Origin of the sequence: Collimonas sp. OK607 (genome assembly GCF_900111995.1) — a bacterium.
Taxonomy (GTDB): Bacteria; Pseudomonadota; Gammaproteobacteria; order Burkholderiales; family Burkholderiaceae_D; genus Collimonas.
In genome coordinates this window covers 1-57,109 of record NZ_FOKF01000026.1, presented here as the reverse complement: position 1 = coordinate 57,109, position 57,109 = coordinate 1, and the positions used below count along the sequence as shown (strand labels likewise).

Sequence of the window (57,109 nt, the reverse complement as noted above, 5' to 3'; positions counted from 1 at the left end):
ATACGACCACGACGCCGGTTGGTTGGTCCAGTGCGGGTTGGGATTGGTAATGGATACGTCGGACTTGTTCGTACTCGGTCCCGCCGCCGCAGCAACTTGTGCGAACCATGCGTTCGGTTCCGTATTTTTCAGAGTAGGAAGGGTCGGCAATTTTAAAGTTGCGACACGCGCTGGCTCGGATTTTGTTGGCCAGAGCTGGGTGATGCGTTCAGAAGTGACGCTCTGCGCCCGTTCCAAAATCTTCGACAAAATACGCTCTTCCTGGCCCACATTGAGGTGGGGCAAGACGTTTGCTCCAACTAAGCTGACGGCGACGGCCAAGGTGCCTTGCTGCTCCATGGCTCGCATGACTGCTTCGAGAATAATGGCACGGTACAATGTGAGCGGTTCGTCTTGGAATGCACCCCGGAAAGTGGGCCAGTGTTTCTGCAGTAGCTCGCCGATAGCGACCAGCGTCGGGTGCTGGCCGGCGGCGGGGTCCCAAGCCGCGAGCAGCGATGCCATGGCAACTTTGGGCTCTGCCGCGTATTGCTGAGCCAACTCGTGACAGGCGTCGCCCAATTTCTCGAGGCGGGAGTCCTCTCCACCGATGTTCAACAGTCGCAGATTCAGGAATTCCTGCAGCACATTTGTTTGCATTTTTGCTCCAACTTAAAAGTGCCAGTTCACTTTTCCATATCATACCGGCAACTTGCTACTCCTCACAAGCTGCAGCACTGCTTCCTGCCTCTCGGCCTTGCCAATATTGGTTGCCAAAATATTAAAAGGTGTCCTAGTAGGACACTTTTTCCCTTGCAGAAAGTAATGACCAGTATGGTTGGAACTGCCAGCTTGCCCGGGCAGCGTAGGAGATTTGCGAACTCTACCCGCTGGCGTCCTGGTAGCCCGGGGGCACGCTAACGCGGGTCCTCAAAGAGGGGCATTAGCCCCGCACGGTCTTTGGCGGGGAGTTTGTGCCAAGCTAGTACCCACCTAGCTAGGTCAGCGCTTTCGCAGTAAAAATATGTGGTTGGCACATCCAGCACGTGCGCAATCATAGCCGCTGTCTCAAACGGTGGCTCATGCACGCTCGTCTCGTAGCGGCTACTGCTGACGTTTGGGCGAGGTATTCCGATTTAACTGGCGATGACGAAATAAAGCTCTGCAACTGCACTAAGCGCGGATGACCGCGAGACAATCTGCGCGACGAGCGTTGGACCAAACCAGGAACCGGCGGCTAGCTTGCGCGAAGGCAATGTAGGTGGGGCAGGTAGTGGCTGAATGCACTGCATGCCAGCACAAACTCGGCGCTGAAGTGGGCATGGATTGGCGGCGACTCTGGATTTGTCCGAACCACTCTAAGCTGGCTCGCGCGGCCCCATTCTGATGGTGCAAGATGTCGGTCAATTATCGAGAAACGTGAGGGATAGGTATCGTTGTGAAGGGCTTCTTTTTGGGGCGCGATACGGTCACATAGTGCCGTGTCAGGTGGGGCAAGCTGGTGTGACAAATTGGGCGCATCGTGATATCTTAAGTCATTGAAAGATAAGGGAAATTATCCTTGTGAGCGGGAATCTCACCGCTTCCGCCAGATATTTTCATTAACCCCTTGATGTTTAAGGGGTTTTTGTTTTTATGGATATCCTGGTATGCCATTCGGTATGCCATCTATGTTTGGCTCGGATTGACTAAAGTTTTGCAGAGTAATGGAATTGATTGGCAAAAATTCTGCTATTCGCACTAGAGCCGAAAGCTAAAACATCCCATTCCCACTCGTCGTCTTCTCAGGAATCTCCTGCGTCACATCCCAATGCTCGACAATCTTGCCATGTTCCAGACGGAAGATATCGATGATGGCGACGCCGCGATCAGTGGGGCTGGTGGTCTTATGCACATGCAAGATGACAAAGTTGCCGTCGGAGAACGCTTGCTTGATTTCACCACGCGAGGTGGGGGACATTTGCCTTGAGGAAGTTGATGAAGTTATGAAAACCCTCAATGCCATCCGCCGCGCGGGGATTGTGCTGTTTATAGTATGGCCCTAAATATTGGCTCGCGGCGGCAAAGTCCTTCTGGTTCAGTCCAGCTTCGTAAAAGGCAAGGACGGTTTGCTTATTTTCTTTTATTTGAGCGGCGGAAGGCTGATCGGCATTGGACATGATGGTTGCTCCGGAAGGTGTCGCTGAGTCTATTGGCGTCGCGGCATTCGCACCAGACATCAAGAGACACGTTAATAATGCAAAGCACAATGCTTGTTTCATTGCCGATATCCCTTGGGTTAATGTCTCACGATAGTAACTTTTTTTAAAGGTGTTTCACTTACAAAAAATGGGCCTTCCCAGCCGCCCGTGATCTGTGGAAACTTGCCTGGCTCAGTATTTATGGAAGCACCAACCTGGCTAGATCCGTCAAGGCATCTTCATCGGCCAAGAAACCAAATACGGACGAGGTGAAGTTCATTTATTTTATTTGGATTCATATCAGTTCTTCGTCGTATGGCGATGTAGCGTTGACTGGTTTTAATTTCCGTTGCCGGATACTTTTAATAGATCATCAAGCCATTCCAGAAAATCGGCTTTCATGGCCAGGCAGATGCCATGGCCAATGGGATAAAGATGCGTGAGATGGGCCACACCCAATTCGCCCAGTAATTGGTCCGAGCGCTGCGCCCACATCACTGGCAGTTTGGTGTCAAACTCGCCATGGCCGATAAAAGCGCGAAGGTTTTCTAGCCGCCCTTTATCGGCAATATGCGGGGCGAGTTCTGGCAGGATGCGCCCAGACAAAATACCAAAGCCCGCGACGCGTTCGGGTGCGCTCAGGGCCACACTGGCACTGAGGATGCCGCCCTGGCTGAAGCCCGCAATGACTGTGTTGCGCACCGGGATACCATACCGCGCCTGCACCTGTTGCACAAAGTGGATCAAGGCCTCCCGGCTGTTCTCGGCTTCTTCAGCCACGATACTGGGTCCTCCCGAGGTGAATGCAACCCTGAACCAGGCAAACTGTTGCGCCCCCAGCTGCAATGGACCGCGCGGGAAAATCACCAGGGTTTGCGGGTCTATGTCCGCGGCAAAGTCGATCAAGTTCGTCTCATTGCCACCGACGCCATGCAAAAGGACCACACACCGGGTGGGCTTGAGCGGCACCGGTTGCCTAATTAGATAAGACAGGCCCAGGTCGGCATCCGTGTGCAAGTCCGGGGTGGACGGGATTGTGCTCATATTGTAATTTCTTTCTATGTTCAGACTATGGCGCCGCTGAAACAGCGGCGGGCTGTGGCATGCCCCAGACAAACGAATCCATGGATAATACGCCGTGGGTGATACCGCCATCAATGGCTTGTACGGTGTCGGAATCGTTCTGCGCCCCCAGCGCTACCAACAGAGGAAGGAAATGCTCTTCCGTCGGGTGCGCCCTCTCGGCATGCGGTGCTTCGGCGCGATACCAGATGATCCGACTTGTCGCCTTGGCAAGCACTGCAGTGTGTACCCAGGCGGAGAATTCCCTGACATATGCCGCTGGTGCGCTGCCCAAATGGCGGAACTCAAAAAGGTTGTGCGTCATGCTGCCGGACGCGACGATAAGCACACCCAGCTCACGCAGTGGCGCCAGGGCCTGCCCCAGCTTCACAGCCTGCAGGCTGTTCAAGTTGTGGGGCATGGATACCTGAAACACCGGAACATTCGCTTTGGGCAGCAGGTGCATCATTGGAATCCAGGCACCGTGATCGCGTCCGCGATGCGCATCGAATTCAGTAGCAAAGCCCGCTGCGGCCAGCAATCTGACGGCCTCTTTGGCGAGTTCCGGCTGACCGGTCGCGGGATACTGCAATGTGTACAAATTGGCGGGGAAGCCGCCAAAGTCGTGCACCGTCCCGGGCTGTTCGCTGCTCATCACCGTCACGCCTTGTGTTTGCCAGTGCGGCGACACCACCAACACTGCTTTGAGTGCAGGGAGGTACTCGCCCAGTTCGTGCAGGCGGGGCCCAAGCACTCCAGGCTCAATGGCAAAGGTGGGAGCGCCATGTGAGATAAAAAATACCGGCGCTAGAGTGGTGGATGTCATGTTGTTTCTATTTTAATTAACGCTGGCTACGCGCATCGACACTCCATTCACCGGCACCATTGGCAGCCAGCGCCAGCAAGCCGCCGACCACTGCGATGTTCTTGAAGAATAGCAATTGTGTGACGTATGCCTGGTCAGCAGGCGCTCCCCAATAGGCGTGGAAGAAGAAGCTCGCCACCAGCGTGAACGCTGCCAGGACCAAGGCCGCGAAGCGTGTTCCGAATCCTGCCAGAAGCGCCAGGCTACCCAAAATTTCAACGGTCAGCGCCAACGCTGCTCCGAGGGTGGGAAGTGGCAGGCCCACAGAGGAAATGTAGCCGACGGTTCCGGCGAAGCCGGTCAGCTTACCGATACCTGCGGGAAGGAAGAGCGCGACGAACAGCAGGCGAGAAGCAAGGGTGAGGCTATTTTGAACGGACTTGGACATGATGATCTCCCAAAAAAATGAAATGAACTAAAGGATTGATACGGCGGGATCTCTGCAGGGCTTGGCCCTTGCAGAAATCCTGTCTTTTTAAGCGCGTTTGATCCAGATGGGCGCAATGGAAGTGCCCAGACCTGCACCGTAGCCAAGATAAATATTGAAGCCAGCCACCGGTTCCAGGTAGCGAGCATTTTTCAGGCCACCGGCATCCATCGTGGCAAAACCCATGCTCTCGGCCAGTGCCTTGGCGGTCTGCTTGGCGCGCTCGCTGTCACTGGCAATAAACACGGAGACGGTCTGGCCATTGCCAAAATCAGCGCCGTCCGATAGCACCTGTGCAAACACTGTGTTGAATGCCTTGACAACTTCTGCGCCCGGAATGGCCTTGGCGATTTCTTCGGATGCAGAAGTACTGTGGCCCAAGGTCAATCCCATGTAGTCGGCAGTCAATGGGTTGGTGATATCGATGACGACCTTGCCTGACAAGTCGCCCAAGCTCTTCAACGCACCAACGGCATCGTCGTAGCTGGTTGCCAGCACGACTACGTCGGCGGCAACCGCCGCGTTGGCAGCAACAGCGGCGATAGCGCCTGGGTTGGCAGCAGCCACAGCCTGTGCTTTTTCCAGATTGCGGGCTGTCACGGTAACTTGGTGGCCAGCGCGGGTGAGTTGTTTGACGAAGGCTGAGCCCATGTTGCCGGCGCCGATGACTGTTACTTTCATGATGCTTCCTTTTGTTAGTTGAATTTGTCGGTTTGCAGATACTGCACCAACTCAACGGAATGTTTTGCGGTGCATGGGATAGACTTTATTGATTCTTCGAGAGAAGATAAACACTGAAAATTTAGATTTATTGTTTCACCAGGAGAGATAGTGGACCGATTCCTTGAAATGCAGACTTTTAATGCGGTGGTCGATGCCGGCAGCTTTGTCAAGGCGGCAGACGCTTTGGATATGTCCAAAGCCGCAGTATCGCGATACGTGGTCGACATGGAAGCCCGCTTGGGAGTAAGGCTACTGCACCGCACAACGCGGCGGCTATCTTTGACTGATGAAGGGCAAGTCTTTTATGCCCGCAGCAAGGAGCTTCTGGCTGAATTGCAAGAAGCCGAAGATGAAATCACCTCGCGCAGAGACGCCGCAAGTGGCTTATTGCGAATCAACGCGCCATTTACCTTTGGCATTCTTCATCTGGCGCCGCTATGGGGAGCATTCAAAGCCCAGCATCCAAAAGTAACACTGGACGTGACATTGGCAGATCGCTTGGTCGATTTGGTGGAAGGCTATGACGTCGCCATCCGCATTGCTACGCTGGAAAGCTCAACTTTGGTAAGTAAGCGACTGGCAACCACCCGAATGGTGCTCTGCGCATCGCCGGCCTATCTAGAGCAACACGGAGTGCCCACGCATCCAGCCGATTTGGTGCAGCACTCGGTCATTTCCTACAGCTATTGGTCAACCAAAGACGAATGGCGGTTTAACGGGCCAGAGGGCCCGGTGAGCGTCAAGACCAACCCGGGTATCCATACCAATAATGGTGATACCTGTCGGGCCGTGGCATTGTCACATCAGGGCGTGATCTTGCAGCCCACTTTCCTGGTCGGAAAGGATTTGTCAGACGGCACCTTGGTTGAGTTGATGCCGGAGTATCAGTCAATCGAGTTGGGTATCTATGCGGTCTATCCCACGCGTAAACATGTCTCGCCCAAAGTGCGTGCACTCATTGAGTTTTTGACGGCCCGTTTTGCCGAACATGGAGCATCATGGCACTGCCATGACGGTACTTAGAGATGTCATCCAAAAAACTGGCGCTGACATATGGGAACGAAGAATTCCCGCGTGTCGGCCATCTCGCCTGATGCGGTCGGGACTGTTGGAGTCGGAACGACGAAAAACAGCCTAATGGCCCGCCTGCGGCATTCATTGTAAGCGCATCGGAATCCGCGTAACGCTCATATGGCCTCCAGAGCAAATAGTTACACATACATTTTTCTGGCGCCTGCCCAATCGGACGGTCCTATGACGTCAAAGACGATGTAGGTGTAATTCGGGTCGGTACCATAGTCCCGTTCAGTTAAGAAAGCTGAGCGGCATTTTCACTTGTGGATTAGGGGTGTAAGCTAGCAAACAAGATGATGACTTTTCGGCCATGTTTGCAGACCTTATCAACTATCTGCTTGAAATACAGGAAGCGCCTGGTTAGGGGGGGCGAAGAGCCATCTGGCTCTCCTTTTTGTACTTCGGTTGACGCCTTTGCGAGATCCGTGTCACGGCGATGACGGCGTATACCCTAAAATAGTTGAGATTTTTGCCGCTGCCTCCAGTAATGCGCTGACGGTGTCGGTCGCGGGTTGCACCGGCAGATAATGAATCGATCCTGTCACTGCCAGCGTACCGAACAAGGTCCCATCGGCCATGAAAATCGGTGCGGCGATGGCATTTACCCCTAAAAAAAGTTCTTCCGGTGCATCGGCCCAGCCTTGTTTGCGCACCTGTTCTATCTCCGCTTGCAGTCTGTCCGGGTCAGTGATGGTATGACTGGTATCTGGCAGCAGAGTGCGGTCCAGCGTTTGCTTGAGAATCGACTCTGGCCCGAAAGCGAGGACGACCTTGCCTTGCGCAGCAGAATTGAGGCTGAAATTGGCACCGGGCCGCAATAAAATTTCCAACGGGTTTTTGCCAAGAACAACGTTGAGGACAATGACCTCATCTTCCGTGTACGTCGAGATAACGACGGCCTGACCCACCTTGTCACGCAAATCCTCCCGAATTTTTGTAGACAGCGATACCACCTGAAACCGCTTAACCAGGTTTTGCCCCAGCAAATACAGACGCCAGCCTACGCTATAGCGATTGGTAGAGGGGTTTTGGGTGACATAGCCATAGTTTTTTAATGCCGTCAGATGACGATGCACCCGCGCCTTTGGCATACCTAAACTCTGCGCCAGGTTGGTTATGCCATATTCTTCATTGGTCGAGGCGAGCGTTTCAAGGATACGCAACGAAATGATTGCAGTCGGCAGACCGACATCGATTTCAGTTTCGGGGGCTTCTATTTCTTGTTCCAAGATGAGACCTGTTCGTGGCGAGAAGTTGTTCTGCAGTTTTTTACCGGCATCCAATGCGCACTAAAAGTTGCAGGGGAAACCAATTTGGGTCATTCGGTTTAAGCAAGAAAAGTACGGCATGCGGTAGTTTTTTCGCCCCAGATTGTAGCATCCTCGTCTCTTGCATCAAACAACGGTAGAGGTGCCTTTCGCCTGCGCAGGCCCGCCCACGTGAAGACCAGCTTGTGAACACCCCCGGTTTGCCTCATGGTAAGTCAATATAGCGCTCGCTAAATACGTGGTAGCGCTGCCGCTTAGGCTTTGCAGCATCTTCTGCCAGTACGTAGCGGATTGAACTGCGGCCCTTACATGCACGCGGCAGGATCAGGCAGCGAATGAATTCGGTTTCGCACTCCTCGGTAGTCGGCGCATATACGGGATAGCGACCGCGTTCAAGCCAAGCTTCACCCGGCTTGAAGACATTGGTTTGCCCTTCAGTTTCGATAGTGATCTCGCCGTTCAGACAGCAGCGGATACCCGGCCCTTGATGCACATGGGTGAAGGCAATACCACCCATCGGAAAGCCAACGCGATCAATGCGCATCAACCATTCGAAGCCGTTATCGAGTTCGACTTCTGCTGATAACTTGCAACTTGATTCTGTCCCAGGCGCTGCGTGCAGTTCGCCACTGCTTGAAGCATGCCGCGCCAGTAGTTCCCAGCGCCACAGCCGCGCGCCTTCCGGACCGGTGAGTAGTGTAATTGCGTCTTGCCCAACCCAGGCCGAACCTTGCGCATGATGCTGACCGCAATCCGGTAGTTCGACCGTAACGTTGCCGTCAACCACATAGATCGAGCGCGCGCCCATTGGCAAATAGACGGGCGCATTGTCTGCCGGCAATATGTCTTGATACAGACGAAGAAGATAACTACTCATACCTGACCCCTATTATTTATTTTGCAAGATTGAGAATGCGACCGCTTTAGTCGCTTCGCCGGCAAGTCCAACTGTATTGATGAGACTGTCTGAGCCCTGCGTTTTGGCGACGATGCTCATTTTAATGTTGTATCGATGAAAAAGACAAGTGTATCTATTATAGATACAAATTGTTTGCAAACTGAAAAAAAATTGAATAGACTGCGACAGTGGCAAATGTAATCGATACGGGTGTCTTCTATATCGATACTAAAATAACCGAACAACATCGATATTCGATCCCAATATCAAAGATGTGAAATTCAGAAAGAGACTAATGGTGAATCAATCTATTCAAATAATGCAGCAAGCAAAGTCCACCCCATGGCATCGAGGGGCTTCCAAGGAACAATGGAAGTCCTTCTGGTCGTGTTATATAGGCTGGATGCTCGACATCATGGATTTGATGTTGTTTGCGATGATCATTGCGTATGTTGGGAGGGATCTTGGCTTCAATAAAGGAATGGCGGGCATGGTGGCTTCCGCTACGCTGATAGCGAGTGCCTTCGGTGGTCTGGTTTTTGGCTTTCTGGCCGACCGCATAGGCCGCGCCAAATCGATGGTGCTGAGCATTATCTGTTACTCGGTCGGTACAGCACTGTGTGGTTTTTCCGAGTCGCTCACGCAGTTGATCGCGTTTCGCGTCTTGGTCGGTTTGGGCGTCGGGGGTGAATGGTCGGCTGGCGCAGCCTTAATTACCGAAACGTGGCCAGCACAGCATCGCGGCAAAGTCATGGCCTGGGTCCAGAGTGCCTTTGCGTCCGGTTATGCATTGGCTGCGATCGTTGCCGCAATCGTGCTGCCGTTGCTCGGATGGCGCTGGGTGTTTGCAGTCGGCCTGATTCCCGCCCTGTTTGGCCTATGGATACGTCGTCATGTATCGGAACCAGAAATCTGGAAAAATCAAAAGAAACGCCTTTCTTTTAGCGAAACCGTAGGCGCATTGTTTGGCATCCATCGCAGAAATACGATCATCGGGCTAGCCTTCACCGCCGCCGCCATGTGTGGCTACTGGGGTTTGTTCACTTGGATTCCAACCTATCTGGGCACGCCTGTGAGCGAAGGCGGGGCCGGTTTCAGCCTAATAAAATCAACCACTTGGGTAGTCGTCATGCAAGTGGGCGCTGCCATCGGCTTTGTTGCCTTTGGCTATGTGGCAGATCTTGCGGGCCGCAAAAAAGCCTTCATCCTGTTCTTTATTTGCGCAGCCATCCTGGTGCCGCTCTATACCATGGTGAAATCACCGTTGATGCTGCTGGGGTTAGGGCCGGTCGTTGCCTTTTTCGGCACGGGTTTCTATAGCGGTTTTGCGCCCACCTTCGCCGAATTGTTCCCGACATCGATCCGCGCTACGGCGCAGGGCTTCATATACAACACGGGCCGCGCCGCGAGTGCGCTGGCGCCCATGATGGTCGGCTTCTTGTCGGGAAATTACGGCGTTGGCAGCGCACTTGGAATGACCTCCGCATTTTTCTTGCTAGCCGCGATTCTGGTGTTCTTTTTCTTGCCTGAAACCAAAGGCCAGGAACTAGAGTAATGACCGTCGCCTGCCTGTCCGTCATCGCCTATATGTCTAATTGTTAATCGTGAAAGGAATCGCCATGCCGATCGTTCAAATTACACTGGTAGAAGGAAGGCCCAATGAAGCCGTGGAGCGTTGCATCAAGGAGGTCGCACGCACGGTGTCCAGCACGCTGGGCGCACCCCTGGCATCCGTGCGCGTCATGCTCTGCGAAGTGCCGCCTTCCCGTTTCGCGGTCGGCGACGCGCTCAAGAGTGATTCGGCAGCGCCCAACCCCCAATTGTCTAAGGAATAAGCTGTCTATGATTTTTATTGCAACCATTTCGAGAAACGACTCATGAACAATCCAAACATGTCTGTCACCCTCGGCGACGAGTTATATGAAGCCTTGATCAAGCGTCTGCCGGTGGCACCACTCACCGAGCGCTTCCCGGAACTGAGCCTCGAGGATGCCTACCAGATCCAGTTGCATATGATCGGCCGCCGCCTGGCAATGGGCGAGCGCGTGGTGGGCAAGAAAATCGGCCTGACCTCGGTCGCCGTGCAAACCATGCTCGGCGTCGACCAGCCCGACTTTGGTCATCTGACCTCGGCGATGGCCTACGACAGTGGTGCCACTGTCCCGGCATCGGCCATGATCGCGCCGCGCGCAGAGGGAGAAATCGCCTTCATCCTTAAGCGAGATCTAGCCGGACCTGGCATCACCAACCTGGATGTGCTGGCTGCTACTGCCTATGTGGTGCCGTGTTTTGAAATCGTTGACTCACGCATTCGTGATTGGAAGATTCGGATTCAGGACACGGTTGCCGACAATGCCTCATCGGCTGCTTTTGTACTTGGCAACACCCCGGTCGATCCCAATCAAGTCGACTTTGTCCATTGCGGCATGGTAGTGGAAAAAAATGGTGTGATCGTCGGCACCGGTGCCGGTGCTGCAGCGCTCGGCTCGCCACTTACCGCAGTGGCGTGGCTGGCCAATACGCTGGGCCGCCTCGGTTTGGGATTGAAAGCTGGCGAAGTAATCCTGTCCGGGGCCCTGAGCGCGCTGGTGCCGGTGCAGGCTGGCGACCAGATGCGAGTAACCATTGGCGGCATCGGTTCTGTCGCGGTGCGTTTCAATTAACTCTGACCAACGATTTGAAGGATGCAATTATGGAAAAAATAAAATGCGCACTGATCGGCCCCGGCAATATTGGCACCGATCTATTGTATAAACTGAGCCGCAGTCCCTATCTGAAGCCGGTCTGGATGGTCGGCATTGACCCTAATTCAGAAGGGCTGGCGCGTGCGCGCGACATGGGACTGAAAGTCACCGCCGATGGTGTCGATGGCTTGCTGCCGCATGTGAAGGCTGACGATATCCGCATCGCATTCGATGCGACCTCTGCCTATGTGCACGCAGAAAATTCGCGTAAGCTCAATGAACTCGGGGTACTAATGATTGACCTGACGCCAGCGGCAATCGGGCCTTTTTGCGTGCCCCCGGTAAATCTGCCGGAACAGGTAGGCAAGCGTGAAATGAACGTCAACATGGTCACTTGCGGCGGCCAGGCGACCATCCCGATGGTGTATGCGGTATCGCGGGTGCAGCCGGTGGTTTACGGTGAAATCGTCGCCACCGTGTCGTCGCGCTCGGTCGGCCCGGGCACCCGCAAAAACATTGATGAATTCACCCAGACCACTGCCAAAGCGGTGGAGCAGGTCGGCGGCGCCAAAGAAGGAAAGGCGATCATCATTATCAATCCAGCCGAGCCGCCGCTGATCATGCGCGACACCATCCACTGCCTGACCGAAGACGAACCCGATCAGCAAGCGATCACAGAATCGGTACACCGCATGCTGGCTGAAGTGCAAAAATACGTGCCCGGCTACAAGCTGAAAAACGGTCCTGTTTTCGATGGCAAGCGCATATCGATTTTCATGGAAGTCGAAGGACTCGGTGATTTCCTGCCAAAGTATGCTGGCAACCTCGACATCATGACCGCCGCCGCCGCTCGCACCGCCGAAATGTTTGCACAGGAAATGCTGACCGGTAAATTGTCGCTGGCAACTGTGCCCGCATAAAAGGAGAACCAATCATGAATTCGCAGGGAAAACGTATTACCCTCCACGACATGTCGTTGCGCGACGGCATGCATCCGAAACGCCATCAGATTTCGCTGGATCAAATGGTCGCGGTCGCCAAGGGACTGGATGCAGCAGGCGTGCCGCTGATCGAGATAACTCACGGCGACGGCCTCGGCGGCGCATCGGTCAACTACGGCTTTGCCGCGCATACCGATGAACAATACCTGCGCACCGTGATTCCGCAATTAAAGCAAGCCAAGGTCTCGGCGCTGCTGTTGCCCGGCATCGGCACCGTCAGGCATCTGCAACTGGCATACGACTGCGGCGTGAGTACCATCCGCGTCGCCACCCATTGCAGCGAAGCGGACGTTTCCGAACAGCATATTGTTTACGGCCGCAAACTCGGCATGGACACGGTCGGCTTCCTGATGATGGCGCACATGCTCGATGTCACAAGCCTGGTCAAACAGGCGCTGCTGATGGAGTCGTATGGCGCCAACTGCATCTACATCACTGACTCGGCAGGGTACATGCTGCCCGACGACGTGCGGGTGCGCATTGATGCGGTGCGCCAGGCACTCAAGCCGGAAACAGAACTGGGCTTTCATGGTCACCACAACCTCGGCATGGCGATCGCCAACTCGCTGACAGCAATCGAAGCCGGTGCCAACCGCATCGACGGCTCCGCTGCCGGCCTTGGCGCCGGTGCTGGCAACACGCCCCTTGAAGTGTTCAATGCGGTATGCGACCGCATGGGGATCGTCACGGGGGTTGACGTCTTCAAGCTGTCTGACGTAGCCGAAGATTTGGTGTATCCGATGATGGAGCATATCGTGCGGGTCGACCGCGATTCGCTAGCACTTGGCTATGCGGGTGTGTATTCATCCTTCCTGCTATTCGCCAAACGCGCCGAAGCAAAGTATGGCATCGCCGCGCGCGACATCCTGGTCGAACTCGGTAAGCGCAAGACCGTCGGCGGTCAGGAAGACATGATTGAAGATCTGGCGCTCGAACTAGCGCGGAACAAACAAGACGCTGCAAGCGCGCGTGTAAAGGAAACGGTATGAAACTGACTGCCAGCCAAATCGCCGAACTGGCGGAGTACCTTGAATCAGCGCATCTGGAACGGCGCGAAGTCGTGAAAATTACCGACCGCTATCCGGACATGGACATCGAAGACGCCTATGCGATCCAAAACAAGATCAAGGACCGCAAGCTGGCACGCGGCGAAAAAATCGTTGGCCTGAAATGCGGTCTGACCTCGTACGCGAAGATGCGGCAAATGGGTGTGGAGACGCCGATCTACGGCTTTATGACCGATTCCTACGTGGTGCAGGACGCCAGCGAGATCAAGATGTCAGATTTGATTCATCCCAAGATCGAGCCGGAAATCGCCTTCTTCCTAAAGGCACCGTTACGCGGCCCCGGCTGTCATATCGGCAATGTGCTGGCCGCCACCGATTTCGTGATGCCGGCGATTGAAGTGATCGATTCGCGCTACCGCGACTTCAAGTTCGACCTGATCAGCGTCATCGCCGATAACACCTCGGCCACTCGCTTCATCGTCGGCGGCAAGGCCACCTCGGTCAAGGATCTTGACTTAGCTACTTTGGGCGTGGTGATGGAAAAGAATGGCCGGGTCGAGATGGTCGGCGCCGGTGCGGCGGTAGTCGGCCATCCGGCAACCGCCGTGGCGATGCTGGCCAACCATTTGGCTGCCAGCGGTGAGGAAATACCGGCTGGCTCGATCATCCTCTCGGGCGGCATCACCGAAGCGATTCCGGTACAGGCAGGCGACAGTATTTTGTTGCAGGTGCAAAGCCTGGGCGGTGTCAGCGCACGCTTCGTGTAAGCAGTGTTTATAAGGGCGCTGATCGGCACTGCTGGATTCGAACACCATCTGCTCTGCCAGTTCAGGGGCGATGAAACGTCCTCCCGCAACTACTTTGCGGATCGCGTTCATCAGCGTTTCCGGTTTTTTATCCTTGGTTAGGTAACCGGAGGCGCCTGCGTTCAGGGCCCGCCGAGCAATCGGCAATTCATTGTGCATGCTGAGCACCAGAATTGGTGGGTAGGATTCATGGGCGCGGATGCGCTGGATAAGGTTGACGCAGCTGACGCCCGGCATGGACATGTCGAGCAAGACCAGATCTATGCCACCCGTGTGCAAGGCTTCGAGTACTTGTCCGCCGTTGCCGGCTTCTCCCGCGACCTCCACCTCTTTGCCTAGGGCAAACAATTGCTTTAACCCTTCACGCATAATCGCGTGATCATCGGCAACCAGTACTCGTATCATGAATTTCTCAATTCATTGTGAATGGGAATACCTACCCTGATTATTGTTCCTTGATCCGGCATGCTGGAAATTTCAACTTCACCGCTTAGCGCCAGCCCCCGTTCGTGGACGCCGATCAAGCCGAAAGATTGTTTTTTTGCGCAATGACGGGTCGAATCCCCTGCCATTATCACGCACCTCCAGCAGGTAACGGCTTTCTTTTCGCTCCAATGCGATCCGGATTTCAGTTGCGTCCGCATGACGGCTGATATTGGTCAGCGATTCCTGTGTAATCCGGAAAATTTCGGTAGCGCGTTTGTCATCCAGATGAATATCTTCTTCAACCACTTACAACATGCATCGGATGCCAGAGTGTTCGCGGTTGAATTCTTCCACCAGCCATTCCAGTGCCGGCACAGTGTGCACATAATTGCAAAACCGACGCGTAAATATCGGGGAAACCGATCAACTTTGCATTGCCGATCATCCCAACCACCTGACTCGGCAGGTGCGTTATCCCTGCATCCCGATTTCCCCTATCAACATAAGACGGCTGTCTAATCTCTTCCAATCATTAGATTGTGCCTTTGCTTGCTAAATCGCCCCTATTGCGCTTGAACAGCGTGGCTACCAGAATCACGACCAGCACCGCAGACCACAGCAGCGACCATTGCGGTATCGACAGACCCATGATCGGATCGTAAGGGGTAGTGTAGAGTGCGTAAGCGTCATCCCTGGAACTCAATCACTCAGCACCCATCGCGATGCCCTTCACCAATCAAGCGCATTTACCTGTGATGCTGGCGGCGGGGGCTAACGTGAAAGTTGACGTGCTACGCTGTGGCTGGGGCGGGCCAGGGTGAGTGTGGATGCTTTTGGGGGCTGAAACTTTGCGGCCGGCACGCTCTTAATAAAAAACTAAAACGGTTAATTTATTATTTATGGCAAAGATCGGCACACTAATAGGGATTGAAGTTTCATGAACCTCCTGCTTGTAGAAGATGACCAAATGCTAAGTGAGACTATTTGCGACGGCGCTTGCCAAAGTGGATGGAACATCGATCACGTATACGATGCGCAAGCCGCGCGCGCTGCTCTGCTCGATCACACCTACGCGGCGGTGCTGCTCGACATTGGCCTTCCCGGGGACTCGGGATTTACGGTATTGCGCTCCATGCGAAATCGCTATGACACCACTCCAGTGCTGATCCTGACGGCGCGAGGGCAACTAAGTGATCGGATTTCCGGCTTGGATGCGGGAGCTGACGACTACCTGGTCAAGCCGTTTCAGTTCGACGAACTTTGGGCGCGCGTGCGCTCGCTAATACGCCGCAGCCAGGGACGTGTCGTTCCGATGTTCACTCGCGGGGATGTCCGGATTGACCGCAGTCGTCGCGTCGTCACGAAGGCGAACGTCGAGGTCGTCCTTAGCGCCCATGAATACCGCACGCTACTGGCGCTGGTGGAGCGCCCTGGCCATGTGGTCACGCGTGACCACTTGCACGACATCGTCTATGGCACGGTCAGCAACGTGGAGAGCAACACCATTGCCGTCTTCATCCATCAACTACGCCGCAAACTGGGTGACGATCTGATCCGGACCGTTCACGGGCTCGGCTACGTCATCGGGCAACCGACCGCATGAAGTCGCGATCCTTCAACGCGCAGTTGATCCTTGTGATTATTGGGGTTATCGCCCTCTGTTGGACGGTCGTGCTAGCGATCGTTCTCACTCAGTTCTCGCTTAACCGCACCAGCACCTGGGACGAGAAGCTCGCGGCCATCGCTACCCAGCTTCTGGTCACAATTCCAGCCGGCAGCCATTTCGACGGACGAGCGGGACCAGGCCTGCAGCTTCGCGACTCGCCAGGTGCCGAGCGCGCGCCGCTGGCCTTTCAGATATGGATCGATCGCAGTAGACTGATCGCCCGCACGCCTGGTGCGCCTGAGTCTCCGCTCCAACCGGACTTCGCCGAGGGCTCAGCCTCGACCCTCGTTGAAGGGGAAAAGTGGCGTGTCTACTCCGTCTCGGACAGTACACGGCGGGTAACCGTCCAGGTCGGCAATCTTCAAAGCGTCGTGGATGCGGACATGCGCCACGAAACGGCGCATGCGCTCATCCTAGCGACCACGCTACTTGTGATCGCAGGCTTCGTCATGTGGTTCGTGACCCTCAGCGCCCTCAGGCCCGTGCGCGCCCTTGGTTCGGCCATGCGCCATCGACGCAGCTTCGATTTCACTGCCTTGCCGCTGGATCGACTGCCGCGGGAGTTGCATCCGCTGGTCGACTCGTTTAACCACGTGCTGAGACAGCTAGACGAAGCCATCGAAGGCGAGCGCCGATTCATAGGCGATGCGGCCCATGAACTGCGCACGCCGCTGTCGGCTTTGCAGGCTCAGGCCGAGATTGCCCTGCGCGCGACAAATCCCCAAGACATGGAGGTCGCCCTCAAGAAGCTGCTTGTGGTGGCCATGCGCGTTACCAGACTGTCCGAACAATTGCTCGATCTGGCGCGCATTAATGCCGGCGCCAAGGCACCCCTGCGCACGCAGGCTGACCTGAGCAAGCTCGTGCAGCACGTCACGCAGGAGTTCGAGGTGTACGCCAGCCAAAACCAGCGATCACTGTTTCTGGATGTGCTTCCCTGCACGATCCAATGCGACATCGACGAAATCGGCATTTTGCTGCGCAACCTGATGCACAACGCGATGCGATTCACCACGGAAGGCGGGAGCGTGCTTGTGCGCTGCGGCTATGAGTCCCATTCGCAAGCCAAGGCGGTGTCCTCGGTCTATCTGGAAGTTGTCGACGACGGCCCGGGCGTTCCGGCCGCGGAGCGCGAGGCCATCTTCGAGCGCTTTCATCGGGTTGCGGGTACACCAGTTCGAGGCAGTGGCATAGGCCTGTCATTGGTCGCGGGCATTGCCGAGTCGCACAACGCCACCGTCGAGACTGACGCCGGACTCGACGGGCGAGGACTCCTAGTGCGTGTCGTGTTCCCTGGCGTTGCTTTCCTTGGGCGGCAGGACTGATCCAGCCGCATATCGTTATTGGACGGGCGAAGGGACCAGCACGGAGTTTGAATACCTGTCCCAGATAGCATTTCCGACTTCCGCCGCGGAGAATGTGTCCGGTGCGTCAACCGGTAGCGTTGCGCTCGTATTCGCTTTTGCATCCTGTGCTTCATCGGTTCCGTTCATCTTGCTGGCGGCCAAAGGCGCTATCGAGGCTCAAACTTCCTGCAATTGTTATTTTTTCGTACTGCAGTTGATTCCTTAAAGAAATCTTAAAAATTCTAAAAATCTGCTAAATCCGCTTGGGCAGTATCCGGTCTCACAGGTGTGTTGTTTCGACGCACCGCGAGAATGGAATGTGTAATGCTGGATCGCGAACCAAACCTAGGCAAACCGCTGCCCCTGATCTGCCTTCGGAGCGTCAAGCCATGGCGTGAGGGCGCCGCATCACGGTCATACCGTCTGGATATGACTATCGCCGGGTCGCGGTATCGCCATGCTCAGGCGGTACTGACTGGCGCGGGCAAGCTACAGCGCCGCAGAGCGGATGGCATGGTCACAATGTTGCTGGTCGCGCAGACAGGCTGCGCCACACAGGAGACCTACCCGCCGGCTAGCCCGGAAGTTCCCGAGGTTTTGAAGATGCCCGCTGCCGAGGCGGCAATAGCAACGCAGGCGGACGAGGATTTATGGCGTCAACTGAACGATCCCACGATTGATACGTTGGTTGAGCCCTTTCTGGACCTTAGCCCAAGTATCGTCCATACGATCGCTCGCGTGTGTGATGCCCACCCCTTGCCCGGTGCCACTGCGGCAAAGCGCGTACCGTCAGTGCACGTCGCTGGACGGCTGTCATCGCCGTGCTCGCCTCTTTGATTGTCGCCTGTTTTATTAAGCCGATCATGGCGGCGAAGCAGCCTGGCTGCGCAACAACGATTTCCCCCCCAATGTGTCACAGAAAGGACCAATTCATGTCTCAACATACACTCCCTCGTCATTCTCGGGCTCCCGCTAAGCTGGGCATCATCGCTGCCCTGATGATTTCTGCAGCGTGGACACCTCCGGCATTTTCGCAGACCACCGATACTAAGGACGGCAGCGGCCAATGGTCACTGGGCTTCGGCGCCGCGGTCATCGACAAAGCATACCGCGACTTCAATCGCGAGGTCCAACCCCTGCCTGTCGCGTCGTACGAGAACAAATGGATTAGCGCCTCAATCCCGACCTTCGACGTCAAGCTGTACTCGAACGACTCTTTTTCGTTCCGTCTGCGCGCACGCTGGGCCGGTGATGGCTACGAAGCGAGTGATTCCCCGGCTCTGGTCGGCATGGATAAACGCAAGTCTAGCATTTGGGCTGGCGGTGCGGTCATTTGGAAGACGGATTTCGCGAACATCTCCGGCGAAGTACTTTCCGATGCGATGGGCAACAGCAAGGGCATGCGCGCCAAGGTACAAATTGATAGGCGTTTCGCCGCCGGTAAGTTCGGCTTCACGCCACGTCTTGCCGCGGAATGGGTCGACGACAAATACGTCGACTATTACTACGGCGTGAGGCAGTCGGAAGCTCAGACCGGCCGTGCCTTCTATGATGGTAAGGCCACCACGAACCTGCAGATCGGCCTGCGCATGGATTACACACTGGCACGCCACCACACGATGTTCCTCGATGTCGGGGCCACGCGCTTCGGCAGCACCGTCAAGGATAGTCCGTTGGTCGACAAGGCCAACCAGACCTCGCTAGCACTCGGTTACGTCTATCGCTTCTGACGTTGCTATCAATCCAATCCGCCATAGGTACTGGGTGCCTATGGCGTAGGAGATGCCAGAATGAAAACTATCCAATCCGTTGTTCTCGCTGCAATCGTGCTTGGCACCAACGCACGCGCCAGCAATGCCGCCAGACATCAGCCCGCGGCTACGCTGACCTGTGCGCAATCCCGCTCAGGGACGCCTGTCGCTTCTCCGTCCGACGTGGCACAGCCACCGATGTCCGTCGCGCCACTGCCACAGCAAGAGAGCGACGCTTCGGCCCCCACGTCCATTGCGCGAAGCAACGCGATGGACGGGGCAGTCGTCGACTCGAATGTTTCTCTTGCTGACACATCCGTCCAAGGGCCGGCGTCTAGCGGCAACATGTCCGGGTTGGCCACACAGGCGGAACAGGGTGTCGAAGTTCTTTATTCGCGGCCGCCCGTGCCCGATCCTTGGGAAGGATTCAATCGCAAAATGCACAGCTTCAACAACGTGCTCGACCGGTTCGTTTTTCGGCCCGTGGCCGTGGTCTACGACAAGGTCGTTCCCAACCCGATACCGTGTTTGTTGATGCGCACTCCACCCGCTTCGGGAGTGCCATCAAAGACAGTCCGCTGGTCGATCAATCTGGCCAGACCGGCATAAGCCTCGGCTATCTCTATCGTTTCTAACCGGAAGCCCGTCATGAAGTCTTTCCGTTTATTCGCTCTGGTCGTGATCGTCCTCGGCGCCAGCGCGTGTGCAAGCCGTCCCGTCAAGTCCGACGCGGCGCCTGTGGCTGCTTGATAAAACGGGCGTCAACGATCTATGGGATGGCTATAGCCGCCGGATGTATGGTTTTAACAATGCCGTCGACAAAGTCGTGATCCGGCGGGTGGAGGTGGCCTACTAATGGATCACTCCGGAACCGGTGCAGTATTGTTCATCCCCATCTCTTGACAGCGAGGACAACTGCTTATTCTCGCGCGTCCTCGCTAAGCCCAAGAAAATCTTTAGGGCATAAACGAGATTGCTGTTCCACGCTATCGATTTTTAACCATGAGGAAGTCTATGAAAAAATAACGCGCCTTCTCCTCCATAGCCGAAAAAACTCAGCTCTCCCAATGCATAAAGTCATTCTTTTGGGTGTAATCGAGTAAATCATTACTGCAATTATTCATACCAACACCAGGTGACGGCAATCGTCCTCTGGAAAAATCTGAAAAGGAATTGAAATGTACATATCCGTCAAGGCGAGTCGGCTGGCAACAATTGCAGTGTCCTGCATAGCACTTACAGCTTGTAGCACCACGCAACCGAATTCGTACTCGGGAATCTCGTCGTCATCGAAGCTGATGCCCAATCAGAACAACGATACCGGACGTGTTCCGTATAGCTATTCGACCTCTGTGGAATGGCGGAAATACAACGCGATCATCATTGATCCGGTCGTGGTTTACCGGGGGGCGGATCAGCAATTCGGGGACATGACGGACAAAGACAAGGATGCTCTTGCTAGTTACATGCAGACCAAGTTCACTGAAAAGCTGGCGCCCCGCTTCACGCTCACCCGCAACCCGGCTCCAAACACTCTGCGCCTGAAACTGACGCTGACCGGCGCCGAGACCAATACCCCGGTTCTGGCGACACTGTCACGATTTGACATCTTTGCCGGTATCTACAACGGAGTGCAAAATGCACGTGACCGGGAGGGAACGCTGACAGGCTCTGTCATCTACGCGGTCGAAGTCTACGATGTGACTAGCGACCGCCTGCTCAGCGCCTTCGTTACGAAGCAATATCCTCGTCCTTGGAGCTTGGGGGCCAGCATGGGATCATTAGCGGCTTCGAAAGCCGGCATCGAAAAAGGTGCGGATGCGCTGGCTGACCAGCTGAAATGATGCCAAACCAGGACGTTGCAGCGTCGACTTCAGGTGCTGACCGTCAACACCTGATCGCCTGCGAATGCTGCGATGCGGTGTACCAGCGCGCCAGCCTTGCAGAAGGCGAGCGCGCGTCTATCATCGCCTACTGCCTTTAGTGGTGACCGCGCTCATCCTGTTTTTGCTGTCCAACGTGTTCCCCATAGTCGAGATGGAGCTCAAGGGTATCCGCATGCAGACCACGTTATGGGGAGCGGTAGAGGCACTGTATGCCGATCACAGGGTGCTGGTGGCTTTGCTGGTGTTTGCGACTACCATCTTGTTTCCGCTGGCAGAGATGCTGATGATGCTCTACCTGCTGGTACTGATGGCACGCCAGCGGTATAGACCTCAAATTCGACGCCGGTGGACTCAAGGTCAATACGCAGGCGCTCGCCACCGTGCTGCTCGGCGGCGTGGCGTTCCAGGCCCCTGATGATTCCTAGGTTGCCGCGACGGCCAACGAGAGCACTCAATTCGTGCTCGCCAGCGACCAGGCCGAGGCGATGAAAGCTCCTGAAGAACTGAAACTTGCGCTTGCCGTGCTGAATTTTGACCAGTCCGTGCGCGGCTAGATTTTCGCGGCATCGTGGTGGGCCAGGTGCGCTCGATCGAGATCGAATACCAGCGCGACAAGAAGACCTTCCGTTTCCCCGTAGTAGTGGACTTTATCCATCCCGCATGGGCTTCATGCCAAGCGACCTCGAATATAAACAGCAAGCACGCGTTGTCGCCGAAACCATGAACAAATGCGGCATGCGCGCGCATTTGCGCACGGGCAACCTGTTGACCGGCCAGCTCTACGTGGCGTTTGATTTATTTCCCAAGACGGCGCCGGTCAAAATCAACGTCGACGGCACCATGACCGAACTGGCCACCACGCCAGGTACGCTTGACGAGCTGCAGACCAAGCTAAGCAATATCGTTAGTAAAATCGACAAGGTGCCGTTCGAGCAGATTGGCCTGGATCTGCGCAGCTCGATGGCGGCGCTAGACAAGATGTTGAATAACGCCGACAAGCTAATGAGCCGGGTCAACGGCGATGTCGTACCGCAATTTGCAACCGCGCTGCAGGACGCACACCAGCCTCTGCAGGCGGCTAACGACACGCTTGCTCCAAATGCACCACTGCAGCAAGATACGCGCCGCATGATGCAGGAGCTGACGCGTAGCGCCGCCTCCCTGCGCGGCTTGACTGATTATCTGGAACGCCATCCCGAAGCTTTGGTGCGCGAAAGACGGATTCGGAGAAACCATGAGCAGTTCTCCCACTCTGTCTGCCGTCTGCGCGACTGATACTCATTGCGGCCATATTGGCTGGATGCGCATCACCCGAGCCGCGTTATTACACACTTGCACGGGGTTCCACCATTGATGCTGCCACCGCGTCAACCGTCATTCGGAGCAAAGATCCGGTATTGATCGAAGTACCGCCCGTTCGCGTACCAGAAGGTCTCAATCGCAGCAATTTATTGCTGGACAAGGGGGGGCGGGCTCAAGCTGATGGAGCTGGATCGCTGGGAAGCACCGCTTTCCGATGAATTGCGCGACGCGTTTTGACAACGGCTGCAAGCCAATCTGGGTGCCGTCGACATCTTCCATCAGGACACGTCCCGCGGGACGCCGTTGTACCGCGTTACCCCCGAAGTGGTGTGTATGAATGCCGAACTCGGCGGCAGCGCTGACGCCAACATCAACTGGACGGTGCTGCGATTGCCAGACCGCAAAGTGACGTCAGGCCGCACGCAGATGGAGTTGCCGACGCCGAGCGGAGTAGATAGTGCGGTGGCTGCCTATCAGCGCATTGTCATCAACGCCGCCGACGATATAGCAAGGGCAATACACACGCTACAACAAATATCGCTTACTCCCTCAGAAACGGGGAATTCCTTGGCGCGTCACTGAGATGGTGGTCTTGCGTACAAGGATGAGGATATCGGCCTGTACAAGATGCCGCTGGTGTCTTTTCGCAGACACATCGAGACCCGTCGACGTAGGACGCCCCCACTACTCATGAGGCGGCCGCGCCTGGTTTGGCCGCGGACGGCGCACCTAAGGACCAAGGTGCGCCATCTGGTGGATACCCGGCCCGCACCGGGACGGCTGATTAAAAATTGAATCAAGCGAAAGTCAGAACTTCGCTGATTTGCTTGCGGGGCTTCTTCGGCCAGTTGGACGAGCCTGGATAGCCAACGGTCACCATCATGACCGGTACATCGGTGGCTTGCAGCGCAAACGCTTCCGCCACACCGGCGGGATTGAATCCGATCATCGGACAGGATACCAGCCCTTTGTCTTGCGCCGCCAGCATTAGCGTCATCGCAGCCAATGCGCCGGAGCGTATCGCTTCATCGCGCTGGAACGTGGGATTCTCTCCATACATATTTTGCGCTGCGCCTATCCAGCCGTTATAGATCGCTTCGTCGATGATGCCGGCGTCGCGGGTTGGCTTCAATGCGGCGGGCAGCGTCGCGTGCGGTTCGAGGGTACCGCAGATAATGAACGTCACCGCTGCATCTACGATTTTTTGTTGACCGAAAGCCAGCGGCAGCAAGCTCGCTTTGGCTTCTGCGCTGCGGATAGCGATAAATTTCCAGTTTTGCAAATTGAAGGCGGATGGCGCCTGCGTGGCTAACTCGATCAACTCGTTAATTTCCGCCTCCGAAAGTTGGCGGGATGGATCGTAGCTGCTGGCGGAAGTGCGGGCTTTGATTAACTCTGAAATGGACATTGGAACTCCATGTTGGTGAAAAAAGGTTAGCTACGAATGTTTATTAGTCGGGCTTCTTTAGGAAAGCGTCCAACTCGGCCGTGAATTTGACCGGGTTCTTGAAGGCGAGGAAGTGATCGCCTTGCTCTTCCTCCGTGTAGACATGCAACTCGCTGTTCGGGATCACCGAATGTATCCAGCGTTGTCCCTGCAGCGAGTCGCTATAGACCCCGGTGAAGATCGCCGTTGGCACATCGATGCGCTTGCTGATGACGTCGCGCCAGTCATTGGTGACATGATCGAACATCACCCGTTTCAGATCGTCGATATTGTTCATAACAAAGGCTTGCGCAAACGATTCTGAATTCTGAAAATAGGGCGAGTCCATCAGCATCGCGCGCTTCATTGCCTGGCTATTGACGATCATGGAGTTCGGCGTTTTCCCCGAGGTGAACGAGTCGATCATGCGCTCGGCGTCGCTGGTAATGGCGCCGGCGTCAAGACGTTCTTTTTCAGTCCAGTCGGCGTGACTGTAGATTGATGGCGGCTCATCGATGAATGCCACTTTGTTGATGCTCTTGGTGCCATACTGGTCGATATAACTCCACAGAACCGACGCACCCATGGACCAGCCGCAATAGTCGGCTTTCTTGAAATCCAGATGGTCATTGAGCTCCTTCAGGTCCGTAGCGAAGCGCGAAATGCGGGTGCCGTATTCGACGTGTTGCGAAAGACCCTGATTGCGAGGATCGAGCACATAGACGTGATAGTGCTTGCTGAGCAGGTACATGACGTTGAAGAATTCGGCGCCGTTCGCCGACCAACCAGGAATAAATACGAGTGGCTTCCCTTTGCCGGCTTCCCAGTAAGCGAGCTTGACGCCATCGCTGGTGGTGAAGTGATTGATCTGTAAGTCCTTGAAATCCGATAGCTTGGACGGCAGTCCTTCGATCTTGTTGGGAAAAGTAAAATCCTTGCCGAGTACAGTTAGCGCGGGCGCCGCCGTAGTGATAGCGCAGGATAGGAGCAGGACCAGGCCACTGGCGGCCTGGCGAAGGATATGTCGCATGACGGTTTCTTTCTAGCGTTGAAGGCGGGCGGAACTAGGTCTTACACCCGTACCCAGGAAGGGGCGCCGGTCGGACTCCAGCCAAGGAAGAAGCCGAAATGGATATTCATTTCGCCGATCGGCTCGATAAAGCGGCTATTGCTCAGCGGGCCGGCATCGACTGGTTCGAACGCGAGTGACTTCGCCAGCGTCGTGACTGTGTCTTTTGCGGTACTGTCGTCCGCGGCCAGGAACACTTGCAGCGTCTTGCCGTTGCGTGTCTCGTGCGACAGCAGTTGCGCGAAGATCGTATTGAAACCCTTAACGACCTTGGCCGTTGGCGCCAGCACCTGGATCTCCTCGGCTGCCGAATTTGTGTGGCCGACGACCAGGCCTTTGAAGTCTGCCGTCACAGGGTTGCTGATGTCTACCAGCACCTTGCCGGTCAGGTCGCCGGCATCCTTTAGGGCGTCGCTGATCACGCCATAAGGCAGGGCGAGGATGATTACGTCGGCCGGTTTGACTGCGGCAGCAATGCCACCGCCGACTACGTTCTTGCCGACCCTCTCCACCAGCTCGGCTGCTTTGGCCGGATCGCGGCTGCCGATGGTAACTTCGTGGTTGGCGCCTGCCAGCAATTGTGCGAAGCCCGCACCCATATTTCCGGTTCCGATAGCGGCTACTTTCATGATGTTTCTCCTTTGTTGCTTGACGAACTCCACTATAATTTGGCAACAATTATTGATAAATATCGTTTCAAATTAATCACTTGAAATGGAGTGTTTCCAATGGATCGATTATTAAGCATGGCCGTGTTCGCCAAGGCCGTGGAACTGGGGTCGTTTTCTGCGGCTGCAGGGGTGTTTCGTGTGTCGCCCCAACTGGTCGAAAATACGTGTAAACGCTTGAGCAGCACCTCGGCATCCGCTTGCTGAACCGCACCACCCGCTGTCAACATCTCACCGAATTGGCGCCAGATATTGCGAAAATGTTAAGGTCATCTTGGCCGAGGTTGAGTCGGCCGAAGGCCGGCGGAGGATTCCAAGGCCACGCCGCACAGCCGCCTGAGCATCAACGCGCTGGTCACGTTCGGCATCCATGCGTTGACCGGACTGCGTCATGCCTTCTAGGCGCGCGAGAAACCGTCGAACAAGGTCATGTAAGTAGCATTGAATGTGTCCAATGCCTTGCGAGCTTGGGCGTTCGGCACGCCATAGACAATGAGAGACTCGACAGATACCAATGAAAGGAAACGCTCCGCGTACTCGGCAAAGGCCTGCTCGACGTGAGTCACGAACGCCTCGGAATCCCGATAGCGCTCGTAGATGTGCACGATGGTCTGATCCTCATTGGCGGCATACTGGTATGCCAACGTACCGGGCTCTTTGCGAGTAGCTGCGACAACATCCGACACCAGGCGTTTGAATTCGTCGAATTTTCCGGGCTTGACGTTCAGCGTGAATAGCCAAAAGAGATCGTTATCCATATAGCTTCCCGGCACCGGCCCAATCGGACGGTTTGACGTCTTCAAACACAACGTAAATGTAGCTCGGATCAGTCCCCGTGTTCTTGACGATACTTTCGGTGATCTCTGCCGCTACGGCTTGTTTTGCTTTCGCATCTTTACCTTCAAACCAGGTAACTCGTACGACAGGCATAATATTCTCCAAATAAGTAAAGTCTGTAGCTTAATGTGTCGCGGCTCGCGAATAAACGGGCTACAACTCGCAATAGCGTCAACTTTTTGTCTACAATTGACGTTCGTTTCTACACTTGGAGCTAGTATGGTTGCGATAGAGTCCCTCAGCGGCATCGCCACGTTCGTTGCGGTAGCCCGCGCATCAAGCTTTACCCAGGCGGGCGAGCTGCTCGGAGTTTCCAAGTCCGCCGTTGGCAAGGCGGTGTCGCGGCTGGAAGAGCGGCTCGGCGTCAAGCTGTTTCACCGCACTACGCGGCGACTGGCGTTGACTGCGGATGGCGAGGCCTACTTTACGGTCTGCGCGCGGGCGTTGGAAGGGATTTCTGAGGCAGAGGGCAACCTAGGTACTCGCCTGATGGAACCTGCTGGCCGGCTGCGAATCGACATGCCAGCCGCCTTTGGCCGCAAAGTGATGTTGCCGATTCTGCTGGATATAGGCAAAGCATATCCGGCTTTGCAGCTGACGCTGACGTTTACGGACCATGTTATCGATCTGGTGGAGGAGGGTGTCGACCTGTCGATACGCTTTGGCACGATCGAAGATTCTAGCGACTTGGTGGCGCGCAAGCTGACCAGCCATCGCTGGGTCATTTGTGCAACGCCTGCTTACCTGCGTAAGACTGGCAAGCCGCGCACTCTGGCCGACATCGCGGCGCACCGGTGTATAGTCGGTTATCGGCGGGGCCGTCCGCTGTCGTGGCATATCACCGAGGATGGTAAGGCTACGCGTTTCGCGCCGCCACCCACGTACCAGATCGGTGACGGCGAGGCAATGGTGGATGCAGCGCTGGCCGGGATGGGACTCTGCCAGATGCCGATTGCTTTGTTTCGACAGTACATAGAATCCAGGCGGCTGGTCACCGTGCTGGATACCTACACGGCGCATGAAATCGACGTGCATGCCGTCTGGCCGCGTACTGCCCACCTTCGTCCCAAGGTGCGTCATGTGGTTGACCGCTTGATGGAGCTGGCACGGCAGGGACGGTTAAATTAAAAACAATAGAGGATTTCATTGGGGGAAGACACCGTGATTGATGATAGCGAAGCTGGTCTGAGACTCTCCGAACGATTTACGAAAGTTACAACTCACGATCTATACGAAGCCAGTCCCATTATTGAAAGGCTACAGGGTGCCTTCATCGCGCACCCGCAATGCGGCAGGGCCTTGCGGGAGGAACCGGTGCATGTCCGGGCCACCATGTTTGGGAATGTCGCCATTTCCACGTACAAATTCGGCAGAACGGTGGACATTGTGCCGAAAGGGCTGGCAGGTGCGGTGCTTGTAACCACGGCAATCGCTGGTAGGGCGGGACTGGCGGTCGCTGACGGTCGTTGGGGGATTCGCCCGGGGACCACCTTCATCTCGCAGGAGGAACACAGCCCGACCTTTTTGTATGACGCCGATACTGAAGTGCTGAAACTGCGATTCGATCATCATCGTTTGGAAGAGCTTCGCTGCAAGATGCAGCATCATGCGCCTGGCGGGCCGCTGCGGTTTGATCGCCTGATGTCGCTGCCCGGCGCCTGCTACAGATGGGTCTCGTTGCTGCGTTTTGTAGTCGCCACTCTCAACGCTTCCGAACAGCGTCCGTCGAGCATGGAAATGACGCGCATGGAGGAACTGCTGATGCTGACATTGCTCAGTGTCCAACCGAGCAACTACCTGGCAGACTCGGCGAGACGGGACGCCACTGTCTCGCCGAGACAGTTCCGCTTGGCAGTGGATTACATCCATCACCATCTGGGAGAGGACATCCGGCTCAGCGACATCGCCGGTGCGGCGGCATGCAGCATCAGATCGCTGGCGCGCGCGTTCAATCAGGCATGCGATACCACGCCCATGCAATACCTCCAGGGCTTGCGGCTGGAACGAGTCAAGGCAGAGCTGTCACACATGACATCGGTAGAAAAGACCATCGCCGAGATTGCCTTTCACTGGGGTTTTCGCCACCTTGGTGAATTCAACCGGAAGTACCGCGAGACGTTCGGACAAACGCCTTCCGAGACGCGCCAGCGAGCCAGGGCGCTGTTTTGACATGAGCGTCGGCGCTAGACCCTGAAATTCTGGCAATTATCCGTCAGCGCTGGCTACTTTCCGTAAGACGTGATTTCTTGCTCCCCTTAATCTGTGGTTCGGATTGGACGCAGCCATTTGCCCCTTCAGAGGGCAGCGTTGTCCGATCCGAAGTGCTCCCAGGCAGATCCCTGTCTGATGGACGGCACTTTCACCAGACAGGAGGAGACTATGTCTATCAAGGATCAACTGCAAGCTTCGCTGGAAGCGTCTTTGCTCAGAGGGCGCATCAACCGGCGCGACTTTATCCGTTTCATGGGTGCGGCCGGTTTGTTTGGCGCCGGCGTGCCTGCACTGGCAGACAACCTGGATGCGATCAGGGCCAATCAGAGCGAACGTGGAAAACTGCCGCTGGCTGCTTACGACTATATCGTTTGCGGCTCGGGCAGCGCCGGGTGCGCTATCGTGAATCGCCTGGCGGCCGACCCAAGCGTCAGCATACTGTTGGTCGAGGCCGGCGATTGGGATAGTGCGCCAGCGGTAGCCAATCCGGGCGTCTGGTTCACGAATCTTGGTACGTCACGCGATTGGGGCGATGTGGCCGAGCGCTCGGTCTATGTCAACAATCGGGCGATTCCCGAGCACATGGGACGTGTGGTGGGCGGTGGTAGCAGCATCAATGCGACCATCTGGGCGCGCCCCTTCAAGAAGGACCTCGATCACTGGGTGGCGGTAACCGGCGACCAGGACTGGAGCTATGAGCATGCACTGTCCATCTATCGCCGCGTGGAAAACTGGCGCGGCAAGCCGGATGCGCGCTATCGTGGCCAGGGCGGGCCGGTGTGGTGCCAGCCTGCACATGATCCCGCGCCGATCGCTCCCGCCATGTTGGCGGCCTGCGCGTCGCTCGATCTGCCGGTGTTCGATGATCTGAATGGGCTGCGCGAGGAGCGCGATGCCGGTTTTGCGCTGATGAATCAGATTATCAAGGATGGCCGGCGCCATAGCATGGCGCAAGCTTATCTGTATCCGGTCCTTGGCCAAAAAAATGTCACACTGCTGGTCAACACCCATGTCGACCGGCTCCGTTTGTCCGGTAATGAAGTCGTCGGCGTGGAACTCATCAGGGACGGCAAGCCGCTGAGAGTGAAGGCAAATCGTGAGGTGATACTGGCGACAGGAGCAATCAATACGCCCAAGCTGCTGATGTTGAGTGGGATAGGCGATGAACGGGAACTGAAGCGTCACGACATCAAGACCGTCATGCATGCACCGGAGGTCGGCAAGAATTTCCAGGATCACATCCTGCATGGTGCCTGTCTGTGGGAGTCCAATTTGCCGGGCGATTTGCGCAACAGTGGCACCGAGGCCTCCGGCTTCATGCATAGTAGTCGCGACAGGCAAGGTCCGCCGGATCTCAATCTGGTTCAGATCGAATTGCCATATGCCAGCGAGGTGGTGGCGAAAGCTTACAGTCCCCCAGCCAACAGTTGGGCACTGTGCGCAGGATTGGTCCAGCCACAAAGCCGAGGTCACATCGCGCTACGTTCCGCCAAGTCGACAGACCGGCCTGTGGTGCATGCCAATTTCCTCAGTCACGAGGACGATGTGAAGGCGTTGGCCGTCGGCATTGAAATGTGCCGCGAAATTGGCAATGCCGGTCCACTCCGCCAATTGTCCAAACGCGAGGTGGCGCCGGGCAATAAGCTCTCCGGCAAGGCCATGACGGACTTCATCCGCGATGGCGCAACTACCTACTTCCACGAAAGCGGCACCTGCCGCATGGGCCAGGACGACCGAGCGGTCGTCGACAACAAGCTGCGTGTTAACGGCATCAAGCGGTTGCGCATCGCGGACAGTTCCATCATGCCGCGCATCGTTTCCGTCGCCACGATGGCGACGTGCGTGCTGATCGGCGAACGCATGGCCGAAATCCTCAAGGCCGAAGCCTGACCACCAATCACAGAATGGAGTAAAGCTATGAAAACTCAACTCATCATCGACAACCAGCATGTCGCGGCAACCGGCGGTGCGACATACACGCGTGTCAGTCCCATTTCCGGCACAGCGGTGACGACCGCTGCCGCCGCGACGGTGGCGGATGCCGTCAAGGCGGTAGACTCGGCGGCGCAAGCCTTCAAGATCTGGTCGCAGACGGCACCGACTGAACGGCGTCGTATCCTGTTGAAAGCGGCCGACGCACTGGAAGCGAAAACATCAGAATTTATCCGTGTGATGGCCAATGAGGTCGGCGCCTCCGAATTGTGGAGCGGATTCAACGTGATGGCGGCGGCGAACTTGTTCCGCGAAGCTGCCTTGATGGCCACCCAGATCCAGGGCGAGACCATCCCTACCGATAAACCAGGCGCGCTGTCGATGACGGTGCGCCAACCAGTGGGCGTGGTGCTGAGCATCGTGCCGTGGAATGGCCCAGTTGTGCTTGCTGCGAGGGCGATTGCCTACCCACTGGTATGCGGCAATACCGTCGTGTTCCGCGCCTCGGAAACCAGTCCATACACGCATTTTCTGGTGGCCGAAGCCCTGCTGGAAGCGGGCTTGCCGGCCGGTGTACTGAACTTCCTGACAAACGCACCGGCAGATGCGCCTGAAGTCATCGATGCATTGATTGCGCATCCCGCAGTGCGGCGCATCAATTTCACCGGTTCGACCAACGTGGGGCGGATCATCGCGCAAAAGGCAGCGACGCAGTTGAAGCGTTGCCTGCTGGAGCTGGGAGGGAAGGCGCCATTGGTGGTGCTGGACGACGCAAATGTCGATGAAGCGGTAAAGGCGGCGGTGTTCGGATCGTTCTTGTACCAGGGCCAGATCTGCATGTCCACCGAGCGTTTGGTGGTGGACGAGGAGGTAGCCGACGAGTTCGTTGCTAAGTTTGCCGCGCGTGCACAGGAACTGCCGATGGGGGATCCAGCCACTGCCGCCGGTTGCGTGATCGGCCCGATGGTGAACACTGAAAACGGCATCCGCCTGAACGCGCTGATCGAGGATGCGTTGAGCAAGGGCGCGCAACTGGTGTGCGGCGGCAAGGCGAGCGGCGCCGTGATGCCGGCCACGATACTGGACCGGGTAACGCCTGCCATGCGCATCTACGACGAGGAAACCTTTGGACCGATCACCACAGTGGTGCGCGTGCAGGGCGTGGAGGAGGCGATACGCGTCGCCAATGACACTGTCTATGGTTTGTCCTCTGGGATATTCGGTCGTGATGTTCATCGCGCGCTGGCGGTCGCGCTGCGCATCGATGCAGGTTCGGTGCATGTGAATGGCGCAACGGTGCAGAACGAGGCGCAAGCGCCATACGGCGGCACCAAGCACAGCGGCTACGGCAAGTTTGATGGCCGGGCCGTGATCGACGAGTTCACCGACCTCAAGTGGATCACCATCGAACCCCAGGTACAGCAATATCCCTTCTGATTCACAAAAAATAAAAGATAACGGAGACAACATGAAAGACACATACCGAGCAAACGCCGCTGGCCCATGGTGCGCGGCGATCGCCATCAGTGCCGTTTTATGCGGCTCAGCGACGGCGACCGAATCCGGCGGCAGTATCTACCCGAATGGCGCCGAAAATTTTCTGGTGGGAGCGATGCCGCCGGCGGGCTTTTACCCGCTGGTCTATGCGACCAGCTACCACGCGACCGAGCTGCGTGACGATCGTGGGAATGACATCGCCGCCGCGATCGGCGGATTTCGCGCCGACGTGACCGGCATCATCCCGCGCTTCATCTGGGTGACAGGGCAGCAACTGTTCGGCGGCCAACTGGCGGTTCACGCGATTGTGCCGTTGCTTAACGTGGACGTGAGGGTCGGCGCCAATCATCAACGTAATACAGGGATAGGGGATCTGAATCTGTCTGCCGCCCTCGGATACCATGTGTCTCCCAATCTGCACTATGTCGTCGCGCTGGAGACCAACGCCCCGACCGGGCGGTATGAGCGCAACGATGTTGCCAACATCGGGCGCAACTATTGGAATATCGAGCCGCTGGTTGCTGTCTCCTATATTCAGGCCAGCGGCTTGAACGCGGACATCAAGCTAATGTATGACTACAATTTTCGCAACAAGGACACTGATTACAAGTCCGGTCAAGAGCTGCACGCCGATTATGCGTTTGGTTGGGGGCTGAATAACGGTTTCGTCGCCGGTGTCAGTGGCTATGTGTATCGCCAAATTACCGACGACAAAGTTGCTGGGCAGACGGTCACCGGCAATCGCGGCCGCGCGGTTGCCATCGGCCCGTCCGTGCGATATCAGAATGCGCAGGGATGGATGATCACCGCGAAATACGAGCGGGAATATGATGTCCGGAATCGCCCATCCGGTGGTGCGTTCTGGATCAAGACGTTGATTCCGCTGTAAATTCTGGAGGACACCGCCGTTCGCGGTGGTATCCTGCGCCTCTCTCGAAACCCGCTTGCGCGCGACATCCATTGAGCCTTCTACGTGTCTATCTGCCTTAACAAAGAGATTTCAAATATCGCTTGACTATATCGGAACGAAATGGTGTCAATTCGTTATGGATAGTCGGCACTTGACCGCCAACGACAAGCGGCAAGACCGCTGGATGGAGTGAAAGATGGTAAGAACGAAGCTTGGTGAAGGTGCCTATCACAGGTCGCTTTCTGGCCGACAGCGGCGAGGCCTTGCTGACCGCCGCGCGCGCAGGCATACGGCCGTTACCGCAATCCGCCGAGCTGGTCGATCCTTAGATCTCCACTGGGCGGCAGGTCCGGGTGCTGCCGAAATAAATGGCGTCGTTGCGGCCGTTTCACGTCCTGTACGTGCCAGACCGGTAAATGACGCCCAAGCAGCGGAGCTTTATCGAATTCGCTGTCGCGGCGTTTGGCGACCGCCCGCAGGCTACTAGGCATCCAGCCTGGCAATCAGAAATTCAACGAAGGTACGTACCTTGGCCGAAAGATGTCTGCGGCTGGGATAGACCGCATAGACGCCCAGCTCCCCCGATTGCCATTGCGGCAGCACCCGCACCAGCCGGCCTGCCGCAAGGTCATCCGCCACGATGAAATGGGGTTGGAACAAAATGCCGGCGTCGTGCAGCGCCGCCAGGCGGAGGATGTCGCCGTTGTCCGCCTTGATCGGGCCCGAGACGGGGATGACCTCGGTGCCCGTGCCGTTGGCCTCTTCCAGCCGCCACTCGGTACCGGTTCCGGTCAGCGTATAGCCGAGACAGGCATGATGCTTCAGGTCTGCCGGTGTCTGCGGGGTGCCGTGCATGGCAAGGTAGGCGGACGTAGCACAGACGAGGCTGCGCACGCCGCCGATTTTGCGGGCGATGAGATCCGACTGCGGCATGGAGCCGATACGGATCGCCAAATCCAGGCCGTCCTCGATCAGATCCACCTTGCGGTCACTGAGCGAAATGTCCAGTCGTACTTGCGGGTACGACTGCGTGTACTCCCCGATGATGGACGCTAGTCGGTGCTGGCCATACGACAGTGGAATGGTCACCCTGAGCATACCCTGCGGGGTACGCGTCATCTGGCCGGCGATCTGCTCGGCTTCCTCCACGTCTCCCATGATCTGGGTACTGCGTTCATAAAATTCCCGGCCGGTTTCGGTCAGGCTGAGCCGTCGCGTAGTCCGATTTAGCAATCGCGTGCCGAGATGCTCTTCCAGCTTCTGGATTTGCTTGGAAACCATTGCGCGCGAAATGTCGAGCTTGGTGGCCGCCGATGCGAAGCTGCCGCCATCGACAACCGCGACATACATTTTCATTGAGGAGAACAGGTCCATAGATCACAATTGTCAAGTAAATGGAAATAGTCTAGCTACTAGAAGCTTCTTTATCAACCATTTAAAGAGGTATACGATCGAGACTTATTCAATGAGGTATGCCATGACAACTTTACCCACAATATTTGTCTCGCACGGATCGCCAATGCTGGCGCTGCAAGACAGTCCTGCCCGCCGCTTTCTGCAAGGCCTAGGCAATACTTTGCCGAAACCGAAGGCCATTCTCATGGTGTCCGCCCACTGGGAGACGGCGGGCGGTGCGGCGGTATCGTTGGCGGCACAGCCGGCGACCATCTACGACTTCGGCGGCTTCCCGCAGGCGCTGTACGACATCAAGTACCACGCGCCCGGTGCGCCGGAAGTAGCCGAACGCGCGGCGGCATTGTTCGAAGGCGCTGGTGTCGCGGTTGTGCGCAGTGCCCAACGCGGCCTGGATCATGGCGCGTGGGTGCCTCTAAGTCTTATGTATCCGGACGCCGATGTGCCGGTGGCGCAGATCTCGTTGGTTCATGGAGCAACTCCAGCGGCGCATGAAAAATTGGGAGAGGCGTTGGCACAACTGCGCGCGGAAGGAGTTCTGATTATCGGATCGGGTTCGTTGACCCATAACCTTTATGAGTTCCGCGGCCAGCGGGTCAATGCTCCGGCGCCTCAGTGGGTGACTGAGTTCGAAATTTGGATGAAAGAGCACCTGGAGGCAGGTGATCGTGTCGGGCTGCTGAACTATCGCCAGCTTGCGCCATCGGCCGTGCAAAATCATCCGAGCGAAGAGCATCTTCTGCCGCTGTTTGTGGCTCTGGGTGCGGCTGGGCCGGAAGCGCAGGCGCGCCTGCTGCATTCCAGTGTCGAACATGGCGTGCTCGCCATGGACGCATACGCTTTCAACTAACGAAAAGGACAGGCTATGTCTGGCATTCTGAACACGACGATGGTCGAACCGGTTTCCGGTTTAACGTATCGCATGCAAGCTCCTCGCAGCGGGCGAGGCAAGGCGCCTTGCTTGATTTTACTGCACGGCGTAGGTGCCAATGAAGTTGGATTTATCGAACTGGCGCAGCAGATGGACCCGCGACTGGCCGTAGTGCTGGCACGCGGCCCGCTGGAGTTTGGGCCGATGCAATTCGGCTGGTTCCAAGTAAGTTTTACACCAACCGGTCCGGCGATCAACGCCGACCAGGCCGAGCAGGCGCGCAACAAGCTACTGGCCTTTATTGATCAATTGGCGCATACGTATGATATTGATCCCGACCGTATCTGGCTCGCCGGTTTCAGCCAAGGTGGCATCATCAGCGCAAGCGTGGGGCTGACTGCACCGCACAAGGTGGCTGGCTTCGGCATCCTGAGCGGCCGCATCCTGCCGGAGGTGCTGCCCTCGGTGCAGTTGCGCCCGGAACTGGGCAAGGTGCGCGCGTTTGTCAGCCACGGCGTACAAGACCAAAAACTCGGTATCCATTTTGCATACCATGCAAAGGAAGTGCTCAACGGTCTTGGCGTACCGTTGGAGTATCACGAGTATGAGGCCGGTCATGGCTTGAATACGGCGATGGTTGTCGATTTCCAACGGTGGCTGGAAGGCCAGCTCGATCAGTCCGGGGTCAAACACAGCTAACTCAACGAAAAGGAAAAATCATGCAAACCGCAAAGGCCACTCAAATCTCGACCGATGACGCTGGAAAATTAGTTCTGCGCGCGGCTCTGGCCATCATCTTGCTGTTCCACGGCGTCTCCAAACTCATCGGTGGAATCGGTTTCGTTGGCGACATGCTGGCCAAGGCGGGCGTACCCGCAACGCTGGGCTACCTGGTATATATAGGCGAAGTTGTTGCTCCCTTGATGATCTTGGTCGGCGTCTTCACCCGTCCTGCCGCGCTTGTCGTGACCATCAACATGATCGTGGCGATTTTGTTGGTGCACACCAGCCAGCTCTTCACGCTCAATGAAACCGGCGGCTGGGCACTGGAGCTCCAAGGCATGTTCTTGATCTCGTCAGTGACGGTGGCTCTGCTTGGTGCTGGCCGTTACAGCTTGGGTGGTGCGGCAAGTCGTTTCAACTGACTTCGATGGCAAACTTGTATTTGTTTGTTCGGTCGAACAGAGTTTTTATTGATCCGGTGTCGGCGCTATGTGAAGGGCTTTCAGCGTTGACGATATTTTGCATTTTTTTTGACATCCCCCCTCAAAAAAATTGCAGTTAGTGATGATCAATTTCTTGTGTTTTATTTTTTTGCAAAATACATAGCGGTTAGCTTGGACATTATGTAAAGCATGATGCTCCGGCAATTCATATTTTTTTCGTGGTAATCATAAAGTAGCGGCTCGTTGATGCGATAGACTCAGAAGTGTCGATAAACCCGTCAGGGATTCAATCATGGATTCGCATAGGCCGTAATTTGGCCGATTACTATCGGGGTATCAGGCCAGCAACTCATCCAGCATTGCGGTGGTCGCGCATACTGCACCAAAGCCGTTTTCTGAAGCCAGTCGATGCAGATCGGCGTCGAGCCGATCGCGTTCTTGCTGACGTGCCCAAAAAACTGGTCCCCCTTCCCAACGTGGAAACCCGTAGCCTTGCACCATCACCACGTCAATGTCACTGGCGCGAGCGGCGACTTTCTCTGCCAATACCAAAGCTGCCTCGTTCACCATCGTCAATAATACTCGACGGCGGATAATTTCTGCATCTAGTGTCTGTATAGTTTTTCCGCGCTTAGCTCTTGCCTGCACGATAATCTGTCGTACGGTGGTGTCAGTTGTCTCGACCGAATTACCATTTTCGTAGACGTAATAACCTACACCAGCTTTGCGACCGAGCCGACCTTTTTCGCATAGTCGATCAAGAATGTCTACGTAGCGCTCGCGGGCATCCCGCGTGCCCGCTTGAGCCTTTCGCATGCGCCAAGCGATATCTAATCCAGATAAATCGGCCACAGCAAAAGGCCCCATAGCAAAGCCAAATCCAGTTAGAGCAGTATCGATATCTTCCGGCCACGCCCCGTCTTCCAACATGAACTCACACTGTTTGCGGTAAGCGTTATATATACGGTTGCCTATGAAGCCGAAGGCATTCCCAGACAAGACAGGCATTTTCCTGAGCGCCTTTCCCAATTCCATACCCGTGGCCAGAGCTTCGGACGAGGTTTTAGTCCCGCGAACTACTTCCAATAGTTTCATCACGTTCGCGGGACTAAAGAAATGCAGACCAAGTACATCTTTTGGTCGAGAGGTCGCGTTGGCGATTGCATCTAGATCTAAGTAAGACGTATTGGATGCCAAGATTGCGCCGGGAGATGCTACGGTGTCGAGTTTAGAGAAGACCTGTCGTTTGACTTCCAAATCTTCAAACACCGCCTCGATGATCAGGTCAGCTTCAGACAATGGCGCCCAGTCAGTAGTTGGATACAACCTCTCCAAAGCATTCGAAGCAACCGCAGCTTCCATTTTTCCTGCGGTGACACGGCCTTCGTAGTGATCGCCAACACGTCTCATTCCTCGTTCCAGAGCGCTCGAATCCTGCTCCAGCAAAGTGACCGAGTAGCCAGCATCTAATGCGGCAATTGCGATACCTGTGCCCATGGTTCCCGCACCGATAACTGCCACATTCCGGAGAGGGAGAGCATTTGCCTTCAGCTCCGGCGGCAGACGGGACGAGTCCCGCTCTGCATTCGTCTGATACCGCAGAGCGCTAGCTTGCATTCCAGACAGTAGACCGAAAGCCAATTTGTTCTCAAGAACCATTCCTTCGTCAAATGGCAGAGCAGAACCAGCCAGCGCCTCCAGCAATACCGAGCTTGCCCGTTGAAGTTTCTGCCGTGAGCTGAACCTTGCGCGCTGTTGATCCAGAAGTGCCAACGAGTTTTGAGGATCGAGTTGTAGTTTGCTTATGCGAGGCAGTGCCTCTCCTCGTGCCAACCGCTCCGCCAACTCGACAACTTTGTCACGCGCTGCGTCCAAAAGACTATCGCCGACCACGGTATCAAGCAAGCCGGTGTCATCCATCTCAGCGGCCGTTTTGGATTTTCCGCTTAATAGCAGGTCGAGCGCCGCTGACATGCCAATTAAGCGTGGAAGCCTCTGCGTACCCCCAGCATTAGGAATTAGGCCCAGTTCGATGTCTGGCACGCCAAGTTTCGCGGACGCAAGCGCAACGCGCGCATGGCAAGCAAGTGCCAGTTCCAGGCCTCCGCTCAGTGCCGATCCGGCGATGGCAGCTACCACCGGCTTGCCGTAACCTTCAAGTCGCGCTGCTACGGTGCGCAAAGTAGGCCCATTCGGCGGGGATAGATCTGACTCTGCAACATCGGATCCTGTAGAAAACGTGTTGCCTATACCCGTAAGAACAATGCCAAGCACATTGACATCAGCTTCCGCTTTATTCAACTCCTCAAGAATGTGGCTGTTTAAGGCATGATTGAGTTGGTTTGTTGGCGGGTTATCCAGAGCGATAACAGCTACCCTAGTGTTTGTTTCAATGTCAGACATACTGGTATTCTTCCTTTGAGTTCGCGCTTTGCCTCTTATGCAAGGCAACATGTTCAAAAGGTGATAGTCGTTATCATTGATCGGAAAATTGTCGCTTCGGATCAATGAATATGACTACCGCCATTCACGTCGACAGTGGCACCGGTCACATATGCAGACAGATCGGAAACCAAGAACAGACAGGCGCCGGCGATGTCGCGGGCCTTGCCGGCACGCTTCAAAGGAATTGCATCAATAATCTCTTTGAATTTTTCGTCGGACACATTCCCGTCGAGCATGCCAGTCTCAGTCATTGAGGGGCATACAACATTGGCACGAATGCCAAGCGGACCAAATTCGCGCGCGATCGACCGTGTCAGGCTCAATACACCGCCTTTGGATGCCGCATAATGAGCACCACCGACGAGACCGCCCCCTCTCTGTGCCGCGACCGATGCCACATTGACGATGACCCCGTTCTTGCGCTCGGAAAATACCTTGAGAACACTTCGGCAAAGATTGAAGGCACCTTTCAGATTGACGTTCATGATCACATCGAAATCGTTCTGTTCGATTTCCATCAACGATTGAGATTTGACTACTGCCGCGCTATTGACCAAGCAATCGATAGTGCCGTATCGCGTAATAACTTCGCTGATGACGCGGTCGCAGTCCTCTGCCTTGCTGATGTCGCAACGCAAACCGATGATATCCGCGTCCAGATTGGTTTTTTTATCAATCGATGTCTTGATCTCCGACACCATTTGGTCGTTCATTGTTACGTCCACGGCGACGACTTTGGCGCCATGTTCTGCGAACAATTCAGCGGTCGCGTAACCTATGCCGCGTAGCGACGCGGCTCCAACAATAATACAAACTTTTCCCTTCAGGAGCATTTTTTCCACCTCTTAATTATTTGCTGATAAAACCTGTTGATAGCCAAGGCACTGCGGCGACGAGTACCGTCCCCGCAATCAAGGCAAACATGTAGCCGACGATCGGGCGCATCCCCGCGCTGGGATGAACTCGACTAATTGCGCAGGCCGTGTAATACCCTACCCCAAACGGAGGTGTGAATAAGCCGATGCCCATGGCAAGAACCACGACCATTGAGTAATGCACCTCATTGACACCGAATTGACTTGCGATTGGAAATAACAAAGGGCCGAACAGCACAATGGCAGGAATCCCTTCGAGGACACTGCCTAGCACGATGAACGCGACAATGGAGACAGCCAAAAATCCTGTTGCCCCACCAGGAAGACCGGCCATTGTCTGGGCCAGTTGACGTGAAAATCCAGACTGAGTAAGCGCCCACGCCATGCCAGTAGCGGTACCGATGATCAATAAAATGGCCCCCGATAACGCAGCAGTTTCGATCAAAGCCGACCACAATTTTTTTAGATCAAAGCTTCTATAGAAAATGATGCCAGCCAAGATCGAATAGACAATACCGATAGTGGAAACTTCGGTCGCCGTCGCCACGCCTTCCACAACGGCGGCGCGGATCACAAATGGCAGCGCTAATGCCGGGATGGCAATGACGAATGAGCGACCAACCTCGCTCCGTGGCGCTCGCGGCGCCAATGCATCAGCAACATGTCGGCCACGCCACCAAACTACACCGGCAAGTAAGGCGGCAAGAACGAAAGCGGGAATTAGGCCGCCGGTGAAGAGCGAAGCAACGGATATTCCAGTGACAGATCCAATTGTGATCAGCACGATACTTGGCGGAATGGTCTCAGTCTGCGCACCCGTGGCCGCCAAGAGTGCGACCATGTCTCCTTCCTTCATTCCGCGTTCTTTCATCTCCGGCAGAAGAACCGGCGCGATAGCGGCCATGTCTGCGGCCTTAGATCCCGAAATTCCAGAGACAAGATACATCGCTCCAATCAAAACATAAGAGAGTCCTCCTCGTACATGTCCGAGCAAAGACGCAAGGAATTGGACCATTGCCTTAGCCATGGAGGTCATCTCCATCACTAGCCCGAGGAACACAAACATAGGCACTGCCAACAGAATAAGATGCGACATGCCTTCGTCCATACGACCGATCAGCACGACAGTGGGAGTAGTTGTCGTCAATGAGAGGTAACCAAATGTCGCAAGCCCGAAAGCAAAAGCGATCGGTACGCCAGCAAATACCAGCACGATCACCAAGCCGACAAAAAATATGAGCAGATTAATGTTGCCAAGATCAGAGAAGATGGGCTGCAGTAAATAAAAGACTCCCGCACTCACAACTGCTACCGCAACCGCCGTCAACAACATCCGTCCGCTGGTCACGGCGCAAAACTTTACGAGTGCAGCCAAGATCATCAATGCAAGACCGATGGGTAGAGAAAATGCCCGCCATCCATTCGATATACCCATAGACGAAGTCGTCACGACGATCTCGTCGCTTGCAAATTCGTACGCTGGATGAATGACCAACAATAAAAAGGTGGCGGCAGCGACAACTGCCAATAAGTCTAGAAAAGCGCGTTGGGAAACTGAGGCGGCGTCGACGAGAGCCGTCATTCGCATGTGTGATCCACGACGCAACGACATCACTGCACCCAACATGGCGAGCCACAGGAATAGTAGCGACGCAAGTTCATCTACCCAAATTAACGGCTGATGAAATGCATATCGACTGATAACGCCGGCCAGGAGCACTACAATTTCCGCCAATACTAAGAGTGCGGCGGGAATATCTGTCAGGTAACCCAGATATCGGTCTGCAAGCGCGACCAAGGGACGGTTTACTGACAAAGTGTGCCGCGTTGTATCGTTTTCGTTGCTACTAGCAGTCCAACCAGCGGACTCAGAGTTGTTTGAATAAGGCGCACCCATGGTGTTGTCTCCGTGGCACTTTCATTTTATATAAGAATTTCGAATCAATTACTCGACGCCACCAAACGACGCGAGGCCCAGAGGGTCGTTCGAGCAAATTTTTGGGATGGTAAATTCGTGTTATCTGGCAAGAGGGTGTGATGGGAGAAGTCGGTAGACGCCGGAACGCCATGCGCTTTCCCTATCACAATTCTCCAGAGTTAATTCTTGTTCTAGTTAAACGAGCTTGCCGACGTGTTTCTCAAGAAGCCCCCAGATTTCCGGACCAAATCGCTTTCGCATGTCGTCGTAGTAACCGGTCTTTTGAATGGCCTGACGGAAGAGCTTGCCATCAACTTGGTTGAAAGCCATGCCGCGTCCTTTGAGGGTTTCGATGAGACCGGTATTGACTGCGGCGTTTGTAGTGCGTTGCTTATCCGCGTGCGCATCAAAAATGCGTGATGCCAATTGACGCAAATCTGCAGGCAGGGACTCCCAGGAACGTTTGTTGGCGGCCAGCCAAAAACCATCCCATGCGTGAGCCGTCAACGAGCAATACTTTTGGACTTCGTAAAGTTTCGCTGTGTCGACGACATTCAATGGATTTTCCTGTCCATCAACAATATGAGTCTGCAGGGCGGTGTACAGCTCTGCATAGTTGATGCTCGCGGGAGCCGCACCCAGAGCTCTGAACAGAGAAACCAATATCGGCGCCATTGGTACTCGGACCTTCATGCCGGCAATATCTGCAGGAACATTGAGCGGTTTCGAACTATTGGTGACATGCCTGAACCCGTGATCCCAGATTTTAGTCTGTGGAACCAGATTAAATTTCGCAAACTGAGATCTGACATGAGCTCCGAGGTCACCATCGAGAGCCTTCCAAACCGTCGCGTAATCTGGAAAAGCGAAGGCGACTGCGTTAATCGAAGTGGCTTGAACCAACGTTCCCCAAACCGTCCCTGCGGTCGACAGCATGTCAATGCCGCCGGAGCGCACTTGAGAGATCATATCGGTATCGCTTCCAAGTTGTCCATTGGCGAAAAGCTCGATATTGAGCCGGCCGTTCGACTCTTTCAGGATATCGGCACAGGCTGCTCGTAACCCGCTCGAAATAGGATGGCTATCCGCCAACGAAATTCCGAGTTTGAGCCTGAACTTACCGGGCTCAGCTGCTTGAGAGAAGCCCGGCGACATCAATGCTGTGGGTACCGCCGCAGCAACTGCCACACCGGCAAACGTTTTCAATACGCTACGACGGCGCTCGTCTGTGAACTCTTCTGCATACGCTTTGATAATTTTGTCCGACATGAAGGTCTCCTGTATTTTTTTTAGGTCGCGCTATGCACGATCAATTTTTGTTAAAGGCCGGGCTGGTGAACTTCGATCACATTGCCGTCCGGATCTTGAAGGAAAACCTGGTACCAACCCGCAATTGCCCACTTTCCGTAGTCCGAATAGCGGATACCCAATTGATCACATCGGCGCATAAAGCCTTTGATGTCATCCGTGCGAAAACAGAAATGGCCTCGCCCCATTGGGTTCACGAATTGCTTCATTTTGAAACCCGTGTCGAGATCCCTCTCTGCCCAGTGAAACTCGATGGCGCCGTCGCTCAAGAAGTCAACCTTGCCGTTGTAACCCGACATCGTGCTTTCTGCATTCACGCGAGTGTGCTCTTCGTCGTTAATGGTACCCAGATCGAACAACGTCTGATAAAACTTTGTCAGCCTGGGCAAACTGTCGGTGCAAAGGTTCATATGGTGAAATTTGAAATTCATAGGTACTTCTCCTTAAGTGGAAATGTGCAGGTGCGTGTCCGTCATGTTATTTGCGATGTATTGGACGCGAAAACCTTTCATGCCAGGCATCGAGCTTGCTAATTCAGTGATTTTGTCGCCAATTTATCGTGAGGCCAGTCACCGCTCGAAAGTTAGCAAATTTTACTGATGAATGCAAGTATTCAAATAAAAATATTGAATAAGTCAAACTGCTGCTTGATTTTTGCATTAATGATGACTTATCATTTACTAATGAATTATTGTATTTACTAACAAAATATACTGGTGTTACTGATGAAAAATATGGTGGTGTTACTGATAATAATGAGACATTTATGTTTAATTCGAGTGAAATGATTACCCGTCAAGAGATCTGCAGCCTGTCGATGGTTCGTCGCGTTGCAGCGATGCTGGATATTGATCCCGATATTTTTGCCGAGGGGCAATCATTGCCCAGGGGGTGGCAATTTTTGCTAATGGGGGCCGACACCTGCCGCTCGTCCTTGCGCAGTGATGGCTTCCCAGGGCTTGGCGTTCCCATGCCAGATCTTGGCCTTCCACGTTTGTTATTGGGTGGGCGAAGCGTTAAATTTTCTAGTGAGATTCCAATTGGCGCGAAGGTGCTTCGAACAAGCTCGATCAAAGGTCTTACACAGAAAACGACAGATGCGGGCCCGATGGCCGTAGTAACGTTGGCACACGAATTACGTCTTGATTTGCAGAGTCAGCCGGCCTTAGTCGAGACGCAAACCTATCTCTTGTTATCGCAACAAAGTCGCTCTAGCGATGACAAAAACGCAGAAGCCGCTGCCTCGATATCAGCAGATCGGACTGCTGTCGTCGTTCCCGATGACACGCTGCTGTTTCAGTTCTCAGCGCTCGGCTTCAACTCCCACAAAATCCATATCGATAAAATCTATGCTCGGGACGTGGAGGGCTTTCCAGATCTTGTTGTGAATGGCGGCTTGGCAACACTGCTGCTTACAGAATTCATTCGTAAAGAGTTGAACGTGGACCTAGTCGGATTCAAAACTCGTCACGTGGCGCCGCTCTTTTGTGGTCGCCCCATGACACTGGCGGCCCAGCGGAATGGTGATGAATGGGTACTGAAGGTATTTAACGATAAGAATCGATTGGCGGTCGAAATGGAGGTAAACATCTAATGAGCTTCGAACCCCTTAAGGGAATTCGCGTACTGGATCTCACGAGCGTAGTAGTCGGCCCGGTAGGGACTTGGCGACTCGGTCAGTACGGAGCGGAAATCATCAAGGTTGAAAGTCCAGAAGGTGACCTTATGCGTGGTCTCGGTGGTTTGTCGCCTACCGGACAGCATTCCGGCACCTATCTTCACCTCAATCGTGGCAAGCGCAACATTTGTCTCGATCTTAAGAAGGCGGATGCCCGTCAAGTCATGGAGCGGCTGGTTGCATCCTCAGATGTTATCGTGGCAAATATGCGCCCTCAGGCACTTGAACGCTTAGGACTCGACGCGCGATCGATTCTGGATAGGCATCCAGATAAAATTTATTGCATGATCACTGGCTATGGTACCGATGGACCGTATTCTGGACTACCGACCTACGACAGCGTTATCCAAGGTGTCGCAGGGGTCGCTGGGCTGACGGCGGTGCGCGATGGAGCGCCAACGTATGTTCCGATGCTGGTTTGCGATCATGTCACAGGAGAAATTGCCGCCGGGGCTATTCTTGCTGCTATCGTTGAGCGCAAATCCAGCGGAAAAGGTTGCAGCATGGAGATCCCGATGTTTGAAACTATGGCCGCCTTTGTTTTACAAGAGCATCTTGCTCAACAGAGCTTCGATCCACCGGTTGGTCCACCCGGCGACCAACGTCTCTTGAGTCCGCACAACAAACCTGTTAAGACAGCGGACGGTTGGATGTCGGTCACGGTAAATACCGATACACAAGTGCGCGCATTCATGAAGGCGACTGACCGTGAGTACCTGCTTGGAGATCAACGCTTTTCCAGCATCGCGGCACGTGCACGCAATGTAAAGGAATGGTTTGAAATCCGTGGAGCTCCGCTAATCAGTAGGGCAACTGCAGAATGGCTCGAGGTATTTCAGGCTGCTGATATTGCCGCTCAACCGTGTCATACATTGGAGTCGCTACAAAAAGATCGCCACTTAAAACAAGTAGGTTTAGTCAGCTTCGAGGAGCATCCTACCGAGGGAAGGACTGCTTCGATACGCTCAACCATCAAGGTTGACTCTGTCTACCCGTCATCGCGCGATCCGTCCCAACCACGAGGTTGGGAGACGCGCGCAATTCTTAATGAGATAGGATTTAGCGAGGGTGAAATTGGCCAGCTTTTGTCAGATAAGGTCGCTTTAGCGTCTCCCGAGCGAATGCCCCTCTCAGTGGGCTATTGAGTATAAAAATAAAAATGCCCGGTGAATTTCATCGGGCATTTTTTAGTTTCAACTTAACCTTTAACGAGTTAGCTAAGTTTGAGACCCACCACGCAGCTACCAATTCGCGATGTCAGCGTTCTAGTTGCCGCTCGTAGTGCATCAGTTACTTCTGGAATTGTCTTTCTATGACTCTGATCAATCCGTTCTGCGTAAGGTACGGTCAATGCAGCTATCGCACGCCCTTGTGTGTCGAGGATCGGAAAACTTACTGCGTACAGTCCGCGTACCTGAACACTGGGAACGGATTCAAAGCCGCTGATCCGGATGGAATCTAGAATTCTGTGAATCTGAGGATCCGCCTGCAATGGCCTTCGTTGCAAAGCTTCTTCAATCCGAAGTTTTCTAGTCTCTTCGTCCTGGAATGCCAGCAAGACGCGTCCAGATGCGGAAAACAATAAGTCGAGTTCTGCGCCTGCGCGAACACTAAATCCCATTCCACTTGGCGTATCTACCTTATGTAGTACAACCTGTTTCCCCTTAGATAAGACGGTTAGGTGGCAGGATTGATCTAGCTCGGTAGCTAAGTGCTGCATGATCGGCGCAGCCTCAATCAACAAGCGCTGAGTGGGGGGGTTGATGTGTGACAGTTCAAATAACTTGGTAGTAATACCGTAGGAGTTATCGTCGACCTGAGTGACGTAATTGCGCTCAATCAAACAAGTCAACATCCGATAGATTTCACCAACACTGCGCCCAAGATGTTGTGCAATCTCTTTCTGTGACAACGGATGATCACTCGCACACAACATTTCTAGAATGTCGAGCCCCTTCTCCAGCGCTGGCGCGGCGTATGAGCGCTTATCAGTCTCGGCCAACCTTGTCGTTTCCTGAGAATCTACTTTCATATCTCGATCCAAAAAATAAGCCCTATTAAACAAGAGGCGGTGAACTGCCATGATTTTACCGCTAATGCTGCGAGCGGTCACCGCGCTTGACTTTCTTTGAGGGCGCTATGGTAATATTGTATCACGTCACTAATAAATTTTAAATTTCATATGCGAATAAACATTCGGTGTGGAATAAAAGCGAAATAGTTACATGTCGCTCACATCTTGGTAGGGGAAAAGGTTTGGCGCATTTTATCTGATCGTGCATTTTTTAGAAAAAAATATCTGGTTTCATTGATGAAAGACCATCGTGATGCAGTTCGACGTAAAAATGGTATTCCAAACGCCGGTCAATAAACGCGAAGAGCGCAAAACAATTGCGTCCAAAAGCTAAATAGGAAATCATGTTTAACATTAACTTTAGAAAAATCTCGCAATTGGATCGAACGGGTCCTTTCAGCAAAAAACTTGCTGAGGTCCTGTTTTGGGTGACCCCTATGATCTGGTCATCGAACTACATCATCGCTCGCGCTGCAAGCGGGGTAATACCGCCCCATATCCTCGCATTTGGTCGCTGGGCGATAGCGTTAATTCTCATGATTCCGTTGATTTGGTCTGGTCGGGGGGCGCTCAGAGCTGCGGTTCGCACGGAGTGGCATCAAATGCTTGTACTCGGGGCGCTAGGAACTTGGATATGTGGAGCATTCGTGTATCTCGGTGGCCAATCAACATCTGCGGGGAATATCGGTCTAATTTACGCGGCGGCTCCAATCGGCATCGCGATTGTGAGTAGCTTTCTGAATAAGGAAGTACTTTCCAATCGTCAGAGAGCGGCGATGATTTGTGCGCTCGTGGGTGTACTTTTCATTATTTCCAAGGGAAATTTTATGAATCTTCTGGGTGTCAAATTTGTATCTGGGGACCTCTGGATCTTGGCCGCTACGGCGGCTTGGATCGCATATACAGTCTTGCAACAACGCTGGCCAACTAAGCTTCGTCCAATTCAGCGACTGTTCTGTACCACCGTGGGTGGGCTTCTATTTTTGTTTCCGTTTGCCGCGGCCGAAATGTCTTTCACGTCACTGAAATGGTATTCAGGAGAAGCGTTGTTCCTGATCCTTTTAGCTGGCGCACTTCCCGGTTTAATGGGCTACGTCGCATACTCGTTTATGGTTGAGCAGCTGGGCGCGACGCGCTCTGGCTTGGTTTTATATTTAAGCCCTGTATACGCAACCTTTATTGCCTGGTGGATCTTAAGTGAGCAACCTCACTGGTTTCATCTTGTGGGCGCACTTCTTGTCCTGCCGAGTATTTATCTCGCATCGTCAGCTAAACGGTCTGATGGACAATTTCGTATAAATATAAGGGAAGAAAAGGGAACGTAGTCCTTTTCAGTAGTCAGTGGCAAAGCACTAGTTTCGTCAAATTTTTCAAAAGGAGAAAAAAATGCCTGTCGTTCGCGTAAGTTGGTTTGAAGGAAAGAATGCTGCTGCGAAGAAAGCGGTTGCTGCTGAGATCACAGAAAGTATCGTAAAAAATACTGGAACCGATCCTCAATATATTTATGTCATTTTTGAAGATATTGCTCCTTCCGATTGGGCTGGTGCCGGTCGTATTTTCGGAGAACAAAGCCCAAAGACATAGGCTGGCTGTAGAGGCGTGATTAAAGTTGCGGGCGGTTTGAAAAACTGTTTAGAGTCGCAGTAGCTGGTGACGATCGCCCAGAATTGCCCCGTGTATGGGAGGTGTGCGCGTACCATTAACGCATTGCCAAAGCACTTAATGCGCAATTTTATTTAGATCTCCCTTATTGCTCATGAGAGCGTGGCGTCAGCATCAGCATCAGCATCAGCATCAGCATCAGCATCAGCATCAGCATCAGCATCAGCATCAGCATCAACATCAACATCAACGCGCCAAGATTGACGGCGAGGTTGAGCGAATCAAGCACGTTGGCTTCGCGCTACTCGACACCGTTGACTGTGTGGTCGCGACCGCCTGTAGCGCGACTGTGAACGTCGCGCAGCGATTGCAGCCCGGTGCGTGGAGTAGCTCAATCTTCGCGGTGTGCACCCCGTATCACCGTCAAGCTGTTTCTGGGACGCCAGGATTGGTCACTCATCGGCCGCTTGTGTTCTGTTCGTGCGCCCGGTGATCAGCCAATTCACCGTTGATCGCCACGGCCGGCACCGAACGTCCCCCCCAAGTGCCCTGGTTCGCTTGGCTACTCTGATGTCGTGCACGTCAAGCACATCGACTTCGCACGACGGGCAGGCCAATCTTTGCCCAGGGAAGCCACCTTATCACAGGCCGTACAACGGGCATTGAACACTTCAACTTTGCGTTTGGCAGTCATATCCAGATTCCTTCTTATGTCGGTGACGCAGGGCATGCTGCGAACGCAACCACCTCGTCCTAATAACAGGATAAACCTTGGAGCCAACTTTAGAGTCAAGGAGATTTTGTCAGGCTGGCGCTGTCGTTGTTGAAATGGCGGCTGGTGTGACACGACTGATAGATCTATCCCAGATTCAAGCGTCACAAGAGCTTCCATTGCCCCGATGTGCTGGTCCACTTGGTGAATGCATAGATTTTATCAATGCAAAAATACGTTCATTTATGCTTTTTTATTTCTAGATAGATTCATGAGTAGTTAGATATTTTTCTTTTTAAATTCACCTGTAATTTATTGACTTCACTTGTGAATGTCTGTAGCGTTGATCTTGTGGCTTCAGTGCGGCATTGCAATCCGGACTCTGACCACATTCAGCTGCGTCACTTGTCTCGCGTGTCACCTCCGGCACAACGGTTCGTACGTAGCGCATTCGATCTGTCGACTCGCCAAGGAGTAGCTATGAAACTCAAGTTCCACCACATGAACCTGTGCACGGACAGCCTGCCGAGGCTGACAAAGTTCTATCAGACGCTTTTTGATCTCGGCACGATCAAGGATGAAGAACACACGGTAGTCAGCGGACATTCACCCAACCGACCCTACACCGGCAAGGTGGATTTTCTAAGCGACGGCGCGATCGAGTTTCACTGGGCCGAACGCGATCTCGATACTGGCTTCAAGATGAAGCAAATCGTCAATCCGATGGCTCACGGCCACTTCTGCTTCCGCACCGACGACATCAAAGGTTTCATACGCAAATGCGACCAATTGGGGATCCGCTATTCGGACTACGGCACTTGGGCGATTCCCGGCTGGTACCAAGTGTTCTTACAGGACCCTGACGGCAACGTCATTGAGGTCCATCAGCCTGGCGTCTTTGGTAATTGAGCGACAGCGAACCCGGTGGCGTCGAGGATTCAAGCGGCCTTCAACGCTGCCATGAACGGAGCATCAACGCAATTGGATGCTCGGGCTCGTCACAGTCGACCGCGGCCGTCCTACCTGAATAGTTACCCGGACAGGACGCCACGACTTTGGCATAGAGCCGTTTTGTTCCCTTAAGGCTTCGGCGCCGAGCGGCCCTTGTTTGCCCGGCATACGTAGTGCAAGGGATTTTTCCCAACGATAATAAAATTACGGAGACAACCTGTGAACATCACACATCAATCATGCAGGCAGTGCGAAAACGTGCGCCTGTGGAGTCCCACACTGCTTTCAGCAGCTTCGATCGTGATTTCCACGATGTTGGCGACCGGATGCGGCGGCAATGACTATTCGCCTGCGGCCAACGCCGAGAAAGTCGCGTGTGAAAGCCTCATGGGCACGGTGCTCGTCGGCGGCACGGTTCAGTCCGCCGCGGCCATTCCCGCCGGCGACTACGCGCCCCCTGGTCAGGCGACCGCTCTGACCGGGTTGCCAGCGTTTTGCAGAGCTACCGTGGCCATGAAACCGTCGCCAGACTCCAACGTCAATGTCGAGGTCTGGATGCCAAGACAGAACTGGAATGGCCGGTTTCTTGGCACTGGAAACGGTGGCAGCGGCGGGGCGATCGCTTACACCACCGGCCTCGTCGAAGGTTTGAAACGAGGTTTTGCAGTCGCCAACACGGACCTTGGCACCGCACCGGACGCGAATCAGGCCATTGCCCATCCCGAGCGCTGGCGTGACTTCGGGTATCGTGCCAACCATGAAATGACTGTAGCGGGAAAGGCGCTGGTCAATGCCTACTACCAGAGTGCGCCCCGGACCTCCTATTTCCAAGGCTGCTCCACCGGAGGCCAGCAGGCGCTGATGATCGCCCAACGGTATCCCGACGACTACAACGGCATCGTGGCCGGCGCGCCAGCGAACAATCGCACGCACCTGCATACCATGTTTGTGAGTAATCTCCAGAAGCTCGCCGCGCCCGGTGCGCATCTCTCGCAAGCCAAGTTGAACATGGTCACGAGCAACGTGATCGCAGCATGCGCCGGCAAGGACGGCGGCGCTCCCACGGACACCTTTTTAACAGACCCTCGCCGCTGCAGTTTCGATCCGGACACGCTGCCCAAATGCTCTGGGACTGACAACGATTCCTGTCTCACTACCCCTCAACTGGCGGCTTTGAAGGCGACATGGAGCGGCCCGGTCAACCCTCGCACCGGGGAACGCATCTTCTCCGGACTCGCGGTCGGCTCAGAAAGTATGGTCTTGGGACTTGCGTTCCAGGGTGACACCATTTCATGGCCCTTGCAACAGTTCTACATGTTCAAGTGGGCACTGGGCGCAAACTGGGACTACGCGACATTCGATTTCGACCACGACATGGATGCCGTTGACGCCTCGCTGGCTTCGATCATGAACGCAAACGATCCCGACTTGACCCAGTTCAAGGCAGCGGGTGGCAAGTTGATGATGTTCAACGGAACATCGGATCCAGGGGTTCCTTTCCAGAGCCCCCTTGAGTACTACGAACGCGTGGTCCAAGCCCAAGGTGGCGACCTGTCTGGGACGCAGAACTTCTTCCGCTACTACATGGTGCCAGGCATGGGCCACTGCTCCAGTATCACCGGCGGCCCTGGTGTGGGTGACTTCGGGCAGCCGTACTCGCCTTTCGTCCCAAAGGATCAGGCACATGACATTCTTCTGAAGCTCGTCGACTGGGTGGAGAACAAAAATGCGCCAGACAGCATCATCGCAACCCGGTACACGGATTCGTCAGGTGCCGCGGTCGCAATGGAGCGGACGATCTGCACCTATCCCAAGCTCCCTACCTACCTGGGTGGCGACGCCACGAAGGCCAGCAGTTTCCAGTGCATGGATGCGCCCCGTAATGGCGTTCCGACCCCGGCAGGCAGGTACTTGAACTGACGGGCTGCCCTGACGCGCATGGCTGCCGGCGGTTGAATTCGTGACGCATCTACCAGTCACCCTTCAGGAGAATGAAAGGGACGCCCCCTCTCCTGATGCACAAGTCACAAGCGGGTCGAGTAAAGTCCCAGGTATCCACCGCACCGCCCGCTCTTGCACTGTAGAGGGTGCGGCGAGCGGTGTCGTGGATAACTCTGCTAACAAAAGGAGGATTGAAGGTGGATGAGAGAGGCGGATCCTCGCGGGGCTATGGCATCTAAGTGCAAAAAGGAGAAGAATGAAATCTTCAAGGAAAACCAGAGGACCCGTGATGAATTCTACAGAAGCCGTGGTCGGCGTGGATATCGAAAAACAGGTGTTTCAATTGCGTTGGATTGATGCGGAGACAGCAGAAGTGTTCAGAAAACAGGTCAAGCGCTGCATCACCACTTTGGTTAAAGTGAACATCAACACGCACTAGGATCGCGAGAAAACCTAAATGGGCCAACGCCATTTTGGAAACATCGTTACTTCATCAGCCGCTGCATCAGCATAACGACTGTTCCTGCTATACCCACCATGGCAATTACAGAGAAATAATCCATACACGCTAACAAAGTCGATTGTTGAGTAAGTTCTTGTGCGAGCGTGGCAACGGAAATCGACTGCGCAGCTTGCGCACCAACGGCTGACGTGATGGAGTTCGCAATTTGCTGGACATGATGAAGATAAATCGGATCGCCGGCTGCAAACTTTGCATTGAGTACACCGTAATGTTCACTGGTCCGCCATTGCAATGCTATGGTTGAAAATGAAATACCGAGAGCCGTGGCGAACTGAGCCACCATGTTCTTGAACTGCTGAGCATGTGAGAACACAGCGTCGTGATGCTGGACATCCCGAAATGTCTCAACTGCCGTCGTCGCCATGACGAACATGAGAAAGATGCCATTTCCGATCAGCGCAGGGAGCACGTCAGTCCACAAGTTGGCGCTGACAGTCAGTTGCATCAGATGCCAACCAAACATTGTCAAGGCTAGAAAACCAATGACGAAAAATTTCTTTGCACTGGGCCACTTTGGAATCATCCATGCCATACAGACCCATGCGAACAAAGCAGAGAGCAAGCCCATGGTTTGAAATTGACCGACGATCTCCCATGAGAATCCAAGCGTGCGCTGCATAAATACTGGCAGCATGTAATTGTTGGCGCCTAGCACTAAATAGCACAGCGAATAAATTCCAACGCCGACGATATATCGTGGATACCTCATGGAGCGCAGCTCCAGTAACGGCCGATCATGGTTATGAATTGATCGAAAAAAATAGTATAGAGCCAGTCCTGCTAGCGTCAACCCTACAACCAAGAATGTGATATCACTGAAAAAATCGTACTGGAAGCGCTGCAGTATGTACAGGACGGTAAAGCTTCCCGCCACGAGAGCCATCAAGCCGATTGGATGAGACTGTGTGTGCAATTCTCGGGAGACCAATTCGTCTGACAGCGAATGAGCCGCAAACAAGGCCGTTAAAATCGCAACCGCAATGAGAATACCAAAAATCAGGTTCCAGCGATCGTGAGCTACAGAAAACGAGGCCAAACCAGGGGCGAAGGCGATTCCGCCGGCGAGGCCAGAGGCGAAATGTTTGATACCACGGAAGCGACCCGGACCTGGAGGGATCAGATTTACAATGACTCGCCCCGATGTCATGAAACTGGCGCCACCCAATCCCATGACAATTCGGCCAATGAGGAATGCTGGAAACGATTCACTAGTGCCGCAAATTAGGCAACCTATACTGAAAATCGTCAAGGATCCGAGAACAAACGAGCGCCAACCGATTCGCTCTACCATCCAACGCTGCTTTGCGATCACCGTTATTGCAATACATGCGTAGGCAGCTGTAGCCAAGCTAAATTCTTCTGGCGCCGCGCCAATTTCCCCCATAATAGGTCCGGCGCTGAAGGCAATCATTCCTGATTGTAAAAATTCTATCACCGTCAACAGGAAGATCGTGAGCAATAAGCTGCGCGAGGGCTGTGGTGTAACGGGATTCATGAAGTGCCCCGTTTGTTGCGTGCCGCAATGTTTTCCTGAATAATCCGGCTGACAATCTCTTCGGCGCCAGCCTCCTCATCCTCAAAGACACTAGTGGCATAACTCTGTTTAGCAGTTTTCATCGCAGTCGGCAATGTCTGACCGGCGCGTTCGGCAGTATCAACGGTCACCTTCATCGACAGCCCGATGCGCAACGGATGTTCTGCAACCTCCTTAGTATCTAACGAAATACGAACCGGAACACGCTGCACGACTTTGATCCAATTACCCGTAGCATTCTGCGCTGGCATCAGCGAGAAGGCGCTGCCTGTTCCTGCATCCAACCCAATAACTGTTCCCGTATAGACGACTGAGTGACCATATATGTCTGCGATAACTCTCGCCTTTTGGCCGACTCGCAGATGGTTCAGCTGGGATTCCTTAAAGTTTGCGCTTACCCACAGATGGTCCAGAGACACAATGGACATTAACGTTGCTCCAGGGCTGATACGTTGCCCAACTTGAGCACTACGTTTAGTCACCATCCCAGTGACCGGTGCGCGCAGCTGGGTTCTCATCTTAGCTACGTAGGCATCCCGAACCTGCATAGCTGCAGCTACGACATCCGGATGTTGATCAATAGTGACCCGATCGACCAATGCATGGTTAACGGCGAATTGTTCTTGCGCGACCGTCAGAGACGCTTGTGCTACCCTGACGTTCTCTTCGGTGTGTTTGAAGTCTTCAGCAGAGACCGCCCCCGTTTTTACCAGGGATTGGCGACGTTCCATATCAGCCTGCGCCCTCGACAAGTCGGCCCTGCGCAGCTCGATGTTAGCCATCATTTGCGACGCCGCCGAAAACTGCCCACGAACTTGTCTGACAGTCTTGGCAAGCTGTGCTGCCGATCGCTTCAAGGCAAGATCGGCATCGACCGGGTTCAATGCAATGACGACTTGACCAGAGGCAATCATGTCGGTATTGTCGACATTGATATTAGTGACGGTACCGGTTGTCTGTGAAGTCACTTGGACAACATTGCCATCAACGTAAGCGTCCTCAGTCACCTCCCGATATTGACTTGAGATCAGGTAGACGCCGACATAAACCAGAGTGGCAATCAACAGCACACCTGATACGGAAAGTAAATTCTTTCGGTGACGTTTTTCATTTCCCGCCGCAGGATTCGCGACGCTCTTTTGTGGTTGACTCATTTTCGTTTTCCAGTATGCGGTAAGGTATTCTTATTCAGACGTCCAAAACGCTGCCGCCGAGCGAGCGAATCAAATTGGCGTCGAGCAGCAAAGCCTGGGTCTTGATATCGAGCAACACTTTTTTCTGCGCGTTGAGCTGGAGTTCCGCCGTCAGTGCTTGAAGATAGGTGCCCACACCTGCGCGATAGCGTTGCACAGCGAGTTCATAGGCGGTTTGTGCCGTACTAACAGCGATAAGCTGCTGCTCATGCTGTTCCTCGTGCCAGCGGATTGAGGTTAGTTGATTCACTACGTCCTGAACAGCGCCGATAACGGTCTGGTTGTATTGCTCGACGGCGATGTCATATTCGGCGTTGCGGGCGCCGAGATTCCCACGCAAACGACCGCCATCAAATATTGGAAGAGAGATCGCCGGTCCGATACCGAGCGTACGACTGCCTGAGTTGATGAACTGGTCAAATCCCAGGCTTTGAAAGCCAATAAATGAAAGCAAGCTGACGTTTGGCATAAACTGCGCGCGTGCGACGCGAATATCTTGTCTTGCTGCTTCTGCACGCCAACGCATTGCAACGATATCGGGGCGTCGACCAATCAGATCCGCCGGTAGAACGGATGGCAAACCGACAAACTTCTGAGGTTTGATCATTGGACGAACCAGCGATAGACCACGATCTGGTCCTTTGCCAAGTAGCGCGGAAAGCTGATTTTTTGTCAGTTCTATTTCTTCTCGTGTTGAAGCAATTTGTTGCCGCGCTGAAGGAATTGCGCTTTCTGCTTGCTTTAATTCGACCTGTGAGTCGATACCCGCGACGACGCGCTGCTGAGTCAACGCAAGCAACTCTTGTCGCTGCTTCAAAATTATTTGGTACAAATCGAGTTGATCATGAAATTGCGCCAGATGCAGATAACTCTGAATAACGCCAGTCGTGAGCATTAACTGAGCCGCACGCTCATCAACCTCAGCTGCATGCAGACGATCCAAGGACGAGGCTATGCTAGCCTCGTTTTTCCCCCAAAAATCGAACTCATAGCTCAGATTCAATGAAGTATCGTTGAAGGTGTTCCAAGTTCCCGCAAGCGGGCTGGGAATGGTGCTGTGTTTGCTATATCTCTGCCGAGTATCCTTGAGACTTGCATTAGCTTGGATAGAGTCGGACGCTTCCGCGATGTTGGCCATCGCCTGCGCTTGTCTCAACCTGGCCGCCGCGATACGTAACGAAGGGGTTCCCGCCAACGCCTCGGCCAGCAGAGCATCAAGTTGTGAATCCGCATAGCGACTCCACCATTGTTCTTTTGGCCAGTGCGCCTCCGACACGGTGACCCCCTTTAACGTCTTGCTCACCTCCAACTTGTCAGGTGGAAGCAACAACGACTGCGACGGGATGGCGCCATTTGGATTTGCGCATCCCAGGATTAACAGAGGCAAGGCTGCAAGGAGCGCCAGTGTTGCTAGTCGACGGTGATGAAATAGTGGGCTCATTTCGTTACTCAGTTATCAGGATCTAATTTCAAGGGAGCGGGATATCATTTACAATTTTGGGAGACGTCCCATTTTTCCCTGAAGGTATCTGTCATAGGTGGCTGCCAACTCTTCCTCTGTATTCATCATGAACGTCCCATACTCGGCGGTCGGCTCATTAATCGGTGAGGCGGACAACAGTAATAAATGCGCGTGTTTCTCGGGGACGATTGCGGTGGTCAAGTAATTTCGGACACAACAATAGGTTCTTTTTCTGCCATTTTCCGCTCATAGGCGGCGGGCGGCAGATTGCCCAATACTGAATTCAATCGCTCGGTATTGTAGAAGCCGACGATGTACGCAGTGATGTCTTTCCTGGCCTCGGCGTGGTTAGCATACTGGCGCTGCCAGACGCGCTCCATCTTGAGATTCAAGAAGAAGCGTTCAGCGACGGCATTGTCCCAACAATTTCCTTTGCGACTCATGCTACAAACAAAGCCATGTTCGTCGAGAAGGTCCTGATACAACTCGCTTGCATATTGACTGCCACGGTCAGAATGGACGATCAGCCCGGGGGCTGGCCG

56 protein-coding genes and 5 pseudogenes (1 of these 61 cut by a window edge) are annotated in these 57,109 nt (G+C 54.5%); 32 read left to right on the top strand and 29 right to left on the bottom strand.

Features of this window, described 5'->3' with window-relative positions; all coding sequences use genetic code 11:
* The 6 genes and pseudogenes from BM029_RS17285 to BM029_RS17260 form a co-directional block, all read right to left on the bottom strand.
* On the bottom strand, nt 1-639 hold the 5' end (the start) of the coding sequence (locus BM029_RS17285; protein ID WP_092438102.1) for a GTPase-associated system all-helical protein GASH. It extends 651 nt beyond the left edge of the window; 639 of the gene's 1,290 nt are visible here — the first part of the coding sequence; it begins with the start codon at nt 637-639; its stop codon lies beyond the left edge, outside the window.
* A gap of 1,093 nt (nt 640-1,732) precedes the next feature.
* Nucleotides 1,733-2,198, bottom strand: a pseudogene (locus BM029_RS17280) (nuclear transport factor 2 family protein).
* Nucleotides 2,199-2,498: 300 nt separating this feature from the next.
* Nucleotides 2,499-3,203, bottom strand: coding sequence for an alpha/beta hydrolase (locus BM029_RS17275; RefSeq protein ID WP_092438100.1), 705 nt, complete (start codon nt 3,201-3,203; stop codon nt 2,499-2,501).
* 25 nt (nt 3,204-3,228) lie between these two features.
* Nucleotides 3,229-4,047: a DODA-type extradiol aromatic ring-opening family dioxygenase gene (locus tag BM029_RS17270; RefSeq protein WP_092438098.1), complete on the bottom strand. Its 819-nt coding sequence runs from the start codon at nt 4,045-4,047 to the stop codon at nt 3,229-3,231.
* Nucleotides 4,048-4,063: 16 nt separating this feature from the next.
* Nucleotides 4,064-4,474 carry a DoxX family protein gene (locus tag BM029_RS17265; RefSeq protein WP_092438096.1) on the bottom strand — a complete coding sequence of 137 codons (411 nt, stop codon included), beginning with the start codon at nt 4,472-4,474 and terminating at the stop codon, nt 4,064-4,066.
* Nucleotides 4,475-4,561: 87 nt separating this feature from the next.
* Complete coding sequence (locus BM029_RS17260; protein ID WP_092438093.1) at nt 4,562-5,194, bottom strand: NADPH-dependent F420 reductase; 633 nt, start codon at nt 5,192-5,194, stop codon at nt 4,562-4,564.
* A 150-nt stretch (nt 5,195-5,344) separates the two neighbouring features.
* Here BM029_RS17260 and BM029_RS17255 point away from each other — a divergent pair, with 150 nt between their 5' ends.
* Nucleotides 5,345-6,259 (top strand): LysR family transcriptional regulator, encoded by a 915-nt coding sequence (locus BM029_RS17255; RefSeq protein WP_092438091.1) that lies wholly within the window; start codon nt 5,345-5,347, stop codon nt 6,257-6,259.
* A 479-nt stretch (nt 6,260-6,738) separates the two neighbouring features.
* Here BM029_RS17255 and BM029_RS17250 read toward each other — a convergent pair whose 3' ends face one another.
* Nucleotides 6,739-7,593 (bottom strand): IclR family transcriptional regulator, encoded by an 855-nt coding sequence (locus BM029_RS17250; protein ID WP_092438089.1) that lies wholly within the window; start codon nt 7,591-7,593, stop codon nt 6,739-6,741.
* A gap of 190 nt (nt 7,594-7,783) precedes the next feature.
* Nucleotides 7,784-8,455 carry a cupin domain-containing protein gene (locus tag BM029_RS17245; RefSeq protein ID WP_092438087.1) on the bottom strand — a complete coding sequence of 224 codons (672 nt, stop codon included), beginning with the start codon at nt 8,453-8,455 and terminating at the stop codon, nt 7,784-7,786.
* A gap of 316 nt (nt 8,456-8,771) precedes the next feature.
* Here BM029_RS17245 and BM029_RS17240 point away from each other — a divergent pair, with 316 nt between their 5' ends.
* The 6 genes from BM029_RS17240 to dmpH all read left to right on the top strand — a co-directional run bounded on the left by BM029_RS17240 (nt 8,772) and on the right by dmpH (nt 13,935).
* Nucleotides 8,772-10,031 (top strand): MFS transporter, encoded by a 1,260-nt coding sequence (locus tag BM029_RS17240; protein WP_244545105.1) that lies wholly within the window; start codon nt 8,772-8,774, stop codon nt 10,029-10,031.
* A gap of 64 nt (nt 10,032-10,095) precedes the next feature.
* Nucleotides 10,096-10,311, top strand: a complete 216-nt coding sequence (locus BM029_RS17235; RefSeq protein WP_092438083.1) for a tautomerase family protein — start codon at nt 10,096-10,098, stop codon at nt 10,309-10,311.
* Nucleotides 10,312-10,353: 42 nt separating this feature from the next.
* Nucleotides 10,354-11,139, top strand: a complete 786-nt coding sequence (dmpE, locus tag BM029_RS17230; RefSeq protein ID WP_092438081.1) for a 2-oxopent-4-enoate hydratase — start codon at nt 10,354-10,356, stop codon at nt 11,137-11,139.
* A 29-nt stretch (nt 11,140-11,168) separates the two neighbouring features.
* Complete coding sequence (locus BM029_RS17225) at nt 11,169-12,080, top strand: acetaldehyde dehydrogenase (acetylating) (RefSeq protein WP_092438079.1); 912 nt, start codon at nt 11,169-11,171, stop codon at nt 12,078-12,080.
* 14 nt (nt 12,081-12,094) lie between these two features.
* Nucleotides 12,095-13,150 carry a 4-hydroxy-2-oxovalerate aldolase gene (gene dmpG / locus BM029_RS17220; RefSeq protein WP_092438077.1) on the top strand — a complete coding sequence of 352 codons (1,056 nt, stop codon included), beginning with the start codon at nt 12,095-12,097 and terminating at the stop codon, nt 13,148-13,150.
* Nucleotides 13,147-13,935, top strand: a complete 789-nt coding sequence (dmpH, locus tag BM029_RS17215; protein ID WP_092438075.1) for a 2-oxo-3-hexenedioate decarboxylase — start codon at nt 13,147-13,149, stop codon at nt 13,933-13,935. The genes dmpG and dmpH overlap by 4 nt, the downstream gene beginning before the upstream one ends.
* 108 nt (nt 13,936-14,043) lie before the next feature.
* Here dmpH and BM029_RS26340 read toward each other — a convergent pair.
* The 3 genes and pseudogenes from BM029_RS26340 to BM029_RS25950 all read right to left on the bottom strand — a co-directional run.
* Nucleotides 14,044-14,379, bottom strand: a pseudogene (locus BM029_RS26340) (response regulator transcription factor); the annotation flags it as partial.
* 78 nt (nt 14,380-14,457) lie between these two features.
* Nucleotides 14,458-14,706: an ATP-binding protein gene (locus tag BM029_RS17205; RefSeq protein ID WP_244545104.1), complete on the bottom strand. Its 249-nt coding sequence runs from the start codon at nt 14,704-14,706 to the stop codon at nt 14,458-14,460.
* Nucleotides 14,707-14,932: 226 nt separating this feature from the next.
* A complete protein-coding gene (locus tag BM029_RS25950; protein WP_170851114.1) occupies nt 14,933-15,103 on the bottom strand; it encodes a disulfide oxidoreductase in 171 nt (56 codons plus the stop codon).
* A gap of 234 nt (nt 15,104-15,337) precedes the next feature.
* Between BM029_RS25950 and BM029_RS17200 the strand changes: the two genes are divergently transcribed.
* The 10 genes and pseudogenes from BM029_RS17200 (at nt 15,338) to BM029_RS26640 (ending at nt 22,933) form a co-directional block, all read left to right on the top strand.
* Nucleotides 15,338-16,003 (top strand): response regulator transcription factor, encoded by a 666-nt coding sequence (locus BM029_RS17200; RefSeq protein ID WP_092438073.1) that lies wholly within the window; start codon nt 15,338-15,340, stop codon nt 16,001-16,003.
* Nucleotides 16,000-17,391, top strand: a complete 1,392-nt coding sequence (locus BM029_RS17195; protein ID WP_092438071.1) for a sensor histidine kinase — start codon at nt 16,000-16,002, stop codon at nt 17,389-17,391. The genes BM029_RS17200 and BM029_RS17195 overlap by 4 nt, the downstream gene beginning before the upstream one ends.
* A 953-nt stretch (nt 17,392-18,344) precedes the next feature.
* Entirely contained in the window at nt 18,345-19,142 is a 798-nt protein-coding gene (locus BM029_RS17180) for a MipA/OmpV family protein (protein ID WP_092438065.1), read from the top strand.
* A gap of 60 nt (nt 19,143-19,202) precedes the next feature.
* Nucleotides 19,203-19,673: pseudogene (locus tag BM029_RS26645) on the top strand (MlaA family lipoprotein); the annotation flags it as partial.
* A 14-nt stretch (nt 19,674-19,687) separates the two neighbouring features.
* Nucleotides 19,688-19,798, top strand: a complete 111-nt coding sequence (locus BM029_RS26330; RefSeq protein WP_244545103.1) for a MipA/OmpV family protein — start codon at nt 19,688-19,690, stop codon at nt 19,796-19,798.
* A 68-nt stretch (nt 19,799-19,866) separates the two neighbouring features.
* Nucleotides 19,867-20,019, top strand: coding sequence for a hypothetical protein (locus BM029_RS25945; protein WP_170851118.1), 153 nt, complete (start codon nt 19,867-19,869; stop codon nt 20,017-20,019).
* A 322-nt stretch (nt 20,020-20,341) separates the two neighbouring features.
* A complete protein-coding gene (locus BM029_RS17170) occupies nt 20,342-21,007 on the top strand; it encodes a DUF3313 domain-containing protein (protein WP_092438061.1) in 666 nt (221 codons plus the stop codon).
* Nucleotides 21,007-21,371: pseudogene (locus BM029_RS17165) on the top strand (paraquat-inducible protein A); the annotation flags it as partial. The gene BM029_RS17170 and the pseudogene BM029_RS17165, both read left to right, overlap by 1 nt.
* Nucleotides 21,358-22,324, top strand: a pseudogene (locus tag BM029_RS26325) (intermembrane transport protein PqiB); the annotation flags it as partial. The pseudogenes BM029_RS17165 and BM029_RS26325, both read left to right, overlap by 14 nt.
* 270 nt (nt 22,325-22,594) lie before the next feature.
* A complete protein-coding gene (locus BM029_RS26640) occupies nt 22,595-22,933 on the top strand; it encodes an ABC-type transport auxiliary lipoprotein family protein (protein ID WP_371329132.1) in 339 nt (112 codons plus the stop codon).
* Nucleotides 22,934-23,147: 214 nt separating this feature from the next.
* Here BM029_RS26640 and BM029_RS17150 read toward each other — a convergent pair whose 3' ends face one another.
* The 5 genes from BM029_RS17150 to BM029_RS17130 all read right to left on the bottom strand — a co-directional run bounded on the left by BM029_RS17150 (nt 23,148) and on the right by BM029_RS17130 (nt 26,444).
* Complete coding sequence (locus tag BM029_RS17150) at nt 23,148-23,759, bottom strand: nitroreductase family protein (protein ID WP_092438059.1); 612 nt, start codon at nt 23,757-23,759, stop codon at nt 23,148-23,150.
* A 43-nt stretch (nt 23,760-23,802) separates the two neighbouring features.
* Nucleotides 23,803-24,807: an alpha/beta fold hydrolase gene (locus tag BM029_RS17145; protein ID WP_092438057.1), complete on the bottom strand. Its 1,005-nt coding sequence runs from the start codon at nt 24,805-24,807 to the stop codon at nt 23,803-23,805.
* Between the two features lie 41 nt (nt 24,808-24,848).
* Nucleotides 24,849-25,475: an NADPH-dependent F420 reductase gene (locus BM029_RS17140; protein WP_092438055.1), complete on the bottom strand. Its 627-nt coding sequence runs from the start codon at nt 25,473-25,475 to the stop codon at nt 24,849-24,851.
* Nucleotides 25,476-25,912: 437 nt separating this feature from the next.
* The gene (locus BM029_RS17135) at nt 25,913-26,272 is read right to left on the bottom strand and encodes a putative quinol monooxygenase (RefSeq protein WP_092438053.1); all 360 of its coding nucleotides are present in this window, start codon (nt 26,270-26,272) and stop codon (nt 25,913-25,915) included.
* On the bottom strand, nt 26,265-26,444 hold the full coding sequence (locus BM029_RS17130; protein ID WP_092438051.1) for a tautomerase family protein: 180 nt from the start codon (nt 26,442-26,444) through the stop codon (nt 26,265-26,267). The genes BM029_RS17135 and BM029_RS17130 overlap by 8 nt, the downstream gene beginning before the upstream one ends.
* A 126-nt stretch (nt 26,445-26,570) precedes the next feature.
* On the opposite strand from BM029_RS17130, the gene BM029_RS17125 reads away from it, so the two are divergent.
* The 5 genes from BM029_RS17125 (at nt 26,571) to BM029_RS17105 (ending at nt 32,880) form a co-directional block, all read left to right on the top strand.
* Entirely contained in the window at nt 26,571-27,479 is a 909-nt protein-coding gene (locus tag BM029_RS17125) for a LysR family transcriptional regulator (RefSeq protein ID WP_092438049.1), read from the top strand.
* A gap of 33 nt (nt 27,480-27,512) precedes the next feature.
* Nucleotides 27,513-28,520 (top strand): helix-turn-helix transcriptional regulator, encoded by a 1,008-nt coding sequence (locus BM029_RS17120; RefSeq protein ID WP_139217271.1) that lies wholly within the window; start codon nt 27,513-27,515, stop codon nt 28,518-28,520.
* A 210-nt stretch (nt 28,521-28,730) separates the two neighbouring features.
* Nucleotides 28,731-30,452 carry a GMC family oxidoreductase gene (locus BM029_RS17115; RefSeq protein ID WP_170851117.1) on the top strand — a complete coding sequence of 574 codons (1,722 nt, stop codon included), beginning with the start codon at nt 28,731-28,733 and terminating at the stop codon, nt 30,450-30,452.
* 27 nt (nt 30,453-30,479) lie between these two features.
* Nucleotides 30,480-31,931 carry an aldehyde dehydrogenase gene (locus BM029_RS17110; RefSeq protein ID WP_092438045.1) on the top strand — a complete coding sequence of 484 codons (1,452 nt, stop codon included), beginning with the start codon at nt 30,480-30,482 and terminating at the stop codon, nt 31,929-31,931.
* A gap of 31 nt (nt 31,932-31,962) precedes the next feature.
* Nucleotides 31,963-32,880: a SphA family protein gene (locus tag BM029_RS17105; protein WP_092438043.1), complete on the top strand. Its 918-nt coding sequence runs from the start codon at nt 31,963-31,965 to the stop codon at nt 32,878-32,880.
* A 504-nt stretch (nt 32,881-33,384) separates the two neighbouring features.
* Here the strand turns inward: BM029_RS17105 and BM029_RS17100 are convergent.
* Nucleotides 33,385-34,275 (bottom strand): LysR family transcriptional regulator, encoded by an 891-nt coding sequence (locus tag BM029_RS17100; RefSeq protein ID WP_170851116.1) that lies wholly within the window; start codon nt 34,273-34,275, stop codon nt 33,385-33,387.
* A 103-nt stretch (nt 34,276-34,378) separates the two neighbouring features.
* On the opposite strand from BM029_RS17100, the gene BM029_RS17095 reads away from it, so the two are divergent.
* From BM029_RS17095 to BM029_RS17085, 3 genes are read left to right on the top strand one after another with little or no spacing between them, the layout of a single operon-like run.
* Nucleotides 34,379-35,164 carry a dioxygenase family protein gene (locus BM029_RS17095; protein WP_092438039.1) on the top strand — a complete coding sequence of 262 codons (786 nt, stop codon included), beginning with the start codon at nt 34,379-34,381 and terminating at the stop codon, nt 35,162-35,164.
* Between the two features lie 15 nt (nt 35,165-35,179).
* A complete protein-coding gene (locus BM029_RS17090) occupies nt 35,180-35,884 on the top strand; it encodes an alpha/beta hydrolase (protein ID WP_092438037.1) in 705 nt (234 codons plus the stop codon).
* 20 nt (nt 35,885-35,904) lie between these two features.
* Nucleotides 35,905-36,330 (top strand): DoxX family protein, encoded by a 426-nt coding sequence (locus BM029_RS17085; RefSeq protein WP_092438035.1) that lies wholly within the window; start codon nt 35,905-35,907, stop codon nt 36,328-36,330.
* Between the two features lie 357 nt (nt 36,331-36,687).
* On the opposite strand, the gene BM029_RS17080 is transcribed toward BM029_RS17085, so the two are convergent.
* The 5 genes from BM029_RS17080 to BM029_RS17060 all read right to left on the bottom strand — a co-directional run bounded on the left by BM029_RS17080 (nt 36,688) and on the right by BM029_RS17060 (nt 43,328).
* A complete protein-coding gene (locus tag BM029_RS17080; protein ID WP_092438033.1) occupies nt 36,688-38,754 on the bottom strand; it encodes a 3-hydroxyacyl-CoA dehydrogenase NAD-binding domain-containing protein in 2,067 nt (688 codons plus the stop codon).
* A gap of 101 nt (nt 38,755-38,855) precedes the next feature.
* Nucleotides 38,856-39,629 (bottom strand): SDR family NAD(P)-dependent oxidoreductase, encoded by a 774-nt coding sequence (locus BM029_RS17075; RefSeq protein WP_092438031.1) that lies wholly within the window; start codon nt 39,627-39,629, stop codon nt 38,856-38,858.
* Nucleotides 39,630-39,645: 16 nt separating this feature from the next.
* On the bottom strand, nt 39,646-41,568 hold the full coding sequence (locus BM029_RS17070; protein WP_092438029.1) for a TRAP transporter large permease: 1,923 nt from the start codon (nt 41,566-41,568) through the stop codon (nt 39,646-39,648).
* A gap of 216 nt (nt 41,569-41,784) precedes the next feature.
* The gene (locus BM029_RS17065; protein ID WP_092438027.1) at nt 41,785-42,858 is read right to left on the bottom strand and encodes a TRAP transporter substrate-binding protein; all 1,074 of its coding nucleotides are present in this window, start codon (nt 42,856-42,858) and stop codon (nt 41,785-41,787) included.
* Between the two features lie 50 nt (nt 42,859-42,908).
* Nucleotides 42,909-43,328 (bottom strand): VOC family protein, encoded by a 420-nt coding sequence (locus BM029_RS17060; protein WP_092438025.1) that lies wholly within the window; start codon nt 43,326-43,328, stop codon nt 42,909-42,911.
* A gap of 260 nt (nt 43,329-43,588) precedes the next feature.
* On the opposite strand from BM029_RS17060, the gene BM029_RS17055 reads away from it, so the two are divergent.
* The gene (locus BM029_RS17055; RefSeq protein WP_211482498.1) at nt 43,589-44,491 is read left to right on the top strand and encodes an HTD2 family dehydratase; all 903 of its coding nucleotides are present in this window, start codon (nt 43,589-43,591) and stop codon (nt 44,489-44,491) included.
* Nucleotides 44,491-45,720, top strand: a complete 1,230-nt coding sequence (locus BM029_RS17050; protein ID WP_092438021.1) for a CaiB/BaiF CoA transferase family protein — start codon at nt 44,491-44,493, stop codon at nt 45,718-45,720. Before BM029_RS17055 ends, BM029_RS17050 begins: the two co-directional genes overlap by 1 nt.
* Nucleotides 45,721-45,788: 68 nt before the next feature.
* Here BM029_RS17050 and BM029_RS17045 read toward each other — a convergent pair whose 3' ends face one another.
* Entirely contained in the window at nt 45,789-46,607 is an 819-nt protein-coding gene (locus BM029_RS17045) for an IclR family transcriptional regulator (protein WP_092438019.1), read from the bottom strand.
* A gap of 386 nt (nt 46,608-46,993) precedes the next feature.
* Between BM029_RS17045 and BM029_RS17040 the strand changes: the two genes are divergently transcribed.
* Both BM029_RS17040 and BM029_RS17035 read left to right on the top strand, forming a co-directional pair.
* On the top strand, nt 46,994-47,974 hold the full coding sequence (locus tag BM029_RS17040; protein ID WP_092438017.1) for a DMT family transporter: 981 nt from the start codon (nt 46,994-46,996) through the stop codon (nt 47,972-47,974).
* Nucleotides 47,975-48,035: 61 nt separating this feature from the next.
* On the top strand, nt 48,036-48,233 hold the full coding sequence (locus BM029_RS17035; RefSeq protein ID WP_092438016.1) for a tautomerase family protein: 198 nt from the start codon (nt 48,036-48,038) through the stop codon (nt 48,231-48,233).
* 163 nt (nt 48,234-48,396) lie between these two features.
* On the opposite strand, the gene BM029_RS25675 is transcribed toward BM029_RS17035, so the two are convergent.
* Complete coding sequence (locus BM029_RS25675; protein ID WP_170851115.1) at nt 48,397-48,540, bottom strand: hypothetical protein; 144 nt, start codon at nt 48,538-48,540, stop codon at nt 48,397-48,399.
* 903 nt (nt 48,541-49,443) lie between these two features.
* Here BM029_RS25675 and BM029_RS17030 point away from each other — a divergent pair.
* The 3 genes from BM029_RS17030 (at nt 49,444) to BM029_RS25670 (ending at nt 52,294) form a co-directional block, all read left to right on the top strand.
* On the top strand, nt 49,444-49,872 hold the full coding sequence (locus tag BM029_RS17030) for a VOC family protein (RefSeq protein ID WP_092438014.1): 429 nt from the start codon (nt 49,444-49,446) through the stop codon (nt 49,870-49,872).
* 261 nt (nt 49,873-50,133) lie between these two features.
* Nucleotides 50,134-51,834, top strand: a complete 1,701-nt coding sequence (locus BM029_RS17025) for a tannase/feruloyl esterase family alpha/beta hydrolase (protein ID WP_211482497.1) — start codon at nt 50,134-50,136, stop codon at nt 51,832-51,834.
* A gap of 310 nt (nt 51,835-52,144) precedes the next feature.
* Complete coding sequence (locus tag BM029_RS25670; protein WP_211482496.1) at nt 52,145-52,294, top strand: hypothetical protein; 150 nt, start codon at nt 52,145-52,147, stop codon at nt 52,292-52,294.
* Between the two features lie 46 nt (nt 52,295-52,340).
* Here BM029_RS25670 and BM029_RS17020 read toward each other — a convergent pair whose 3' ends face one another.
* The 5 genes from BM029_RS17020 to BM029_RS17000 form a co-directional block, all read right to left on the bottom strand.
* Nucleotides 52,341-53,873, bottom strand: a complete 1,533-nt coding sequence (locus BM029_RS17020) for an MFS transporter (RefSeq protein ID WP_092438012.1) — start codon at nt 53,871-53,873, stop codon at nt 52,341-52,343.
* Complete coding sequence (locus tag BM029_RS17015; RefSeq protein WP_092438010.1) at nt 53,870-55,066, bottom strand: HlyD/EmrA/EmrK family protein; 1,197 nt, start codon at nt 55,064-55,066, stop codon at nt 53,870-53,872. The genes BM029_RS17020 and BM029_RS17015 overlap by 4 nt, the downstream gene beginning before the upstream one ends.
* Nucleotides 55,067-55,100: 34 nt before the next feature.
* Nucleotides 55,101-56,546 carry an efflux transporter outer membrane subunit gene (locus BM029_RS17010; protein ID WP_092438008.1) on the bottom strand — a complete coding sequence of 482 codons (1,446 nt, stop codon included), beginning with the start codon at nt 56,544-56,546 and terminating at the stop codon, nt 55,101-55,103.
* 48 nt (nt 56,547-56,594) lie between these two features.
* Nucleotides 56,595-56,768 carry a pirin-like C-terminal cupin domain-containing protein gene (locus BM029_RS26635; protein ID WP_092438006.1) on the bottom strand — a complete coding sequence of 58 codons (174 nt, stop codon included), beginning with the start codon at nt 56,766-56,768 and terminating at the stop codon, nt 56,595-56,597.
* Nucleotides 56,765-57,109 (bottom strand): integrase core domain-containing protein (locus tag BM029_RS17000; protein WP_139217270.1); only part of this gene is annotated, 345 nt, incomplete at its 5' end. The genes BM029_RS26635 and BM029_RS17000, both read right to left, overlap by 4 nt.

What these genes read in the sequence shown, in the direction of transcription:
- BM029_RS17275 (WP_092438100.1), bottom strand. Translation starts at nt 3,203, where the DNA reads ATGAGCACAATCCCGTCCACCCCGGACTTGCACACGGATGCCGACCTG.
- BM029_RS17270 (WP_092438098.1), bottom strand. Translation starts at nt 4,047, where the DNA reads ATGACATCCACCACTCTAGCGCCGGTATTTTTTATCTCACATGGCGCT.
- BM029_RS17265 (WP_092438096.1), bottom strand. Translation starts at nt 4,474, where the DNA reads ATGTCCAAGTCCGTTCAAAATAGCCTCACCCTTGCTTCTCGCCTGCTG.
- BM029_RS17260 (WP_092438093.1), bottom strand. Translation starts at nt 5,194, where the DNA reads ATGAAAGTAACAGTCATCGGCGCCGGCAACATGGGCTCAGCCTTCGTC.
- BM029_RS17245 (WP_092438087.1), bottom strand. Translation starts at nt 8,455, where the DNA reads ATGAGTAGTTATCTTCTTCGTCTGTATCAAGACATATTGCCGGCAGAC.
- BM029_RS17240 (WP_244545105.1), top strand. Translation starts at nt 8,772, where the DNA reads ATGGTGAATCAATCTATTCAAATAATGCAGCAAGCAAAGTCCACCCCA.
- BM029_RS17235 (WP_092438083.1), top strand. Translation starts at nt 10,096, where the DNA reads ATGCCGATCGTTCAAATTACACTGGTAGAAGGAAGGCCCAATGAAGCC.
- dmpE (WP_092438081.1), top strand. Translation starts at nt 10,354, where the DNA reads ATGAACAATCCAAACATGTCTGTCACCCTCGGCGACGAGTTATATGAA.
- BM029_RS17225 (WP_092438079.1), top strand. Translation starts at nt 11,169, where the DNA reads ATGGAAAAAATAAAATGCGCACTGATCGGCCCCGGCAATATTGGCACC.
- dmpG (WP_092438077.1), top strand. Translation starts at nt 12,095, where the DNA reads ATGAATTCGCAGGGAAAACGTATTACCCTCCACGACATGTCGTTGCGC.
- dmpH (WP_092438075.1), top strand. Translation starts at nt 13,147, where the DNA reads ATGAAACTGACTGCCAGCCAAATCGCCGAACTGGCGGAGTACCTTGAA.
- BM029_RS17200 (WP_092438073.1), top strand. Translation starts at nt 15,338, where the DNA reads ATGAACCTCCTGCTTGTAGAAGATGACCAAATGCTAAGTGAGACTATT.
- BM029_RS17195 (WP_092438071.1), top strand. Translation starts at nt 16,000, where the DNA reads ATGAAGTCGCGATCCTTCAACGCGCAGTTGATCCTTGTGATTATTGGG.
- BM029_RS17180 (WP_092438065.1), top strand. Translation starts at nt 18,345, where the DNA reads ATGTCTCAACATACACTCCCTCGTCATTCTCGGGCTCCCGCTAAGCTG.
- BM029_RS17170 (WP_092438061.1), top strand. Translation starts at nt 20,342, where the DNA reads ATGTACATATCCGTCAAGGCGAGTCGGCTGGCAACAATTGCAGTGTCC.
- BM029_RS17150 (WP_092438059.1), bottom strand. Translation starts at nt 23,759, where the DNA reads ATGTCCATTTCAGAGTTAATCAAAGCCCGCACTTCCGCCAGCAGCTAC.
- BM029_RS17145 (WP_092438057.1), bottom strand. Translation starts at nt 24,807, where the DNA reads ATGCGACATATCCTTCGCCAGGCCGCCAGTGGCCTGGTCCTGCTCCTA.
- BM029_RS17140 (WP_092438055.1), bottom strand. Translation starts at nt 25,475, where the DNA reads ATGAAAGTAGCCGCTATCGGAACCGGAAATATGGGTGCGGGCTTCGCA.
- BM029_RS17135 (WP_092438053.1), bottom strand. Translation starts at nt 26,272, where the DNA reads ATGGATAACGATCTCTTTTGGCTATTCACGCTGAACGTCAAGCCCGGA.
- BM029_RS17130 (WP_092438051.1), bottom strand. Translation starts at nt 26,444, where the DNA reads ATGCCTGTCGTACGAGTTACCTGGTTTGAAGGTAAAGATGCGAAAGCA.
- BM029_RS17125 (WP_092438049.1), top strand. Translation starts at nt 26,571, where the DNA reads ATGGTTGCGATAGAGTCCCTCAGCGGCATCGCCACGTTCGTTGCGGTA.
- BM029_RS17115 (WP_170851117.1), top strand. Translation starts at nt 28,731, where the DNA reads ATGTCTATCAAGGATCAACTGCAAGCTTCGCTGGAAGCGTCTTTGCTC.
- BM029_RS17110 (WP_092438045.1), top strand. Translation starts at nt 30,480, where the DNA reads ATGAAAACTCAACTCATCATCGACAACCAGCATGTCGCGGCAACCGGC.
- BM029_RS17105 (WP_092438043.1), top strand. Translation starts at nt 31,963, where the DNA reads ATGAAAGACACATACCGAGCAAACGCCGCTGGCCCATGGTGCGCGGCG.
- BM029_RS17100 (WP_170851116.1), bottom strand. Translation starts at nt 34,275, where the DNA reads ATGGACCTGTTCTCCTCAATGAAAATGTATGTCGCGGTTGTCGATGGC.
- BM029_RS17095 (WP_092438039.1), top strand. Translation starts at nt 34,379, where the DNA reads ATGACAACTTTACCCACAATATTTGTCTCGCACGGATCGCCAATGCTG.
- BM029_RS17090 (WP_092438037.1), top strand. Translation starts at nt 35,180, where the DNA reads ATGTCTGGCATTCTGAACACGACGATGGTCGAACCGGTTTCCGGTTTA.
- BM029_RS17085 (WP_092438035.1), top strand. Translation starts at nt 35,905, where the DNA reads ATGCAAACCGCAAAGGCCACTCAAATCTCGACCGATGACGCTGGAAAA.
- BM029_RS17080 (WP_092438033.1), bottom strand. Translation starts at nt 38,754, where the DNA reads ATGTCTGACATTGAAACAAACACTAGGGTAGCTGTTATCGCTCTGGAT.
- BM029_RS17075 (WP_092438031.1), bottom strand. Translation starts at nt 39,629, where the DNA reads ATGCTCCTGAAGGGAAAAGTTTGTATTATTGTTGGAGCCGCGTCGCTA.
- BM029_RS17070 (WP_092438029.1), bottom strand. Translation starts at nt 41,568, where the DNA reads ATGGGTGCGCCTTATTCAAACAACTCTGAGTCCGCTGGTTGGACTGCT.
- BM029_RS17065 (WP_092438027.1), bottom strand. Translation starts at nt 42,858, where the DNA reads ATGTCGGACAAAATTATCAAAGCGTATGCAGAAGAGTTCACAGACGAG.
- BM029_RS17060 (WP_092438025.1), bottom strand. Translation starts at nt 43,328, where the DNA reads ATGAATTTCAAATTTCACCATATGAACCTTTGCACCGACAGTTTGCCC.
- BM029_RS17050 (WP_092438021.1), top strand. Translation starts at nt 44,491, where the DNA reads ATGAGCTTCGAACCCCTTAAGGGAATTCGCGTACTGGATCTCACGAGC.
- BM029_RS17045 (WP_092438019.1), bottom strand. Translation starts at nt 46,607, where the DNA reads ATGAAAGTAGATTCTCAGGAAACGACAAGGTTGGCCGAGACTGATAAG.
- BM029_RS17040 (WP_092438017.1), top strand. Translation starts at nt 46,994, where the DNA reads ATGTTTAACATTAACTTTAGAAAAATCTCGCAATTGGATCGAACGGGT.
- BM029_RS17035 (WP_092438016.1), top strand. Translation starts at nt 48,036, where the DNA reads ATGCCTGTCGTTCGCGTAAGTTGGTTTGAAGGAAAGAATGCTGCTGCG.
- BM029_RS17030 (WP_092438014.1), top strand. Translation starts at nt 49,444, where the DNA reads ATGAAACTCAAGTTCCACCACATGAACCTGTGCACGGACAGCCTGCCG.
- BM029_RS25670 (WP_211482496.1), top strand. Translation starts at nt 52,145, where the DNA reads ATGAATTCTACAGAAGCCGTGGTCGGCGTGGATATCGAAAAACAGGTG.
- BM029_RS17020 (WP_092438012.1), bottom strand. Translation starts at nt 53,873, where the DNA reads ATGAATCCCGTTACACCACAGCCCTCGCGCAGCTTATTGCTCACGATC.
- BM029_RS17015 (WP_092438010.1), bottom strand. Translation starts at nt 55,066, where the DNA reads ATGAGTCAACCACAAAAGAGCGTCGCGAATCCTGCGGCGGGAAATGAA.
- BM029_RS17010 (WP_092438008.1), bottom strand. Translation starts at nt 56,546, where the DNA reads ATGAGCCCACTATTTCATCACCGTCGACTAGCAACACTGGCGCTCCTT.